This window comes from Aliiroseovarius sediminis (assembly GCF_022678485.1).
GTDB lineage: Bacteria > Pseudomonadota > Alphaproteobacteria > Rhodobacterales > Rhodobacteraceae > Aliiroseovarius > Aliiroseovarius sediminis.
In genome coordinates, this window is sequence record NZ_JALBYP010000026.1 from 285790 (window position 1) to 340086 (window position 54297).

Annotated in this window: 68 protein-coding genes (2 of these 68 cut by a window edge); 21 read left to right on the forward strand and 47 right to left on the reverse strand. The window is 58.0% G+C overall.

Going from position 1 to position 54297, the window contains the following annotated elements:
- Positions 1 to 275: the start of a zinc-binding dehydrogenase gene (locus MN186_RS07880; RefSeq protein ID WP_242113820.1), read on the reverse strand. The gene continues 838 nt to the left of window position 1, outside the view; only the first 275 of its 1113 coding nucleotides appear in the window; it begins with the start codon at positions 273 to 275; its stop codon lies beyond the left edge, outside the window.
- Between the two features lie 543 nt (positions 276 to 818).
- On the opposite strand from MN186_RS07880, the gene MN186_RS07885 reads away from it, so the two are divergent.
- From MN186_RS07885 to MN186_RS07895, 3 genes are all read left to right on the forward strand, one after another.
- On the forward strand, positions 819 to 1367 hold the full coding sequence (locus MN186_RS07885; RefSeq protein ID WP_242113821.1) for a hypothetical protein: 549 nt from the start codon (positions 819 to 821) through the stop codon (positions 1365 to 1367).
- 74 nt (positions 1368 to 1441) lie between these two features.
- Positions 1442 to 2023 (forward strand): hypothetical protein, encoded by a 582-nt coding sequence (locus tag MN186_RS07890; RefSeq protein ID WP_242113822.1) that lies wholly within the window; start codon positions 1442 to 1444, stop codon positions 2021 to 2023.
- A gap of 21 nt (positions 2024 to 2044) precedes the next feature.
- Positions 2045 to 2536 carry a DUF3592 domain-containing protein gene (locus MN186_RS07895; protein ID WP_242113823.1) on the forward strand — a complete coding sequence of 164 codons (492 nt, stop codon included), beginning with the start codon at positions 2045 to 2047 and terminating at the stop codon, positions 2534 to 2536.
- Positions 2537 to 2743: 207 nt separating this feature from the next.
- Here MN186_RS07895 and MN186_RS07900 read toward each other — a convergent pair whose 3' ends face one another.
- From MN186_RS07900 to MN186_RS07915, 4 genes are all read right to left on the reverse strand, one after another.
- Positions 2744 to 4114 carry a glutamate--cysteine ligase gene (locus MN186_RS07900; protein ID WP_242113824.1) on the reverse strand — a complete coding sequence of 457 codons (1371 nt, stop codon included), beginning with the start codon at positions 4112 to 4114 and terminating at the stop codon, positions 2744 to 2746.
- 64 nt (positions 4115 to 4178) lie between these two features.
- Complete coding sequence (locus tag MN186_RS07905) at positions 4179 to 4691, reverse strand: hypothetical protein (RefSeq protein WP_242113825.1); 513 nt, start codon at positions 4689 to 4691, stop codon at positions 4179 to 4181.
- Complete coding sequence (locus MN186_RS16545) at positions 4688 to 5542, reverse strand: GNAT family N-acetyltransferase (RefSeq protein WP_242113826.1); 855 nt, start codon at positions 5540 to 5542, stop codon at positions 4688 to 4690. Before MN186_RS16545 ends, MN186_RS07905 begins: the two co-directional genes overlap by 4 nt.
- Positions 5539 to 6264, reverse strand: a complete 726-nt coding sequence (locus MN186_RS07915; protein ID WP_242113827.1) for a 16S rRNA (uracil(1498)-N(3))-methyltransferase — start codon at positions 6262 to 6264, stop codon at positions 5539 to 5541. Before MN186_RS07915 ends, MN186_RS16545 begins: the two co-directional genes overlap by 4 nt.
- Positions 6265 to 6275: 11 nt before the next feature.
- On the opposite strand from MN186_RS07915, the gene ubiA reads away from it, so the two are divergent.
- The 3 genes from ubiA to MN186_RS07930 all read left to right on the forward strand — a co-directional run bounded on the left by ubiA (position 6276) and on the right by MN186_RS07930 (position 9675).
- Positions 6276 to 7244: a 4-hydroxybenzoate octaprenyltransferase gene (gene ubiA, locus MN186_RS07920; RefSeq protein WP_242113828.1), complete on the forward strand. Its 969-nt coding sequence runs from the start codon at positions 6276 to 6278 to the stop codon at positions 7242 to 7244.
- 64 nt (positions 7245 to 7308) lie between these two features.
- Positions 7309 to 9321: an OmpA family protein gene (locus MN186_RS07925; RefSeq protein ID WP_242113829.1), complete on the forward strand. Its 2013-nt coding sequence runs from the start codon at positions 7309 to 7311 to the stop codon at positions 9319 to 9321.
- Positions 9322 to 9345: 24 nt separating this feature from the next.
- Positions 9346 to 9675 (forward strand): hypothetical protein, encoded by a 330-nt coding sequence (locus MN186_RS07930; protein WP_242113830.1) that lies wholly within the window; start codon positions 9346 to 9348, stop codon positions 9673 to 9675.
- A 15-nt stretch (positions 9676 to 9690) separates the two neighbouring features.
- Here MN186_RS07930 and MN186_RS07935 read toward each other — a convergent pair whose 3' ends face one another.
- Together MN186_RS07935 and MN186_RS07940 are read right to left on the reverse strand one after the other, a co-directional pair.
- Positions 9691 to 11736, reverse strand: coding sequence for an NADH:flavin oxidoreductase (locus MN186_RS07935; RefSeq protein WP_242113831.1), 2046 nt, complete (start codon positions 11734 to 11736; stop codon positions 9691 to 9693).
- A gap of 10 nt (positions 11737 to 11746) precedes the next feature.
- Positions 11747 to 13303 (reverse strand): trimethylamine methyltransferase family protein, encoded by a 1557-nt coding sequence (locus MN186_RS07940; protein ID WP_242113832.1) that lies wholly within the window; start codon positions 13301 to 13303, stop codon positions 11747 to 11749.
- An 84-nt stretch (positions 13304 to 13387) separates the two neighbouring features.
- Here MN186_RS07940 and MN186_RS07945 point away from each other — a divergent pair, with 84 nt between their 5' ends.
- Positions 13388 to 14005: a TetR/AcrR family transcriptional regulator gene (locus tag MN186_RS07945; protein WP_242113833.1), complete on the forward strand. Its 618-nt coding sequence runs from the start codon at positions 13388 to 13390 to the stop codon at positions 14003 to 14005.
- Between the two features lie 20 nt (positions 14006 to 14025).
- On the opposite strand, the gene MN186_RS07950 is transcribed toward MN186_RS07945, so the two are convergent.
- From MN186_RS07950 to MN186_RS07960, 3 genes are read right to left on the reverse strand one after another with little or no spacing between them, the layout of a single operon-like run.
- Positions 14026 to 15414 carry a sensor histidine kinase gene (locus MN186_RS07950; RefSeq protein WP_242113834.1) on the reverse strand — a complete coding sequence of 463 codons (1389 nt, stop codon included), beginning with the start codon at positions 15412 to 15414 and terminating at the stop codon, positions 14026 to 14028.
- A gap of 24 nt (positions 15415 to 15438) precedes the next feature.
- Positions 15439 to 16809, reverse strand: coding sequence for a dihydrolipoyl dehydrogenase family protein (locus tag MN186_RS07955; RefSeq protein ID WP_242113835.1), 1371 nt, complete (start codon positions 16807 to 16809; stop codon positions 15439 to 15441).
- 1 nt (position 16810) lies between these two features.
- On the reverse strand, positions 16811 to 17548 hold the full coding sequence (locus MN186_RS07960) for a TVP38/TMEM64 family protein (RefSeq protein ID WP_242113907.1): 738 nt from the start codon (positions 17546 to 17548) through the stop codon (positions 16811 to 16813).
- A gap of 272 nt (positions 17549 to 17820) precedes the next feature.
- Between MN186_RS07960 and rpmH the strand changes: the two genes are divergently transcribed.
- The 8 genes from rpmH (at position 17821) to yihA (ending at position 24549) form a co-directional block, all read left to right on the forward strand.
- Positions 17821 to 17955: a 50S ribosomal protein L34 gene (gene rpmH / locus MN186_RS07965; protein WP_242113836.1), complete on the forward strand. Its 135-nt coding sequence runs from the start codon at positions 17821 to 17823 to the stop codon at positions 17953 to 17955.
- 17 nt (positions 17956 to 17972) lie between these two features.
- Positions 17973 to 18413, forward strand: coding sequence for a ribonuclease P protein component (gene rnpA / locus MN186_RS07970; protein ID WP_242113837.1), 441 nt, complete (start codon positions 17973 to 17975; stop codon positions 18411 to 18413).
- The gene (gene yidD, locus MN186_RS07975; RefSeq protein WP_242113838.1) at positions 18410 to 18661 is read left to right on the forward strand and encodes a membrane protein insertion efficiency factor YidD; all 252 of its coding nucleotides are present in this window, start codon (positions 18410 to 18412) and stop codon (positions 18659 to 18661) included. The genes rnpA and yidD overlap by 4 nt, the downstream gene beginning before the upstream one ends.
- A gap of 39 nt (positions 18662 to 18700) precedes the next feature.
- On the forward strand, positions 18701 to 19564 hold the full coding sequence (ttcA, locus tag MN186_RS07980) for a tRNA 2-thiocytidine(32) synthetase TtcA (RefSeq protein WP_255743922.1): 864 nt from the start codon (positions 18701 to 18703) through the stop codon (positions 19562 to 19564).
- A gap of 115 nt (positions 19565 to 19679) precedes the next feature.
- Positions 19680 to 21212 (forward strand): putative bifunctional diguanylate cyclase/phosphodiesterase, encoded by a 1533-nt coding sequence (locus tag MN186_RS07985; protein WP_242113839.1) that lies wholly within the window; start codon positions 19680 to 19682, stop codon positions 21210 to 21212.
- Positions 21213 to 21320: 108 nt separating this feature from the next.
- Positions 21321 to 23150 carry a membrane protein insertase YidC gene (yidC, locus tag MN186_RS07990; RefSeq protein WP_242113840.1) on the forward strand — a complete coding sequence of 610 codons (1830 nt, stop codon included), beginning with the start codon at positions 21321 to 21323 and terminating at the stop codon, positions 23148 to 23150.
- Entirely contained in the window at positions 23147 to 23899 is a 753-nt protein-coding gene (locus MN186_RS07995) for an MOSC domain-containing protein (RefSeq protein ID WP_420838912.1), read from the forward strand. The genes yidC and MN186_RS07995 overlap by 4 nt, the downstream gene beginning before the upstream one ends.
- Entirely contained in the window at positions 23896 to 24549 is a 654-nt protein-coding gene (gene yihA, locus MN186_RS08000; protein ID WP_242113842.1) for a ribosome biogenesis GTP-binding protein YihA/YsxC, read from the forward strand. Before MN186_RS07995 ends, yihA begins: the two co-directional genes overlap by 4 nt.
- A 7-nt stretch (positions 24550 to 24556) precedes the next feature.
- Here the strand turns inward: yihA and MN186_RS08005 are convergent, their stop codons facing one another.
- A complete protein-coding gene (locus MN186_RS08005) occupies positions 24557 to 25300 on the reverse strand; it encodes an SDR family NAD(P)-dependent oxidoreductase (RefSeq protein ID WP_420838916.1) in 744 nt (247 codons plus the stop codon).
- A 109-nt stretch (positions 25301 to 25409) separates the two neighbouring features.
- Between MN186_RS08005 and argB the strand changes: the two genes are divergently transcribed.
- From argB to MN186_RS08025, 4 genes are all read left to right on the forward strand, one after another.
- Positions 25410 to 26270 (forward strand): acetylglutamate kinase, encoded by an 861-nt coding sequence (gene argB / locus MN186_RS08010; protein WP_242113844.1) that lies wholly within the window; start codon positions 25410 to 25412, stop codon positions 26268 to 26270.
- Positions 26271 to 26336: 66 nt separating this feature from the next.
- Positions 26337 to 27131 (forward strand): sterol desaturase family protein, encoded by a 795-nt coding sequence (locus tag MN186_RS08015; RefSeq protein WP_242113845.1) that lies wholly within the window; start codon positions 26337 to 26339, stop codon positions 27129 to 27131.
- Positions 27128 to 27754, forward strand: coding sequence for a ferredoxin (locus tag MN186_RS08020; protein ID WP_242113846.1), 627 nt, complete (start codon positions 27128 to 27130; stop codon positions 27752 to 27754). The genes MN186_RS08015 and MN186_RS08020 overlap by 4 nt, the downstream gene beginning before the upstream one ends.
- Complete coding sequence (locus tag MN186_RS08025) at positions 27751 to 28254, forward strand: SixA phosphatase family protein (RefSeq protein WP_242113847.1); 504 nt, start codon at positions 27751 to 27753, stop codon at positions 28252 to 28254. Before MN186_RS08020 ends, MN186_RS08025 begins: the two co-directional genes overlap by 4 nt.
- Before the next feature lie 102 nt (positions 28255 to 28356).
- Here the strand turns inward: MN186_RS08025 and MN186_RS08030 are convergent, their stop codons facing one another.
- The 32 genes from MN186_RS08030 to MN186_RS08185 all read right to left on the reverse strand — a co-directional run bounded on the left by MN186_RS08030 (position 28357) and on the right by MN186_RS08185 (position 51070).
- Positions 28357 to 29142, reverse strand: a complete 786-nt coding sequence (locus MN186_RS08030) for an amino acid ABC transporter ATP-binding protein (RefSeq protein WP_275066123.1) — start codon at positions 29140 to 29142, stop codon at positions 28357 to 28359.
- A gap of 12 nt (positions 29143 to 29154) precedes the next feature.
- Entirely contained in the window at positions 29155 to 30633 is a 1479-nt protein-coding gene (locus MN186_RS08035) for an amino acid ABC transporter permease (RefSeq protein WP_242113848.1), read from the reverse strand.
- A 1-nt stretch (position 30634) separates the two neighbouring features.
- Positions 30635 to 31897, reverse strand: a complete 1263-nt coding sequence (locus MN186_RS08040; RefSeq protein ID WP_242113849.1) for an amino acid ABC transporter permease — start codon at positions 31895 to 31897, stop codon at positions 30635 to 30637.
- 120 nt (positions 31898 to 32017) lie between these two features.
- A complete protein-coding gene (locus MN186_RS08045; RefSeq protein ID WP_242113850.1) occupies positions 32018 to 33037 on the reverse strand; it encodes an amino acid ABC transporter substrate-binding protein in 1020 nt (339 codons plus the stop codon).
- A gap of 208 nt (positions 33038 to 33245) precedes the next feature.
- Positions 33246 to 33962: an ATP12 family chaperone protein gene (locus MN186_RS08050; protein WP_242113851.1), complete on the reverse strand. Its 717-nt coding sequence runs from the start codon at positions 33960 to 33962 to the stop codon at positions 33246 to 33248.
- Positions 33959 to 34648: an HAD-IA family hydrolase gene (locus MN186_RS08055; protein WP_242113852.1), complete on the reverse strand. Its 690-nt coding sequence runs from the start codon at positions 34646 to 34648 to the stop codon at positions 33959 to 33961. The genes MN186_RS08050 and MN186_RS08055 overlap by 4 nt, the downstream gene beginning before the upstream one ends.
- Positions 34645 to 35694 (reverse strand): RluA family pseudouridine synthase, encoded by a 1050-nt coding sequence (locus MN186_RS08060; RefSeq protein ID WP_242113853.1) that lies wholly within the window; start codon positions 35692 to 35694, stop codon positions 34645 to 34647. The genes MN186_RS08055 and MN186_RS08060 overlap by 4 nt, the downstream gene beginning before the upstream one ends.
- Positions 35691 to 36068 (reverse strand): fluoride efflux transporter CrcB, encoded by a 378-nt coding sequence (crcB, locus tag MN186_RS08065; RefSeq protein ID WP_242113854.1) that lies wholly within the window; start codon positions 36066 to 36068, stop codon positions 35691 to 35693. Before crcB ends, MN186_RS08060 begins: the two co-directional genes overlap by 4 nt.
- 54 nt (positions 36069 to 36122) lie before the next feature.
- Positions 36123 to 36716 carry a cytochrome b/b6 domain-containing protein gene (locus MN186_RS08070; RefSeq protein ID WP_242113855.1) on the reverse strand — a complete coding sequence of 198 codons (594 nt, stop codon included), beginning with the start codon at positions 36714 to 36716 and terminating at the stop codon, positions 36123 to 36125.
- Positions 36717 to 36761: 45 nt separating this feature from the next.
- A complete protein-coding gene (locus MN186_RS08075) occupies positions 36762 to 38084 on the reverse strand; it encodes a replication-associated recombination protein A (RefSeq protein ID WP_242113856.1) in 1323 nt (440 codons plus the stop codon).
- A 58-nt stretch (positions 38085 to 38142) separates the two neighbouring features.
- Complete coding sequence (locus MN186_RS08080; RefSeq protein WP_242113857.1) at positions 38143 to 38754, reverse strand: autoinducer binding domain-containing protein; 612 nt, start codon at positions 38752 to 38754, stop codon at positions 38143 to 38145.
- 610 nt (positions 38755 to 39364) lie between these two features.
- Complete coding sequence (gene rplQ / locus MN186_RS08085) at positions 39365 to 39784, reverse strand: 50S ribosomal protein L17 (protein WP_242113858.1); 420 nt, start codon at positions 39782 to 39784, stop codon at positions 39365 to 39367.
- A 149-nt stretch (positions 39785 to 39933) separates the two neighbouring features.
- A complete protein-coding gene (locus MN186_RS08090) occupies positions 39934 to 40950 on the reverse strand; it encodes a DNA-directed RNA polymerase subunit alpha (protein WP_242113859.1) in 1017 nt (338 codons plus the stop codon).
- Between the two features lie 105 nt (positions 40951 to 41055).
- Entirely contained in the window at positions 41056 to 41445 is a 390-nt protein-coding gene (rpsK, locus tag MN186_RS08095) for a 30S ribosomal protein S11 (RefSeq protein ID WP_242113860.1), read from the reverse strand.
- A gap of 15 nt (positions 41446 to 41460) precedes the next feature.
- On the reverse strand, positions 41461 to 41829 hold the full coding sequence (gene rpsM, locus MN186_RS08100; protein WP_242113861.1) for a 30S ribosomal protein S13: 369 nt from the start codon (positions 41827 to 41829) through the stop codon (positions 41461 to 41463).
- Positions 41830 to 42114: 285 nt separating this feature from the next.
- Positions 42115 to 42759, reverse strand: coding sequence for an adenylate kinase (locus tag MN186_RS08105; protein ID WP_242113862.1), 645 nt, complete (start codon positions 42757 to 42759; stop codon positions 42115 to 42117).
- Positions 42756 to 44111 (reverse strand): preprotein translocase subunit SecY, encoded by a 1356-nt coding sequence (secY, locus tag MN186_RS08110; protein WP_242113863.1) that lies wholly within the window; start codon positions 44109 to 44111, stop codon positions 42756 to 42758. The genes MN186_RS08105 and secY overlap by 4 nt, the downstream gene beginning before the upstream one ends.
- A 106-nt stretch (positions 44112 to 44217) precedes the next feature.
- On the reverse strand, positions 44218 to 44688 hold the full coding sequence (rplO, locus tag MN186_RS08115) for a 50S ribosomal protein L15 (RefSeq protein ID WP_242113864.1): 471 nt from the start codon (positions 44686 to 44688) through the stop codon (positions 44218 to 44220).
- A 160-nt stretch (positions 44689 to 44848) separates the two neighbouring features.
- A complete protein-coding gene (locus MN186_RS08120; RefSeq protein ID WP_242113865.1) occupies positions 44849 to 44992 on the reverse strand; it encodes a hypothetical protein in 144 nt (47 codons plus the stop codon).
- 547 nt (positions 44993 to 45539) lie between these two features.
- A complete protein-coding gene (rpmD, locus tag MN186_RS08125; protein WP_242113866.1) occupies positions 45540 to 45728 on the reverse strand; it encodes a 50S ribosomal protein L30 in 189 nt (62 codons plus the stop codon).
- 12 nt (positions 45729 to 45740) lie between these two features.
- Positions 45741 to 46310, reverse strand: a complete 570-nt coding sequence (gene rpsE / locus MN186_RS08130) for a 30S ribosomal protein S5 (protein WP_242113867.1) — start codon at positions 46308 to 46310, stop codon at positions 45741 to 45743.
- Positions 46311 to 46427: 117 nt separating this feature from the next.
- Positions 46428 to 46787 carry a 50S ribosomal protein L18 gene (gene rplR / locus MN186_RS08135; protein ID WP_242113868.1) on the reverse strand — a complete coding sequence of 120 codons (360 nt, stop codon included), beginning with the start codon at positions 46785 to 46787 and terminating at the stop codon, positions 46428 to 46430.
- 11 nt (positions 46788 to 46798) lie between these two features.
- Positions 46799 to 47332, reverse strand: a complete 534-nt coding sequence (rplF, locus tag MN186_RS08140) for a 50S ribosomal protein L6 (RefSeq protein ID WP_242113869.1) — start codon at positions 47330 to 47332, stop codon at positions 46799 to 46801.
- 10 nt (positions 47333 to 47342) lie between these two features.
- Positions 47343 to 47735: a 30S ribosomal protein S8 gene (gene rpsH, locus MN186_RS08145; protein ID WP_242113870.1), complete on the reverse strand. Its 393-nt coding sequence runs from the start codon at positions 47733 to 47735 to the stop codon at positions 47343 to 47345.
- 13 nt (positions 47736 to 47748) lie between these two features.
- Positions 47749 to 48054 (reverse strand): 30S ribosomal protein S14, encoded by a 306-nt coding sequence (gene rpsN, locus MN186_RS08150; RefSeq protein WP_242113871.1) that lies wholly within the window; start codon positions 48052 to 48054, stop codon positions 47749 to 47751.
- Between the two features lie 19 nt (positions 48055 to 48073).
- Positions 48074 to 48637, reverse strand: a complete 564-nt coding sequence (rplE, locus tag MN186_RS08155; protein ID WP_242113872.1) for a 50S ribosomal protein L5 — start codon at positions 48635 to 48637, stop codon at positions 48074 to 48076.
- On the reverse strand, positions 48637 to 48942 hold the full coding sequence (gene rplX, locus MN186_RS08160; protein ID WP_242113873.1) for a 50S ribosomal protein L24: 306 nt from the start codon (positions 48940 to 48942) through the stop codon (positions 48637 to 48639). The genes rplE and rplX overlap by 1 nt, the downstream gene beginning before the upstream one ends.
- A 1-nt stretch (position 48943) precedes the next feature.
- Entirely contained in the window at positions 48944 to 49312 is a 369-nt protein-coding gene (gene rplN / locus MN186_RS08165; RefSeq protein ID WP_159806805.1) for a 50S ribosomal protein L14, read from the reverse strand.
- 84 nt (positions 49313 to 49396) lie between these two features.
- Positions 49397 to 49627, reverse strand: coding sequence for a 30S ribosomal protein S17 (gene rpsQ / locus MN186_RS08170; RefSeq protein ID WP_242113874.1), 231 nt, complete (start codon positions 49625 to 49627; stop codon positions 49397 to 49399).
- A gap of 14 nt (positions 49628 to 49641) precedes the next feature.
- Positions 49642 to 49842 (reverse strand): 50S ribosomal protein L29, encoded by a 201-nt coding sequence (gene rpmC / locus MN186_RS08175; protein WP_242113875.1) that lies wholly within the window; start codon positions 49840 to 49842, stop codon positions 49642 to 49644.
- 189 nt (positions 49843 to 50031) lie between these two features.
- A complete protein-coding gene (locus tag MN186_RS08180; protein ID WP_242113876.1) occupies positions 50032 to 50520 on the reverse strand; it encodes a hypothetical protein in 489 nt (162 codons plus the stop codon).
- Between the two features lie 67 nt (positions 50521 to 50587).
- A complete protein-coding gene (locus MN186_RS08185) occupies positions 50588 to 51070 on the reverse strand; it encodes a bacterioferritin (protein ID WP_242113877.1) in 483 nt (160 codons plus the stop codon).
- A gap of 121 nt (positions 51071 to 51191) precedes the next feature.
- On the opposite strand from MN186_RS08185, the gene MN186_RS08190 reads away from it, so the two are divergent.
- Positions 51192 to 51812 (forward strand): TIGR02466 family protein, encoded by a 621-nt coding sequence (locus MN186_RS08190; RefSeq protein ID WP_242113878.1) that lies wholly within the window; start codon positions 51192 to 51194, stop codon positions 51810 to 51812.
- Between the two features lie 143 nt (positions 51813 to 51955).
- Positions 51956 to 52534, forward strand: a complete 579-nt coding sequence (locus tag MN186_RS08195) for a hypothetical protein (protein ID WP_242113879.1) — start codon at positions 51956 to 51958, stop codon at positions 52532 to 52534.
- 97 nt (positions 52535 to 52631) lie between these two features.
- Here MN186_RS08195 and rplP read toward each other — a convergent pair whose 3' ends face one another.
- The 4 genes in view from rplP to rpsS are tightly spaced (at most 12 nt apart) and all read right to left on the reverse strand, a layout consistent with a single transcriptional unit that may run on beyond the window.
- On the reverse strand, positions 52632 to 53045 hold the full coding sequence (gene rplP, locus MN186_RS08200) for a 50S ribosomal protein L16 (protein WP_242113880.1): 414 nt from the start codon (positions 53043 to 53045) through the stop codon (positions 52632 to 52634).
- Positions 53046 to 53057: 12 nt separating this feature from the next.
- Positions 53058 to 53765, reverse strand: a complete 708-nt coding sequence (rpsC, locus tag MN186_RS08205; protein ID WP_242113881.1) for a 30S ribosomal protein S3 — start codon at positions 53763 to 53765, stop codon at positions 53058 to 53060.
- Positions 53765 to 54145 carry a 50S ribosomal protein L22 gene (gene rplV / locus MN186_RS08210; RefSeq protein ID WP_242113882.1) on the reverse strand — a complete coding sequence of 127 codons (381 nt, stop codon included), beginning with the start codon at positions 54143 to 54145 and terminating at the stop codon, positions 53765 to 53767. Before rplV ends, rpsC begins: the two co-directional genes overlap by 1 nt.
- Positions 54146 to 54148: 3 nt before the next feature.
- Positions 54149 to 54297: the 3' portion of a 30S ribosomal protein S19 gene (rpsS, locus tag MN186_RS08215; protein WP_242113883.1), read on the reverse strand. It continues 130 nt past the right edge of the window; the window shows 149 of its 279 coding nt (coding positions 131-279); the start codon falls outside the window, past its right edge — the gene reads right to left on this strand; it ends in the stop codon at positions 54149 to 54151.

Sequence of the window (54297 nt, forward strand, 5' to 3'; positions counted from 1 at the left end):
TTCCCGGCAGGCAGTTTGAGCCCATGGCGCGATTTTGAGCCCGCGTTGAACGGTTCCGGCACCGTCGCGACGAATTTGCCCTGCGAATAGCTGGCATTTTCCAAATCAGCCGCACCAACCAGAATGGCAAGGTCCGATGGATTGATTGGCGCTGCTTCCATTTTCACGAGCACTTGATTGCCTGTCGGATCTGGAAACGTGACGTCCTCGATCGCTACAGTCAAAGTTCCGTTCGCGTCCAATGTCGTGAACAGTTGCTTGCCGGTGGTTGCCATAGTGGACTCTCCAAATTTCAGTTTCACGGTACATGATTGTTGTTGCAACGATAGGATGGATACCGAACGATGAAAGCGCAACCTTGCACAAAATCCTATCCCAGTCTCAGATAGCGCTGACGCTGCACAAGGCGAACCGAAAGCGTCATGTGCTGCGTCAGCGCAGTGCCTTTTCTGATCAATACGGACGCATTGAAGAACCTGTGTGCTGTTCTTGGCCCATAACTGAAGTTGGCCTAAATTGCCGCAAAGGTCTTGGAAGATCCCAAATTATCAGATGGCACATCCGGCCTGAACGTCTGCTGTACATGAAATTGACCGGGTATCTTCGCAACGCGCGGGCCTGCCCACGGGGCTGCAATCTGGTCGGAACTACCTCTGACGGCGTCCTTGACGGACCAAATTATTAGGGCATAGTTGAATTTAGGGCTTCGATTATCGTGCCCGGCAGTTTGATAACAGATGATTTTGCCTGCATCAGCCATGAGTTGTTTGGCTTTTTTTCGACGCGATAACCGCGTTCGTTCCATGATCGGAGTTCACATGACCCGTTCCCTCTATCGCAATACCGCCCTAGCTCTGGCATTGTTGCTCATACCAACAATTTCTGTAGCACAAGACGCGTTTGGCACGCTGACGGCCCGGCTCGACGGCGCTGAGCGGACGTGGTTTTTGACGTCTCAGGGGGCGGAAAGCAAGAGTTTTGGTTTAACCATCGCGGTCGCGAATATGAAGAGTTTCACCCTTTGGGGGCAGCCGACCACAGAAACCACTGCTGAGATGAAAGACAGTTTTCTGCTCGGCTTCGATGTTATGACTGTTGGCGACACAGTGATCCCTTTGAATGTCTCTCTGACCTATCTTGCCGATGGTTGGAAATCTGGCTGGCTGGCGAATGAAGAGGACCAGATTGTCTTTTCTCTGACAACGCTTGAGGAGGTGGACGATGGTCTGTTTGTTGAGGGCACTTTTTCGGCCGCCGCATATTACAGCGAAGCATTGACGCGCGGCGAAGTCGATCCGTCACGAACGATGCAGGTCGACGGAAGCTTCACTGCGACCCTGCCAAATGCCCTACTGACAGAACAATGAAGCACAACCGGACCGGGCAAAGCGTGTGCATTTGCCCCTCAATCCGCTGAAAGAGGCTGAAAGAGAGTGTGACCATGTTCAAGATGATTTCATTCACCTGCTATCTCGCCTTCTCTGTGCTGGCCACCTCCGCAGCACATGCGCAACAAAATGTCGCCTGCACCTACGGGACGCCCAAAGCTTGGGACAAGATCAGTCTCATGTATGTCGGTCCATGGAAAATCGCGCACCACGCTGGGTATGTGATAGCGGGCCCCATGACGATGCCGTTCCCCGCAAGCGGAGACATTGAAACAATACAGATTGAAATGTCGCCAAGTGGTGGGCTGGTCGGGACACACCCGGAGGCACAGCAGCCAATTGTCTTTGACTGGGCAGACGAGCCGCCGTGGAAATTTGAAGCCGATGCAAGTCGAGACGGCGTTCCCGCGCCCATGTTGTCGTCATCCGACGTAGAGATATTGATGGGGTGCAGCGTGGACAAACTCGCCCGTCTGATCGGGCGAACGCAAGCGACAATAGACGGCACCACCATGGATATGACGGTGCGACTGATGGTGGTCGGCCCAGATCAGATGTACGGAATTTTTCATACGTCATCCGTCGCGCGCGGGATACCTGTCAAAAGTTGGCGCACAGTCACCCTGACACGCTGAGATGGTGCAAGGGACACGGCGATGGACGAACCGAAACAAACAGTAAACGGCGTGTTGTGGCGCCAGAGATTCTGGGTATTTCCACTGCTTGTCGCTGCGGGCATCGGGCTCGGGATGTTCAAGATCTCCGCCTATCAACAGGCAGCGGCGTTTTCGGATAAGGGCGTCAAGGTTGTCGGTGAAATTACAAACTTGCACGAGTATCAAAACAAACAACGAACGACTTACCGCGTGTCCTACACCTTCGTGACCGCCGCCGATCCTTACACGCAAGGAAAGCAACGTGTCAGAGAACCGCTTTTCGACACTCTGACGGAAGGCGGGCCGGTTGACGTCTGGTATCTGCCGAATGACCCCAAGCGAAACGTGATCGATTTAGATGCACTTACACATCTTTTCTGGCTGACATTATTCTGCGCATCGGGCTTGATCTTTGCGGGTCTTTGGGGTGGGTGGCTGGCGGTCAAAAGTGCGCGCGCAACTGTCGAAGAAAATCAGAACAGCGAAACCTAACCCATACGTGGAGCCCCAACACGCACCTGTGCCATATGCAAAGCGACGTTTCCGGCCCATAGCAAACCTGCGTAGCCACCAAATCGCACCGCTCCGCCCAGCACGCGTCAGCCATCGCAAGCGCCCGCCTCTATCCCGCGAGCGGTTTCGTCATTGTCGGGCCAGCAGACCGCCAACAAAAATGCGCCGCCCAGAACGCAACAGTCCTTAGTAACTGTATTCGGCGTAAATCCGTTTCAGATCGCCATCCCATTCGCCGTGATACTTCGCCAGCAGTTCACAGGCGGGCGAGCGGCCCTCTTCGACGCTTTCCTGAACGGCGTTCAGGAAGTGGGTCTCGTCGGGGACCATGCCGCCGCTTCCGACCCGACCACGGGCTTTCAGGCCAGCTTCGGCGATCTTCACCGCCTCGCGGGCAAGGTCGTGCAGTTTCACGCCGCCCGCCTCGCCTTGCAGACCTTTGACCGATGCCGCCACACGCAGCCCTTCGCGGGTTTCAGCGTCAAGGTTTTTGACCAAATCCCAAGCCGCATCAAGGCTGCTGGCGTCATACATCAACCCGACCCAGAACGCCGGCAGCGCGCATAGACGTCGCCATGGGCCGCCATCGGCGCCGCGCATCTCCATATATTGTTTGATACGGGCCTCGGGGAAAATCGTGGTCAGATGGTCGGCCCAATCGGAAAGCGTTGGCGTTTCACCCGGCAGCGCGGGCAGTTTGCCTTGCATGAAGTCCCGGAACGACTGGCCCAGCGCGTCGATATATTCGCCGTCGCGATAGACGAAATACATCGGCACATCCAGCGCGTATTGGACATAGCGTTCAAACCCCATGCCGTCTTCGAACACAAAGGGCAGCATTCCGGTGCGGTCAGGATCCAGATCACGCCAGATGCGCGACCGCCACGACTTGTGACCGTTGGGCTTGCCTTCAAAGAACGGCGAGTTGGCGAAAAGCGCGGTGGCAACGGGCTGCAACGCCAGTGCCACCCGGAATTTCTGCACCATGTCGGCCTCGCTTGCGAAGTCGAGGTTCACCTGAACCGTGCAGGTCCGATACATCATCTGTTTGCCATGGGTGCCGACCGTGTCCATGTAATCGGTCATCAGCTTGTAACGCCCCTTGGGCATCACCGGCATCTGTTCATGCGTCCATTCGGGCGCCGCGCCCAGACCGATGAATCGCGCGCCGATTTTGTCGGCGACCTCTTGCACCTCGCGCAGGTGTTCGTTCACCTCGTCGCAGGTCTGGTGGATACTGTCCAAGGGCGCGCCGGACAGTTCGAACTGTCCGCCCGGTTCAAGGCTGATATTTGCCCCGTCGCGTTCAAGGCCGATCAGGTTGCCCGCCTCGCGCACTTCGGACCAGTTGAAGCGGTCGCGCAGCCCTTCCAGCATCGCCAGAATGGACCTCGGCCCCTCATAGGGCAGCGGATTCAGCGTGTCCTGACAATAGCCGAATTTCTCGTGCTCGGTCCCGATCTTCCACGTATCACGCGGCTTGCAGCCGTCTGAGAGATATTGGGCCAATTGATCTTGGTCGGTGATCGGTCCGCCGCCGGACTGAGGGATGGACATGGGCGTCTCCTGACTGTTCGCGCCTTGCAAGGTCTTTCAGTGGTGGTCCAATGGGCCGGGACTGTCAATGCAGCGATACGACCGGTCGCTTCCAGATCACGACAGTTTCATTGGGTGGGGCGTTGGCCGCACGGATGGCTGCATCGATGTCTGCGCCCGAAAGGGCGGTGAGCGCGTCAAACAACGCCTCGGCCCCTTCAGCGCGCGCGGGGATAAACAGAATGTCGCTGCCCGAGCGTAAGGACCAAACCGCCATACCCGCACGATCTTTGGTGATTTCGATCCGCTGAACATCGTCCAAAGATGCAAAGCCGCCTCCGATTGGGGCCAGATAGGTGATTTGCCGTTCGTCCACCTGCACGACACCGATACCACCGTGCCCGGCACGGATGCGCGCGTGACGCAGGCCCGACCACAGGATTAACGCGCCAAACGCGGCCAGTACCAATCCCATCCATTTTATGAGCCCCAAAGAGCCCCACGCCCACCACAGACCCAGCAATAGCACGCTGCCGCCAACCAGCGCCTCGCGGTAGCGCGCCAGTGCAACTGATGCATCTGGTCGAACAAAGCTCATGCGACACCCAATATGACTGGCTCTTTCAGTATAGCCAGCGCGTAAGAGCCGATGTGGCGAAATCCGATGGCTTCATAGGCGCGACAGGCGGCGGGTCCACTGGCAAACAGGATGGCGTTTGTCACGCCCTGCTCTCGCTCCTCGGCGAGGTGGAGAGCAACGACGCGGCGGGCATACCCCTTGCCACGCAGCGTCGGAGGTGTGTAGACGCCCCCGATCTGGATCATGTCGGGCAGGCGTGCGTTGATCGCTGTCATGGCAACCGGCTGACCGTTGACCTCCATAATACGCACGTCACCAGTTTCCAATGCTCGGTCCGTTCGGCCCTGCGCCTCTTCATCCAGTCGTTCGGGCGAAGACATATGAAGTTCAGCAGAATATGCGCGGGCCCATGAGAAGATCAGATCCTTGTCCGCTTCAACCGGCTGTCGAATAGCGCCGGGCTGCTCTGGCACATTAAGATCGGCCAACGACAATCGGTAAAGTGGTTCGGGCGCATCCAGCGCCCAATCCGCACCCTCGACCTTCAGCGCCCGTTTTGCGGCATCGACCTGCCTGGTTTCCCCCGTGATACCCGCCAGTTGCCGCCCGGCAATTTCGGCTGCAAACGCGTCCCAATGGGCGGCAGTCGCACCGGGCGCCTGGCTCATTGCAAACCCGGCGTTCGAGATACCGAACACAGCTTCAATCTGCTCTGAGCCAGACAGCCAGAATTCTGTCGCGTGCGTATGTTCGCGATCAAACAACCCAAACCGTGAAAGGTTCGAGCGGAGAAACATGCTCGTCTCGGCGTGATGTGCCAGAAACGCATCAATCGCAGCTTCATCCCACGCGTGGGCCGGGCGGATCACGTCCAATCCCCCAAGGCCTGCTGCCACAAGGTCATGGCTGCCACCGCGGCTGTATCCGCCCGCAAGATACGCGGGCCAAGGCTAACGGGGTGGGCGATGTCCGTTGCGTGCAGACGCGCGCGTTCACGGTCGGAAAAGCCACCTTCCGGCCCGATGAAGATCGCCCAGCGATGGCCGCTGGCTGCACTCAGGGTTTCTGCCGCGCCCACAAGTGTCTCGTCGCAGAACATGATCTGGCGATCGTCGGGCCACGCATCCAGCAGCTTGTCCATGCGCATCAGGTCCACGACCTCGGGCACATATGTGCCGCCGCATTGCTCGGCGGCCTCAATGGCATGGGCTTGCAGCCGGTCAAGGCGAATGCGTTCGGAATTGGTGTATTCTGTCGACATGGGCTGGATCAGGGCCGCCCCCATCTCGGCGGCTTTTTCTACGATGAAGTCGGTGCGCGCTTTCTTGATCGGTGCAAAGCACAGCCACAGGTCGGGCGGCATATGCAAAGGGCGCGACTGCGCCTGGCATTCCAGAACGCCCTTGCGTTTCCCAGCCTCGATCACGCGGGCCGGGAACTCTCCGTCCCGGCCATTGAACAGGGCGACAAGGTCGCCCTCGCCCAGCCGCATCACCCCGAAAAGGTAATGCGCTTGATCGCGTTCCAGCGAAACGGTTTGCCCCTTGCCCAAGGGGTGATCTACATAGAGCCTGACTTTCGCCTGTTTCATGAGGGGAACCTATGACCCAAAACGCCAATATGCCAGAGCCAAAAGGGCAGGTCGCCGATGCCTATACCGGCAATTGGGTCGATCGTCGTGCACCGGGCTGGAGCCGCCCTTACCTGCGCCTGAGCCGGGCTGACCGTCCCATCGGCACTTGGCTTTTGCTGTTGCCCTGTTGGTGGGGCGTGCTTCTGGCGGCGGGCCATACGGGGCGGTTTGGCTGGTTCGATCTGTGGATCATGCTGGGCTGCGCCATCGGGGCGTGGCTGATGCGTGGCGCAGGTTGCACCTGGAACGACATCACCGACCGGGACATCGACTCAAAGGTCGAACGGACGCGCAGCCGCCCCATTCCGTCCGGGCAAGTCACGGCAAAGCAGGCGGCGATCTGGATGGCGCTGCAATCCTTGATCGCGCTTGGGATCTTGCTGACTTTCAACGGCGCAACCATTCTGCTTGGCGTCGTTTCACTGGCTCCGGTCGCCATCTATCCGTTCGCCAAACGGTTCACGTGGTGGCCTCAGGTCTTTCTGGGCATCGCCTTCAACTGGGGCGCGCTGTTGGCGTGGACCGCGCATACGGGCAGCCTTGGCTGGCCCGCGGTGGTGCTATATGCCGCAGGCATCGCCTGGACGCTGTTTTATGACACGATCTATGCCCATCAGGACACCGAAGATGACGCCCTTATCGGGGTTAAATCCACCGCGCGGCTGTTTGGCGACAACAGCCGCACATGGCTGTTTTTCTTCCAGGCTCTGACCGTCGCGCTCATGGCATTTTCCTTTGGGCTTGTGTTTGTTCCAAGTGAAAACGTGCTGTCTTTGGTCATAGCGCTTGGTGGCGTTTGGTTCATGGGATGGCACATGATGTGGCAGCTCAGGCAGCTAAAGCCCGACGACCCAGACACCTGCTTACGCTTGTTTCGATCCAACCGAAGCACCGGCCTTATTCCCGTGCTGTTTCTTGCCGTCGCCGTTTTGGTATGATTGCATAGGCCCGCGACACGCCTTAAGTAGCATAGGATTCTCACGTTAACGGACGCTGCTCAGTATGCGCCTTTCGCAAGTACTTTTGGTTCCTGCCTCGTTCTTCGTCGCAGCTTTGGTGTCATTGTTGGTGGCAAACCTAACCGTTTCGTCGATCGAGCGGTCATCGCTGGATTCGGTCAAGCGCGAGCTTTTCTTGCAAGGACACGAATGGACCCAAGTTCAGGCGGATGGTCTGCAAGTCATCCTGTCGGGTGTCGCACCCAACGAAGCCGCGCGGTTTCGCGCCCTGTCCACCGCGGGGACGGTCGTCGATTCAACCCGCGTCATCGACAACGTGATTATCCCAGACGCCGACGCCATTGATCCGCCGCGCTTTTCGATCGAGATTCTGCGCAACGATGCCGGCATCTCGATGATCGGGCTAATCCCCGCGAAATCCGACCGGGACGGGCTGAACGAAGATGTCCGCGCCATTGCCGGCGACGCCCATGTCACCGATTTGCTTGAGGTGGCCGATTATCCGGTTCCCGCCACGTGGGACGAGGTGCTGGCTTTCGCTGTCTATGCGCTTGAGACATTGCCACGTTCGAAGATCTCGATGGATGCGGACAAGGTGGCGATCACCGCGCTGGCTGACAGCGAGGCCCAAAAGACGACCTGGACGCGCAATCTGAAACGTGAATCCCCGCGCGCGGCACGTTTGTCGATTGATATTGCGGCCCCGCGCCCGGTGATTACCCCCTTTACCCTGCGCTTCATGATCGACGACAAAGGCGCGCGTTTTGATGCCTGTTCGGCCCACACGACCGAGGGCCGCAAGAAGATCATCGCTGCCGCGACCGATGCGGGCTTGACCGGTGGCGCCACATGTACATTGGGCCTGGGCGTGCCTTCGCCCGATTGGCCGGACGCCGTCGAAACCGGCATTCAGGCCGTGAAGGCACTGGGCGGCGGCTCGATCACCTTCTCGGATGCCGATGTGACGCTTGTGGCACCCGACACCACACAACAATCGGCCTTTGACCGTATCGTGGGCGAGTTGGAAAACGACCTGCCCGACCTTTATTCCCTGCATTCCGTGTTGCCCGCCCCGGTCAAGATTGATGGTAGTGGCGAAGGCGAAGGGCCGCCCGAGTTCGTCGCCACCCGCAGCCCCGAAGGGCTTGTGCAGCTTCGTGGACGTCTGACCGACGATACCCTGCGCAGCGCGACCGAAAGCTTTGCCCGCGCCAAGTTCGGAACGGCCAATGTCTATCCCGCAACACGGCTGGACCAGGACCTGCCGACCGACTGGCCCACCCGGGTTCTGGCCGCGTTGGACGCGCTGTCATATCTGACCAGCGGCGCAGCTGTGGTTCAGCCTGAGGTCGTGGATATCAGCGGCCTGACCGGCGACCAAGACGCTAGTGCCGCAGTCTCGCGCATCCTCAGCGAAAAACTGGGTGCGTCGGAGAATTTTCAGGTCAGTGTGGAGTATAAAGAGGAACTGGACCCGCGCCACGCCCTACCCAGCCCGGAACAATGTGCTGCCGACATCAACGCGGTGCTTGCCAAGGCCAAGATCACTTTCGCCCCCGGTTCCGCGAATATCGAGGCGTCAGCGGCGGAGTCGGTCGATAAGATCGCAGAGATCATGAAGGATTGCGCCGATGTCCGCATGGAAATCGCCGGTTACACCGACAGCCAAGGGCGCGAAGAAATGAACCTTGCCCTGTCCAAAAGCCGGGCCCAAGCGGTTCTTAATGCGCTTTTAACCCGCCGCATTTTGACCACAAACCTGACAGCGGAAGGATATGGCGAAGCCGATCCCATCGCCGATAACACCACCGCTGCAGGTCGCGAAGCCAATCGGCGCATCGAATTCCGCCTGTTAGAAGCAACGACGACTGACGACGAAGACGGCGAAGCCTCGGACGATGACGCAACAGAACCGGACGACGGCGCCAGCAATTCGGACGCCCCTGATCCGGCAGAAGAAGGCGACGATACCACCGACCCCGACGCAGAATCCCCGCCCGAGGTCGCAACCCCCGACGACGACGACGCCCGCCCCCAACCACGCCCTGAACGCTAGGCTAACAAGCAAGGACTTTCGCCGATGAACAGAACCGAGTTTATCATCGTCACTGCCATCATCCTGTTCGTGGCCTTTGCGCTGGGGTGGTTTGCCCATTGGCTGATCAATCGTTTCGTGCAGGTTCCCGGCGATGAGATGGGCGAGCTGGACAGGATGGCCCAAGCCCTGCACGAGGCAGAAGAAACCCGCGATCAGGCCGTAGCATACCTGCAACAGCGCGAGGCCGAGATGTCCAATCAGCTGCACCAGACCGAGGCCGAACTAAGCGCTGCGATGGACGGCCTGCGCGATGCGCGGCATGAAGCCGGCGAATTACGCGCTTATATCGAACGTGTGCAGCAGGGCGCCTGACGCAAGGCGCGCCCCTCAGATGTCCTTGACCAGCCGCAACGCGTCATAGATTGCCGCGTGCGTGTTGCGCGCCGCCACCGCATCGCCAATACGGAACAACTGGAATGCGCCGTCTGGATTGGTGTGGATGGTCTGCGCGCGCCCTTGGGTCAGAGCGTTCTGATCCACCTCGCCCCGGTTCAAGGACGCTTCTTTCAGGTCGAAATACAGATCCGCCATCGGCACGGTGCCGTAATTTACCACCACCTGATCATAGCTGGCCTGACGGGTTAGGTCGGAATAATCCGTGCCGATGGTCACGCGCAGACGGTTGCCGTCGCGGGCAATGTCCAAAAGCCGCTCGGTCACGGTGAAGCGCACACCCTTGGGCTGCAACGAGCGCATGTAGGGCACAAGGTTCATCGCCATGATATCGGGTGCAAAGGTGCGGTCGGGCGTCATGACCTCGACCCGCGCGCCTGTTTCTGCCGCGACTTCGGCGGCTTGCAGGGCCGGGTGGTCGCCACTTTCGTCATAGATCAGCACGTCGCCTGCGCATTTCACATCCCCCGCGATCACGTCCCAAGCGCTGATCGCCAGATCCTGTTCGCCTTGCGTTTCAAACAACTCAAGATTGGGCAGGCCACCGGTGGCGATGATTACCACGTCAGGGTTAAGCGCGATGATATCGGCGGCCTCGACCCATGTATTGAAATGAAACGTCACATCGCGGGTTGCGCATTGCGCCATGCGCCATTCGATAATGCCGATCATCTCGCGCCGCCGTGGAGTTTGTGCGGTCAGGCGCACCTGTCCCCCGGGGTCTGGCTGGGCCTCGAACACTGTCACATCGTGGCCCCGTTCGGCGGCGACGCGCGCGGCCTCTAACCCTGCGGGACCGGCGCCCACCACGACGACCTTGCGCGCTTGGGTGGCGCGGGTAATCACATGCGGCATGGTCAGTTCGCGCCCGGTGGCAGCGTTATGGATGCACAGCGCATCGCCCGCCTGATATATCCGGTCCAAACAATAGGTTGCGCCAACGCAAGGACGGATATCATCCTCGCGCCCTTCGACAATTTTTTGCACGATATGCGGGTCGGCCATGTGCGCGCGTGTCATGCCCACCATATCCAGAAGCCCCGCCGAGACCGCGTGACGCGCCGTCGCCACATCAGGGATACGCGCGGCGTGGAAGGTGGGCATCCCAGTCGCCTCGCGCACCGCACCCGCGAAATCCAGATGTGGGGCAGATTTCATCCCCTGCACCGGGATCACATCGGTCAGCGCGGGATCGGTATGAATGCGTCCACGGATTACGTTCAGGAAGTCGATCTGCCCCGTATCTTTGAAGGTACGCGCCATTTCCAAACCGTCGTGCGGGCTGATGCCGCCCTTTTCCGCCTCGTCCGCCGTATAGCGTATGCCAAGCAGGAACTCGGGCCCGACGCGATCGCGGATGGCCTGGATCACGTCCAGCGCAAACTGCATCCGCGTCTTAAGGGTGCGACCACCGTAAGGCCCGTCCAACCGGTTAGTTAGGGGCGAGAAGAACTGGTCGATAAGATGGCCGTAAGCCTCAAGCTCAATCCCGTCCATGCCGCCTGCCTTCATGCGCTCGGCGGCGTCGGCGTAATCGGATATAATGCGGTCGATGTCCCAATCCTCGATCACTTTGGGAAAGGCGCGATGGGCCGGTTCGCGGTGCGGTGTGGGGGCGACCGACGGCAGCCAATCACCCTTGTTCCACCCAGTGCGCCGCCCCAGATGGGTCAGCTGGATCATCACCGCCGCGCCATGCTCATGGCACGCATCGGTCAGGTTCTTGATCCACGGCACCACCTCGTCCTTATAGGCAAGGATGTTGTTAAACACGGGCGGGCTATCCTTTGACACCGCTGCTGATCCTGCCGTCATGGTTAAAGCCACCCCAGCTTTCGCGCGTTCGGCGTGATAGGCGGCATAACGCTCTTTCGGCATCCCATCTTCAGGGTAAGCCGGTTCGTGGCTGGTGGTCATGATTCGGTTGCGAAGGGTCAGGTGGCCCAATTGATAGGGCTGCAAAAGGGGATCGTTGGACATATCGTTTTCCTTAATACCAAGCGTCGTCCATTGACGCTTTCTTGCGGGCGATGAAATCTTGCAGCGCCTCATCTGTCGAAGGGTCAATCGGCGGCGGTTGGTAGGCGGCCAGTTGCGCTTTCCAGCGCAGGTTGGCGCGGGTTGCCATGTTAACCTCGCCCTGTTCACCCCATGTCTCCCATGGCTGGTTGTCATCCAGCGCGCTGTCGTAATAGGCGGTTTTGTAGTGGCGCATCGTGTGTTGGGTCGAAAACAGATGCTCGCCCGGCCCCTGTTCAGCCAGCGCGTCAAAGCCCAGCGTATCATCGTTCACCGCAACCCCGTCCAGATAGGAATGAAGCGCGCCGCACAGGTCAAGGTCGAGCATGAATTTCTCGTAAGACATCGACAGAAGCCCATCCAGAAATCCGGCAGAATGAAGAACGAAATTCGCTCCGCATTGGACGGCTGACATCATCGACATCATCGCCTGTTGCATCGCCTGCGCGTCCGGCAATTTCGAGGTCGAGAAGTTGCCAGCACAGCGCAAGGGCAAATTCAGCCGCCGCGCCAGTTGTCCGTAGACCAGACTGCCCAGCGCCGGTTCTGCCGTGCCGAATGTCGGGGAGCCCGAGCGTAGCGACATGGAACTGAGGAAGCTGGCCAGCACCACAGGGGCGCCGGGGCGTTCCAATTGCGCAATCGCGCAAGACACCATGCTTTCGGCCAAGCATTGTGCGACCGATCCGGCCATGGTCAAGGGCGACACCGCGCCGCCCAGCAGAAACGGCAGGTGGATCGATCCCTGCCCCGCCTTGGCATATTCGCGGATACCTTGCGAGGTTACACCGTCAATCACCAACGGGCTGGTCGTGTTGAAATTACCCATGATGACGCAGTTCTGATCAACAAAATCGGCGCCGAACAGAACGCGGCACATCTCGACGCTGTCGGCGGCACGCTCGGGCGCGGTGATCGACCCCAAGAAGGGCCGATCCGAGAACCGTATATGGGCATAGACCATATCCAGATGGCGCTTGTTCACCGGAATGTCGGTGGGTTCACAGACCGTGCCGCCTGAATGATGCAGCCAAGGGCTTGCCTGTCCCAGCTTCACAAAGTTCTGGAAATCTTCGATCGTTCCATAACGCCGCCCCTTGTCCAGATCCATCACGAAAGGGCTGCCATAAGACGGGGCGAACACCACATTGTCGCCGCCAATCTGAACATTGTTCGCGGGGTTTCGGGCGTGTTGGGTGAACTCGGACGGGGCGGTTTTCAGGATCTTGCGGATCATGCCGGGCGGGAACTTGATGTTACAGCGGTCTGCATCCAGTTCCGTAACTTGCCCGCCCGCTTGGCGAAACAGAGCGACGGTTTCGGGGTCATCGCGAAACTCGATCCCGATTTCGGCCATGATGCGTTCGGCCGTCGCCTCGATCTGTTCAAGCGCCTCGGTGCCCAGAATGTCATAGGTCGGAATGCCGCGTTTGATGAAGGGGCGCTCCAGATGCGGATTCTGCCCGGGCTGGCCGTCACGCCCCGCGCGCGCAGTGCCACGGCGGCGCCGCTTAACGACTTCGTTCATCGCAACCTCCCTTTTGCGAGTCCTCCATCTTACATATCTGTCATCATGTTTGACACCTGTGTCAAGTTTTCTTATACCCCATCCATGAACCAATTGTCACCAAACCGCCCACGCGCCTCGGACCAGATGTGGCTGGATGCGGCTCTGGACCTGTTAGTGGAAGCCGGGGTTGACGCCGTTAAGGTCATGCCGCTGGCCAAGCAATTGGGGCTGACTCGCACCGGGTTCTATCACCATTTCCGCGATCGCGAGGCATTGCTGGACGCAATGATTGCCCGCTGGGAAGACAAGAACACCGGCAATTTGATCGACCGGTGCGACGCCTATGCGGAAACCATCTGCGAAGCTATGTTCAACCTGCAGGATTGCTGGGTCGACTGGGATCTGTTCGACGCCCCGCTGGACAACGCCATCCGGCACTGGGCCCGAACCGATGCCGACCTAAAACAGCGACTAGATCAGGCAGACAACCGCCGGAAAACCGCGATTGTCGCGATGTTCCAACGCTTTGGATATGAAGCCGATGACGCCGAAATTCGCGCAATGACGATCCTTTATACTCAGGCCGGGTATATCGCGATGGAGATCGCCGAAGCCCCGGCCGATCGGATCGCCCGCGTTCCCGCCTATGTGCGGCTGTTCACCGGCCAAGACCCATCAAGAAACGAGGTTGAGCGTTTCCGTGCGCGCCACGGCTTTTGAAAGCGGTACGTGCAGTGGTCTTATGCCTCGTGGTCGATTTCCTTGGGCAAAGTCATAAGGAACGCCGTGCCGTCCGGCCCCGACTTTTCCAACTTCAACGTACCACCGTGGCCGCGCACCAGTTCCGCAGCGATGGCCAACCCAAGGCCAGACCCCCCTTTGCGGTTGGTGCCAGCGAAGGGCTGAAACAGATGGTCTTTTGTCCGTTGGGGCAAGCCCGGCCCGGTATCGACCACCCGTATCTGCCAATCGGTGTCGGTCTCGGTCGCTTGCACCGCGACCTCGCCCGGTTTGCCCGATGTTTCGATCGCCTGACGTGCATTGCGTACAAGGTTCGACAGAACGCGGTAAAGCTGTTCGGGATCCGCGCGCAGGGTCAGGCCTGCCGGAATATCCTCGGCAAAGGAAATGTCGTGGTCACCCGCTGACAGCCGTTCGCTGTCAAAAATATCCCCCGTCAGATCGGCCAACGTAATCCAGTTCAGCGACGGGGCGGGTTCTTCCGCCTTGCCGAAAGTCAACGTGTTTTCACACAGGCTGACCGCGCGGTGGATTGAATTTACAAGCTTCGGCCCCACGCGTTTGACGGTAGGGTCCTGGCTTGTCTCCATCCGGTCGGCAAACAGTTGCGCAGTGGTCAGGATGTTGCGCAGATCGTGGCTGATCCGGGCGACAGCGCCGCCCAGCTGGGCCAGCCGCTCTTTCTGTTTCAATGCGCCGGTCAGCTCGGTTTGCAGACTTCTCAGGGCCTGCTCCGCCTCGCGCAGTTCGGTGACATTGGTGCTGGGCTGCATGATCCTGCGGGCGTCTTCAGGATCGGCAGCATAGTCCTTCATGTTGTCAATCACCCGCTTGATGGGCCGCACCATCAGCGACCGCACCGCCAAGAACAAAAGCCCTGCCGTGACGACCGAGATGACCGCCGACAGATAGAAGATGTTCAACCCGTATTCCAGCATCGCCGCGCGCAGCTTGCCGGTCATCATTGTGATTTCGATTACCAGCCCGCCTTCGCGCACAGGGTCACCGATGACGCGGATTACCTCGGGTTCGGGGGTGAACAGGCGCAACATCGCGTCGCGGATTGATGTGTAGGGCGTCGATTGGCGCAGGTCATAGGTGCGATCGACCGTTTCAGGCAGCGGCGAGGACAGCATCAGTTCGCGCACTTCGTCACGGCGAAGGACGACATTATAGACCTCGGCATTTTCCAGAAGCTCGGCTTCCAGATCGGGTGCAATGATGTCATCGGCAAGAAGAACCAGCGACGCGATCTGTGCGCGTTCCAGCCGGGTTTTCAGGTAATCCTCGCGAAACCGCGCGACCGAGGGCACGAAGATCAACACTTCGGCCAGCATGACGAACACCGTCGTCAAGATCAGGAAACGGCCTGAAAGAGTGTTGAACACAGTACGCGCTCCGCCCTAGGTTTGCTACGGAAGGACCTTTTGCACCAGACCGACAATCCGCTTGATCCAAGGGTTATCAAACAGTCGCGGCGAGAAATAGACCCCAGCGACACGTTTGCTGACTTCTGCCATCGTGGGATAGGGGGCGACCATGCCGGCGATCTGGCTCATTTTCAAATTGTTGGCGAAAGCCAACGCCCACAGGTTGATCATTTCACCCGCGCCCGGCCCCACGATTGACACACCAACGGGCCGCCCCTTGACCACCATCACCTTGATCAGCCCATCGGTTTGTTCGGTGGCAATCGCACGGTCGTTACCAGCGAAATCAAACCGCGCAACGTCCAGCCCGTCGCCGTGTTTATCACGCGCCTGCGCCTCGGTCAGGCCAATTTGGGCCAGCTCGGGCGAGGTATAGGTGGCCCAGGGAATGTGATCGGTGCGGTTCTTCGATGACAGACCAAACAGCATCGAGCGGATAATCACCCCCGCCTGATACCCCGCCACATGGGTAAATTGCAGCCCGCCCGCCACATCGCCAATCGCATAGACCCTGCGGTTCGTGGTGCGCAGGCTTGCGTCCACCTTTATGCCGGCGCGCGTTTGCTCAATGCCTGCGGCGTCTAGGTTCAGCTTGTCCGTGTTGGCTTTTCGCCCCACCGCGACCAGCAGGTGCGAGCCTTTGAAGACGCGCCCATCTTTGACCTCCACCTCGATCGCGCCGCCCTTACCGCGCACCTCGGCGGCCATCGCGTCTTCTTCAATGGCGATCCCCTCGCCCCGCAAGACTTCCAGCACTTGCGCGGCCAGTTCCGCGTCGTCCTTGCCCAGCGCCTTCGCACCTTCAATCACGGTCACATCGCAGCCCAGCCGTCGATGCGCCTGTGCCATTTCCAGCCCAATCGGCCCGCCGCCAATGATGAGCAGGTGCTTGGGTTGTTCTTTCAGATCAAAAAGCGTTTCGTTCGTCAAATAAGGCACCTTGTCCAGCCCCGGAATGGGCGGCACGAAAGGCGATGATCCAGTGGCGATCACGAAACGGCGCGCCTCAATGATGTGGTCGCCCACCTCAACCTCGGTCGGCGAGATGAAGCGACCATCGTCCTGAATGACACGCACGCCCAACCCTTCGAAGCGCTCGACCGAATCATGAGGCTCAATGGTGGCAATCGTTTTGCGGATGTGCGCGTGGGCGCTATCCCAACCCATCCCTGTCTTCGCCGCATGAAGCAGAGCCTTGGACGGCACGCAGCCATAATTCAGACAATCGCCGCCCATTTTGTGGCCCTCAAGCAGCACGACCGACGCGCCCATCTGAACCGCGCCAGACGCAACTGACAGCCCACCCGAGCCGCCGCCAATCACACAAACGTCCGTCTTGATGCGCTGTGTCATCTCATGGTCCTTTGTTGAAACGCTTCAGCGCCATGGGCAGGGCCGCGAGCGCCGCCAGCCCCAGCATCGGCAGAAGGATGTGGGGTTGGAAGATCACCCCAAGGTCGGGCGCTTCGCCACGGGCGAACACCTCGCCCAGCCCCGCGCCGACCGAGGTATAGACTAATCCGCCCGGTATGATCCCCAAGAAGGTCGAGATCAGGAAGCGGTGCAGCGGTACGCCGACAAGCGCGGGGATCAGGTTTGCCACAAAGAAGGGAACGACTGGGACAAGTCGCATCAAGAACAGGACCGACCATTGATTTTCGTCTATCCCATCCTTGATGGCTTTGATCTTGCCGTCACTTGCCTCCATCCGGGCGGACAGCTTTTCGCCCAGCCCCCAGCGGGCAGCCAGAAAGATGATTGTCGCGCCGATGGTGGCTGCGGTGACGTTGAACATCACGCCTGGAAAGATAGAAAACAGGAAGCCGCCGGTCAGTGTCGCAATGGTGGCTCCGGGCAGTGAAAAGCCGACGATCACCACATAGGCCACGATGAACACCAGTATGGTCGCAGCATAATTGGCATCACGAAAAGCCAACAAAGCCTCGCGATTATCGGCGAGGGTCTTAAAGCTGAGATAGTCGCGCAGCGTGAACGCTCCAATCACGGCAACCGCGACGATCACAAGCAGCGGTATGTGACGCAGGGCCGGGTGGCGCGCCTTGTTGCTTGCATCCGAATTAGGATCGGTCATCATCATGAATCTTTCCTGCCCGGCACCGCGGTTTTGACCGGGCGCCTGCTTCACGTTGGGTTGCTGGCAGGGTGGGCGCATAATCCGGCCTTGCCCACCCCCTTCACGCGTGATTGAACCAAGGTGACCGAAACGGGGCCACCTGTAACAATGTCTGCGAAAACTTGTCATCATGTATTTGACTTGGCCCCGAATGCCCCCTATAGACCGGGCTTCGAATAACCCTCGCTCCGAATCCACCGGGATTGGGACGAAAATGACGGAGACGGGCGATGAAACGCACCTACCAACCTTCGAACCTGGTTCGCAAACGCCGCCACGGCTTCCGTGCGCGCATGTCCACCGTGGCTGGCCGCAAGATCCTGAACGCGCGCCGTGCACGCGGTCGGAAATCGCTGAGCGCATAAGCCGTCGGGCCGCAGGTATGTCTGCGCCCAAAGCTGGCACATTGAAAACCGCCGGGGCCGAAGGGTCTGCGGCGGTTTCCGTTTGCGCGGATGATCCAAACATTCCGACTTTGACCAAGCGTCGGGATTTTCTGGCCGCCGCCCGCGCGCGCCGTGCGCCCGCGCCTGCTTTCCTGTTGCAGGCACGCAAGAGGCGCGACACTGAAACGGCCCCACCCGAACAGATACGCATCGGATATACCTGTTCGAAAAAGGTCGGCAACGCTGTGGCACGCAACCGCGCCAAACGTCGCCTGCGCGCCATCGCACGCGAGGTGTTGCCGACTCATGGCAAGCCCGGCTGGGATTATGTGCTGATCGGTCGCGCTGAAAAAACCGCCAACCGTGATTATCTGAAGATGAAAGCCGACCTCGTCCACGCCATCGAACAGATCCACGCGCCGCGCAAAAAACCATGAACCCCGCCGTTTACATCCTGTCCTTGCCCATCCGGGCCTATCGGCTGGTTTTCAGCCCTTGGGTCGGTTTTAATTGCCGCTATCAACCAACCTGCAGCGCCTATGCGCTTGAGGCATTGCAAAAACACGGCGCAATCAAGGGTGGCTGGCTCGCAGCGAAACGGATCGTGCGCTGCAACCCGTGGGGATCGTGCGGCTATGATCCGGTGCCTGATACGGACAACAACGACCACCCTGACGCCCCCTGAGCACTTGCCAGACCGGGTGAAAGTGCTTAGACGCCGCCCATGGAAAATTTGATCACCAACGATCTGGATGACATCCACCCGCTGTTCCACGGTGCGCCCTCGACCACCGAGTTCAAGAAGCTGCGCAAGCGCATCATGCGCAATGTGCGCGAGGCGCTGGACCAATATGGAATGGTCGAACGCGGTGCGAAATGGCTGGTTTGCCTGTCGGGCGGCAAGGACAGTTATACGATGCTCGCCGCGCTTTACGAGCTGAAATGGCGCGGCCTTCTGCCGGTTGAACTGCTGGCCTGTAATCTGGACCAAGGGCAGCCAGGCTTTCCCGCCACCGTGTTGCCCGAGTTCTTGGAGCGGATGCAGGTGCCCAACCGGATCGAATACGAAGACACCTATTCGATCGTGATGGACAAGATCCCGCAGGGGCGCACCTTCTGTTCGCTCTGTTCACGCCTGCGCCGCGGCAACCTTTACCGAATCGCGCGGGAAGAAGGATGTTCGGCAGTCGTGCTCGGCCATCATCGCGACGACATCCTCGAGACGTTCTTCATGAACCTGTTCCACGGCGGGCGGCTGGCGACAATGCCCCCGAAACTGGTTAATGAGGAAGGTGATCTGTTTGTGTATCGCCCGCTCGCCCATGTTGCCGAGGCAGACTGCGAAAGATTCGCCACTCAGATGAATTATCCGATCATCCCCTGCGACCTATGCGGGTCACAGGACGGCTTGCAACGCCAACAAGTCAAGAAGATCCTCGATGGGTGGGAGGCAAACTTCCCCGGTCGCCGGCAAATCATGTTCAAAGCTCTGATGAACACACGACCAAGCCACCTTCTGGATCCACAGCTCTTTGATTTCAAAGGGTTGGAGCGCCATTTTCCGACCAATCAAGACAATTCGCTGTAATTTCCTGTTTTGCGTTAACGTCTGATTGACTACATGTTCCTAGTTTGTCCTTTAAAGGGCGCTCAACCAAACACGCCGTCTTTTCGTGTTTGATGCGCCGGCAAAGGATTGGGTCATGGCAAGAATTCAAGGATCTGAGCGATTGAAAAAACGCGTGCGGGCAGCGCTGACGGCGCCTCATCTTGCCGCGTTCCTGCCAGCGGTCATGATCTTCGCCTATTGGTATGGTGGTGAGCACCTGATGGTCTTTGTCGCCATCCTGTTTCCCGGACTTCTTGCCGTGGGTGGGGCATTAACACGACCGTCACCGCGAACAGGGGCGGTCAAAGATCCGACTACCGGCCTGCCCTTTCGGCCCAAGCTGATAGCGCAGCTGGACCATGGGTTTGAAAGCAACGCCGAATACGAAAAGTCCTGTCTGATCTTGGAAATCGATGATTTTCAGAAGCTTAGCGCGCATTTGGGTGCGGCCGGCATGCACCAAGTTCTCGCGACGCTTTCAGACCGTGTGCGGGCCGCTTTGCGCGAAACAGATTTGGTCTGCTTCTTGGATACGGGCAGATTCGGTATCTCGATCGACAAACGGCAGCGCGCCGATCTAGAAGCCACGCTGCAACTGGCCGCGCGGCTGCAGGCTGCAGTCAGCGAACCGATTTCGATCGACCAGACGCGAGTTCTGTTGTCGTCCTGTATCGGTTTCGCACTGCCAAGCCGCGCACCCGAAGCGACGGGCGAGGCGTTATTTGCCGCCGCCGAAAGCGCACTGGATGTGGCATTGCTGGGCGGGCCAGGCTCAGTGCGGGCGTTCTCGAATGGGATGGCCACACGCGTTGGGCGCTGTGAACACAACCGCGTTGACTTGAGCCGCGCCCTTGATACGGGTGAGATGTTGCCGTGGTTCCAGCCGCAAGTCTGCGTCAAGACTGGTCGCATTACGGGGTGCGAGGCCTTGGTGCGTTGGCAGCATCCGACCATGGGGCTGATCGCCCCCGGCGCCTTTTTGCCCGCGATTGCCAAAGCCGGCCTGATGGAGCGGTTGGGGCAGGTCGTCCTTTTTGGTGCATTGTCAGCGTTGCGGGACTGGGATCTTCAAGGGGCCAAAATCCCCACCGTGGCAATCAACATTTCGGCTGATGAACTGAACGATCCCAGCCTGTCCGAGAAGATCAAGTGGGAACTTGATCGGTTCGACGTTCAGCCCGAGCGTCTGATCATCGAGATCCTTGAAAATGTGATTGCACAAACCGAGGATGACGTCGCCCGACACAATATCCATGCGCTCGCAAAAATGGGTTGCAAGATCGACCTTGATGATTTCGGCACAGGAAATGCCTCGATCGCAAGTATTGCACGCTTCGATGTTCATCGGATCAAGATCGATCGATCCTTCGTCACCCATATTGATACCGACAGCGATCAACAGAACATGATCTCTGCGATATTAACGATGACCCGCCAGTTGGCCGTTGGCACGGTGGCCGAAGGTGTTGAAACCCACGGCGAATTCACAAAGCTTGTCGAACTCGGCTGCCAGTATGCACAGGGCTATTCGATTGCAAAACCGATGCCTGCGCACGCATTCGCAGATTGGGCAAGAGCACACGAACCGAAAAACATCCAACCCAACACGTTTCCCAAACTTGCATGACGTCGCGAACCACCAACGTTTCAAAGACGGACAGCCTAAAACTGCTTGACCTTTTGCGCCCTGCCCTGTTGAACCACTCTGACCGAAATTGATGAGTGGTAGGGCCCAATGGACGACCAGAACAAGAACTTGATCTTCGCAACAGTGCTGAGTTTTCTTGTCATCACTGGGTGGATGATCATGTTTCCACCGGCCGACCCCGCCCCGGTTACCACCCCTGCCGAGCAGGTCGAAGCTGACGGCCAAGTCATTCCTCCCGCGCCCACATCAAACAACGCCACGACGGTGGCCACGGCTGAAGATGTCTCGCAGCAGCAAGCCGACGTGGGCCGCGTCGACATCGACACACCCGAGTTATCGGGTTCCATCTCGCTTCTGGGCGGCCGGTTGGACGATCTGAAGCTGAAAGCCTATCACGTCGAACTTTCCAAAGAGAGCGACATCGTCACCTTGCTGCGCCCCACCGGTGAACCCGAGGCATACTACGCCCTGTATGGCTGGACCCCCGGCGGGCAAACCGCGTTGGAAGACGTGCCGGGCCCAACCACAATTTGGTCAGTCGAAGGCAATGCCAAATTGACCGCGGAAACCCCGGTTACTCTGCGTTGGGACAACGGCAACGGCTTATCATTCCGACGCACTATATCGGTCGATGAAAATTTCATGTTCACGATCGAACAATCTGTCCAAAATACAAGCGATCAAACCCACCGCATGGCACCCTATGGCGTGCTGGCGCGCCACGGTGAACCTTCTGATCTGAAGGGCTTTTTCATCCTTCACGAAGGCGCGCTTCGTCAGAACGACGATAAACGCGAGTATTTCAAATACAAACATCTACGCGATATGGATGACAGCGACGAGATCTCCAAACGTTGGTCAACGCCCGGCTTGATCGCGGATGCCAAGAAAGTGACCGAGGGCGGTTGGACGGGCTTCACGGACCATTACTGGATGACCGTTCTGATCCCCGACGAACAGCAGGCGTTTTCATCAGTTTTTCAGTATGCAGAAAACAGTGACACGTTTCGCACCTACGCTCAGATGGAAACTCTGACCGTAGCGCCGGGTGAAAAACAAAGCGTCGAAACGCGGCTTTTCGCGGGTGCGAAAGAATGGCAAACCATTCGCGATTATGAGAAATCTGGAAATGTCAAAAACTTCCTTGATACGATTGACTGGGGTCTATTCTTCTTCCTGACCAAGCCAATTTTCGCCGTGCTTCATTGGCTAAACGCCGTAATCGGTAACATGGGCTGGGCGATCATCGGCCTGACGCTGGTGATCAAGGCTGTCCTGTTCCCGCTGGCCTATAAATCCTACGTCTCGATGGCGAAGATGAAAGAGCTGCAGCCGCAGATGGAGGCCTTGAAGGAACGCGCAGGCGACGACCGCACGAAACTGCAACAAGAAATGATGGAGCTCTACAAACGTGAGAAGGTGAACCCGGCGTCGGGCTGCCTGCCCATTCTTTTGCAAATTCCGATTTTTTTCTCGCTTTACAAGGTGATCTTCGTCACGCTGGAACTGCGGCACGCACCGTGGATCGGCTGGATCAACGACCTTTCCGCACCTGATCCCAGCTCGATCCTGAACCTGTTCGGCCTTCTGTCTTATGCCCCCCCCGGACCGGAAAGCTTGCTGGCCATCATTTCACTGGGTGTTCTGCCGATCATTCTTGGGATTTCGATGTGGTTGCAGCAGAAGCTGAACCCGGCCCCCACCGATCCGACACAGGCGATGATCTTCGCGTGGATGCCTTGGGTGTTCATGTTCATGCTGGGTCAGTTCGCATCGGGCTTGGTGATCTATTGGATCGCGAACAACACGATTACGTTCATTCAGCAATACACGATCATGCGCAGCCACGGGCACAAACCCGATGTTCTGGGCAATGTGTTGAAAACTTTTAAACGCAAGTCGAAGGACGCAAGTTGATGGCACATGTCGCCGAAATTTGGCGGCACCCCATCAAGTCGCACGGGCGCGAGGCATTGCGGGATGTGCTGTTGCAAGCAGGTGAATGCCTGCCGCACGACCGCCACTGGGCCGTTGCGCACGAGGCCGCGAAGCTGGTCGAGGGGCAGTGGGCACCATGCGCAAATTTCTCTCGCGGATCGAAAGCCCCCCTTCTAATGGCTTTGAGTGCCAGCTTCGACGCCGACGCCAACATGGTCACATTGACCCACCCGCAGCGGCCGGATCTGACGATAAACCCGGACCGGGCCGAAGACAACGCGCGGTTCATCGAATGGATCACGCCGCTTTGCCGACCTGAGCGGGCGGCACCAGACCGGATCGTCAAAGCAGATCGGGGAATGACGGATACTGATTTTCCGTCTGTCTCGCTGATCAATCTGGCATCGCACAAGGCGGTTGAAAATCATTTGAAGCAAGAGCTTTCGCCACTGCGTTGGCGTGCAAACCTGCAACTGGCCGGGCTTGAAGCTTGGCAGGAGCGAACATGGATCGGCAAAACCGTTCGCGTCGGTGCGGCCGAACTGGAAATCCGCGAAGAAACTACGCGTTGTCTTGCCACGACGGCGAACCCCCGCACAGGCGACCGCGACGCGGACACGCTGGGCGCGCTGAGACAGGGCTGGGGGCATCAGGAATTCGGCGTCTACGGCTATGTCGCCAAACCCGGTATCGTGCGTGTCGACAGCCCGGTCGAGGTGATCGCATGACCCAGCTTCCGTTCCCTCTGGCGGACGAACCCGACCCGCAAGCGCACGAGGCGGGACGTCTTTTGTTCGCCGCCAACACCGATTTCCTGAAAGGCGTGGTCTCGATGGACGGCCTGCCCGCCCCCGACCGGATCGAGGTGTGCTTTGCAGGTCGATCAAATGTCGGAAAGTCCAGCCTGATCAACGCCCTGACGGGCCGCAAGGGGCTGGCCCGCGCGTCAAACACGCCCGGCCGCACGCAGGAAATCAACTTTTTTACGACGACCGATGGCCCCTATCTGGTGGACCTGCCGGGTTATGGCTATGCCAACGCGCCGGTGGCAGTGGTCGAAAAATGGCAGCGGTTGCTGAAATCCTATCTGTCTGGCCGGCAAAATCTGCGGCGAGCCTTCGTCCTGATTGATGCGCGCCACGGCGTAAAACCTGTGGATAACGAGATTATGTCGCTTTTGGATAAATCCGCCGTCACGTTTCAGGCGGTGCTGACCAAAGCTGATAAGGTTAAGGAAAAGGACCGCGAAAAAATGTTCGCGCAAGTGCGCGGTGCCTTGTCAAAACACCCAGCGGCCTTTCCCGAAATTGTGCTGACATCCTCGGACAAAGGGTTGGGGATCGAAACCTTGCGCGCAATCATCGCCACGCTGGACTGACACCCGATCAGACGTGTTGCGCGCCATTCACCTCGATCTCGGCGCCCGAAATGTAAGAACTATCGTCAGAGCACAGGAAATAGATCGCGGCGGCGACTTCCTCGGGCTGGCCAAGCCGCTGCAAGGGTAGCTTGCGAACGATCTTATCCGTACCGGGTGATAGGATCGCGGTTTCAACCTCGCCTGGTGCGATGGCATTCACGCGCACGCCCAACGGGCCAAAATCATGCGCCATTTCGCGGGTCAACGCAGCCAGCGCCGCTTTCGACGTTGCATAGGCTGCTCCGGCAAACGGATGCACCCGCGACCCTGCAATAGAGGTCACGTTAACCACCGCGCCTTTGGCGGCTGCTAATTCCTCTTTCAACCCACGCGCCAGCACAACCGAGGCGAAAAAGTTGACGTGAAACACCTTACCCCAATCCATCAGGTCTGTGTTCAGCGTGCTTAGACGTTCGCCATCCGGCCCTTTTGGCGATACACCGGCGTTGTTCACAAGCGCATCCAGCCGACCGTCCAGCTTGTCTTGGATGACGCCAACGGCGTTGATCGTGTCGGCGGGATCGGACAGGTCAAGCTGAACGTGATCCTCGCCACCGCCGCCCCATGGGCATTCTTCGGGAATGGCGTTGCGCGAACAGGTAATGACGCGCCAGCCTTCCAAGTTGAACCGCCGGACGGTTGCATGGCCGATGCCACGACTGGCGCCGGTCAGAAGAAGTGTCTTTTGTCGCTCGGCCATGATCGCCATTCCCATTGATTGGTTTCGACGCAACCCTAGCAGCACGCAGGGTGGGCGCAATGCCCCTTGGCAGCGGGCAAGCAACGCTCTAACACAGGGTTGCACGAGGAATAAGAGAATGAAGACCCAACAGATGAACCGCGATTGGATCGCCACCGCCCGCACCCTTTCCGAAGCCCTGCCCTATCTGCAGCGCTACACCGGCGCGACCGTTGTCATCAAGTTCGGTGGCAATGCCATGGGCAGTGACGAGGATATGGCAAGCTTCGCCCGCGACGTTGTTTTAATGCGGCATGTGGGCGTAAAGCCAGTGATCGTGCATGGCGGCGGGCCGATGATCAACGCCATGCTGGACCGATTGAAGATCAAAAGCGAGTTCGTGAACGGCAAGCGCGTCACAGACGCCGCCACCGTCGAAGTGGTCGAGATGGTTCTGTCCGGCGCGGTCAACAAGCGGATCGTGCAAGCCATCAATGACGAAGGTGGCAAAGCGGTGGGGTTGTCAGGCAAGGATGCTGGACTGGTGATCTGCGATCAGACCGACCCCGATCTGGGCTTTGTCGGCACCCCCGCCCAGGTCGACGTGTCCATCCTGAATGACCTTGCCGCGGCCGAGGCTATCCCGGTCATCGCCCCGTTGGGCGCCGGGCGGAATGGCGAAACATTCAACATCAACGGCGACACCATGGCCGGCGCGATTGCTGCCGGTCTGAAGGCGGATCGTCTGCTGTTGCTCACCGACGTCGAAGGCGTCAAGAACGCGGACGGCGACGTGTTGACCGAACTGACTTCGGCGCAAATTCGCGACATGACAGTATCGGGCGTGATTGCAGGTGGGATGATCCCCAAGACCGAAACCGCACTGGCGGCAATCGACGGCGGCGTGCGGGCGGTCGTCATTCTGGATGGGCGCGCGCCAAATGCCTGTTTGCTAGAACTTTACACCGATCACGGCGCCGGGTCTTTGATCCGCGCCTGAACATCGCGGCCCTTATGTCGCGGGAATGTGTCTTGCGCTTGGGCGGGCAGGGCATAAATTCACCCCATGGAATACGAAATATTCATCCGTCTTGGCACATTCGTCAGCCTGTTCGTCCTGTTCGCGGTGATCGAGGCCAAGGCCCCCCGCCGCCCGCGCACCCAACCGCGCCAGACCCGATGGTTTACCAACCTATCAATCATCGTGATCGACACATTGACGCTACGTTTGGTCAACATTCTTCTGCCCCTGCTGGCGGTGGGGGCCGCCCTTGATGCAGCAGCGCAAGGTTGGGGGTTGTTCAACATGATCAACCTACCCATCTGGGTCGAGGTCGTGGCCGCAATGATTATCCTTGATCTGGCGATCTGGGCGCAGCATGTGATCTTTCACAAGGTGCCGGTGCTTTGGCGGCTGCACCGGGTGCATCATGCAGATCGGGATTTTGACGTGACCACCGCGCTTAGATTTCATCCGGTCGAAATTGCGGTTTCGATGATTATCAAGATCGGCGTGGTATACCTGATTGGCGCGCCTGCACTGGGGGTTATCCTGTTCGAGGTGGTGTTGAACGGTTCGGCCATGTTCAACCACGCCAATATGCGCCTGCCGCTTTGGCTGGACCGTTGGCTTCGGGTGGTCGTGGTGACGCCCGACATGCACCGCGTGCATCATTCCGTGCATCGCAATGAGACTGACAGCAACTATGGCTTTTGTCTGTCCATTTGGGACCGTATGTTCCGCACATACACGGATCAGCCCCGCGACGGGCATGACGACATGGTGATCGGGCTACAATGGCAAAACGACAATCCCTCGAAACTGGGCTGGAGCCTGTTGCTGCCGTTCCGGCGCAAATGACGCTTGAGGCGCTGACGAAGGACGCGCGAGCTGTGGATTTGGATGTCTTCGGCGCACTGCATGACGGGCCGGACACAGTGATCCTGCTGGGCCCGGTTGAACCTGCGTTCTGGCATGCCTTCACCGCGAGCCCTGAGAACCATGATGGAGCGCCCGATCCGATGGATCGCTGGTCGAAACGCGTGATCTGCCGGTTGGCCGCATCTTGGCAAGGCGCGGCGGTGTTCCCATCCGATGGCCCACCCTATCCGCCATTTTTCGACTGGGCGCTTCGGTCTGGTCGCGCGTGGCAGTCACCGGTGGCATTACTGGTTCACGACACAGCCGGGCTTTGGGTCAGCTATCGGGGCGCTGTGCGGGTGACCGGGCATCTGACGTTGCCGCCAACCCCAGCCTGCCCTTGTGACACCTGCGCAGCACCGTGCAAGACCGCCTGCCCGGTGGATGCGTTGGGAGCTGCAAGCTATGACGTGGACGGCTGCATCACCCACATGAACACCGGCGACAGCGCGGATTGCATGGACAAGGGCTGCGCGGTTCGGCGCACTTGCCCCGTCAGTCGGTCTTGTGGCAGATTGGCTGCTCAATCCGCGTTTCATATGAAAGCGTTCAATTCGACATGACATTGACCCTGATTCTGACCCGGCATGCGAAATCCAGTTGGAGCCACGCCGGGCTGGACGACCACGACCGGCCGTTGAACAAGCGGGGCCGCGCGTCGGCCAAGGCCATCGGTCGCTGGTTGGCGGCACATGGCTATGCCCCTGACACGGTTCTGTGTTCCGACGCCGCGCGCACACGCGAAACATGGGCGTTGATCGCAGACAAGTTCATCGGTGCGCCGGGCGCGGAATATCTGGAAGAACTTTATCTGGCCGACCCGGCGACGATGCTGGCCGCGCTAAGGCGGGCCGAGGGCAAGGTCGTCATGATGCTGGGCCACAACCCCGGCTGTGCTTTCACAGCACGTCGCCTGTCGGCAGAGCCGCATCCGCATGAGAAATTCCATCATTATCCCACCGGAGCGACATCCGTGATTGCGTTTGATGTGGACAAGTGGGCCGATGTTGATTGGGGCACAGGACGGGTTGTTGATTTCGTGGTCCCGCGCGGGTTGATCTGACCGGACGAGATTCAAGGGGCTCTGCCCCTCGCGGCTGCGCCGCTCACCCCGGGATATTTTTAGCCAGAAGAAACGAGCGGGCTGCGAGGGTTTGTGTTCGGTTCAAAGAATTTGGCTAAGAAACAGTTTGGTGCGTTCGTTTTGCGGGTTGTTGAAGAATTCGTTGGGTTCGTTTTGCTCCACGATCTGGCCGGCATCCATGAAGATGACACGGTTTGCGACCTCTTTCGCGAAGCCCATTTCATGGGTGACGCAGAGCATGGTCATACCTTCTTCGGCAAGTTCGACCATGGTTTCCAGAACTTCCTTGATCATTTCGGGGTCAAGCGCCGAGGTGGGTTCATCAAATAGCATGATACGCGGCTTCATGCACAAAGACCGGGCGATGGCCACGCGCTGTTGCTGCCCCCCTGACAACATCCCGGGAAATTTGTGGGCTTGTTCAGGGATTTTCACCTTTTCAAGGAAGTGCATCGCAATCTCTTCCGCCTCTTTCCTGGGCGTCTTGCGCACCCAGATGGGGGCAAGCGTGCAATTCTCCAAAATTGTCAGATGCGGAAACAGGTTGAAATGTTGAAACACCATCCCAACTTCGGACCGGACCTTGTCCACGTTCTTCAGGTCCGAGGTCAGTTCGGTGCCGTCTACGATGATCTGGCCTTCCTGATGCTCTTCCAGTCGGTTGATGCAACGGATCAGGGTCGATTTTCCGGACCCGGACGGGCCGGCGATAACGATGCGCTCCCCTTCATAGACCGTCAGGTCGATGTCGCGCAGCACATGGAAGGCGCCATACCATTTGTTCATGTTGCGGATTTCGATGGCAATGTGATCCGACACCGCCATTTTGGACCGGTCAACATGGGTTTCAAGGGTGATGGATGACATTGGGTCTCTCCTTTAACGGTGGTCCGTGCGCAGGCGGCGTTCAAGATACATTGAATAACGCGACATCAGGAAGCAGAAGATAAAAAACATCAGCGCAATGAAGCCGTAAAGCTCCCACACGATGCCATTCCAGTTTTGGTCGGCCCGGATCGCATTGGTCAGGCCCAGTGGGTCCAAAAGGCCGATGATCGAGACCAGCGTCGTGTCCTTGAACACACCAATGAAGGTCGAGACGATGCCGGGGATAGAGATTTTCAGCGCCTGCGGCATAATAATCAGGCGTTGCGCCTTCCAGTAATCAAGGCCCAGCGCGTCGGCGGCCTCGTACTGGCCTTTGGGGAGGGCGGCGAGCCCGCCGCGCACCACCTCGGCCATATAGGCGGCGGCGAACAGAGTGACCATGATCAGCACCCGCAGGATGATGTCGAAATTGGTACCCGGCGGCATGAAGATGTTCAGAAGTGTCGAGGCCACGAACAGAAGTGTGATCAGGGGTACACCTCGAATGAACTCGATGAAGCCCACGCAAAGCGCCTTAACGATCAACAGGTCGGATTGACGACCCAAGGCCAGAACGATGCCAATAGGCAACGAGCAGGCAATGGCAACGACGCCGATGGTGATCGATAACATGAAACCGCCGAAATCACGGCTTTCAACCGGCTCAAGCCCAATGGGGATAATGGTGTGCAACCCGCCTGCGAATGGCGCGGTCAACAGAAGCCACCAGACCAAGGCAGCAACAACCGCGATAATCAGGCCCGCAAGGTTACCCACAAACGGCAAAAGCGAACGATAGGCCAGGACGCTGATCACAAAGCCTAGCGCCGCGCCGACAGGCATCCAGATCGTGCCGCCCCACAAAAGCCACGGCGCGATAAACGGGTAGAGTGCCGAGAAGAACAGGGGGTTCGGCAAACGCTTGACGCCTGATGCAATTTCGGCAGCACGATCTTCCTTGGACGTCGTGAACGCCTTGAAGCCAACGAAGGCAGCAGCGCCCAGCAGTGCAAGGCCGACGATAATCCCCAACACGCCGCCCAGATACACGCCCGCCAACCCCAGCACCACTAGCAGCAACACCCAGTTCATGCGGCGCGAGATCATGTTAAACAGCACAGGGATCAGCGCGACAAACAACAACCCGAACGCAAGGACGGGGCGCCAACGTTCGGCTTCGGGGTAGAAGCCGAACATAAGCTGCACCCAGCGTTCGCGGATGACCCCCCAACAGGCGGCGCCGTGGCCACCATCTGCGGCGAAGACCTCGCGGCATTCGTTCAGCGAGCCTTTGCTCCAGGTCGGGGCGAACACCCATGGAAGGATTGCGGCCAGAACATACCATAGGAAGACAAGCGACAGCACCGTGAGGATCGAGTTTCCGATCCCATTGAACAGGTTGGCACGCGCCCAACCAACGATCCCGACCTGCGACGCAGGCGGAGCGCGTTCGGGCAACATTTCCGAGCGAACATAGGACAGGTCTGGCATATCAGCGCTCCCTCAACGTGACGGATTGGTTGTACCAGTTCATCACCGCCGAAATCGTCAGCGAGATGGCGAGGTAGACCAGCATCAACAGCAGAACCGCCTCAAGTTCGCGGCCGGTCTGGTTCATGGTGATGCCGCCCAGCGTGCCGGTGATATCCATATAACCCACGGCAATCGCCAAAGAGCTGTTCTTGGTCAGGTTCAGGTATTGCGAGATCAGCGGTGGGATGATGACGCGCAGGGCTTGGGGCAGAACGACCAAGCTCATCGTGCGTTTCGGGCGCAGGCCCAGCGCGCTGGCGGCTTCGGTTTGGCCAGTTGATACGGCCAGAATGCCGGCCCGCACGATTTCCGCAACAAACGCGCCTGTGTAAAGCGACAGGGCCACCCACAGCGCGATCAGTGAGTTCCGCAGATGGATGCCGCCCCTGAAGTTAAACCCCTTCAGTTCAGGATAGCCAAGATGAAACCCAAGGATCGTCAGAACCAGCAGGAAGGGCAGCATGACGACCCCAAGGCGCAAATGCCAGGTCCGGGGGCGAAGTCCGGTGGCTTCTTGAATGATATCGGCGCGGCGTTTGATCAGAATAGATGTCAGGAAACCCGCAATCACGACCGCCAGAAGCGCCAGAAGATCAAGGCTGACATCGAAGCGAAGGGCAGACGCACCCAGCAGATGCATATCGCCCAAACTGCGCGAGAACAACGGTTCAGGAATATAGATTCCACGGTTGGTCATCGCCACGGTGTCCCACAAAGACATGCTGGCCTCGCCTTTGCGGAAGGCACTGGGTCGCGGCAATGTCTCGATCAGGATGGCCATTGTGAACACGATCCACAACAACAGGGGGACGTTGCGGAAACCTTCGACATAGACGGCGGTCAGGCGCGAGACGATCCAGTTCGGTGACAGGCGCAGCACGCCGATTATCACCCCGATGATCGTGGCCGCCACACAGCCCATTGCAGCGACCAGCAGCGTGTTCAACAGTCCGATCAGCGATGCGCGCAGGTGTGTATCCTGCGAATCATAGTCCAGAAGCCGTTGGTTGATGTCATAGCCCGACGGCTCGAACATGAAGCTGAAGCTTGGTTCCTTGCTCAGCACGGCAAGGTTTTGCGCGGTGTTGGACAGAAGCCAGCCGATCAGCGTCAAGAAGCCAATCAAGGCGATGATCTGAATGGTAATCGCGCGATACCGGCTGTCATACAGCAGCATGGATAGCCGAAACTGGCCCTGTTTAGGGTCGGTTATCGTTGTCATAAAGACATCCCTGTTGCCCTTGGCGTTGTTTATTGAATGTGCGGATCGAGCCGCAGTGCCAAGGTGCGTTCAAACGGTAGGAAAAAGGGCGTGGAAAATCCACGCCCTCATCAAACAATATTACCGGAACGGCGGTGAGTAGATCAGACCACCGTCTTTCCACTGCGCGTTAAGGCCACGCGCCAGCGCGATCGGTGTGCTTTCACCGATGTTCTTGGCAAACAGCTCGCCGTAGTTTCCGCCCGCCATGATGGCGCGCTTGGCCCAATCAGCATCAAGACCAAGCATTTCGCCCAGATTGCCTTCCGTGCCAAGGATGCGGTTAACTTCGGGATTGCTACCCGGAGCTGCCGACAACTCGCCGATATTGGCGGATGTGATGCCCAACTCTTCAGCCGAAATCAAGGCGTTCAGGGTCCAGCGGACAATGTCTTCCCATTCGTTGTCCCCGTGACGGACCAAGGGGCCCAATGGCTCTTTCGAAATAATTTCGGGCAGAACCACATGTGCTGACGGATCTTCGAACGAGGCACGTGTTGCTGCAAGGCCAGATGCGTCTGTCGTATAGGCATCGCAAGCCCCCGCAAGGTATTGCTGCTGCCCTTCGGCGTTGGTTTCGATCGGCACGGGCTCATAGCTGATGTTGTTTGCGCGGAAGAAATCCGCCAAGTTCAGCTCGGTTGTTGTGCCGGTCTGAATGCAGATGGTCGCGCCATCCAGATCCTTGGCCGAACTCACGCCCATATCTTTGGTCACAAGAAAGCCTTGGCCATCATAATAGTTGACACCAACGAATTCGAACTTCAGGTCAACATCGCGCGTCAGCGTCCAAGTGGTGTTGCGCGCGAGCATGTCGATTTCGCCTGATGCAAGGGCAGTGAAGCGTGTCTTGCCGGTGGTCGGCACAAATTCGACCGCTTTAGGGTCACCCAGAACCGCAGCCGCAACCGCGCGGCAGAAGCCAACGTCAAAACCTTGCCATTCGCCGTTTGCGTCCGGTGCACCAAAGCCGACAAGCCCGGTGACAACACCGCAATTCAGCTTGCCGCGTGCCTTGACATCTTCAAGGGTCGCGGCGGCCGATACCCCGGCAGCAAGGCCGGCGACGGTCAGTGCGCCAAGAAAAACGGTTTTTTTCATGATTACCTCTTCCTGATATTCGCCCGTAGTTTCGGGCTGTTTCGCGGCCATTGTGGCCGCAACCGTGTTTGCGAAAGGAATACCCCCGCTTCAACATGCGTAGGAGTTTGAAAGAATTGATCAGTTATCGTCAAGGGTAACATCGCCAAATGGGCTACTTAACCTATGGAAAAGCGAAAAAGTGATTCAAACCAAGCCATTGGTTACATTATGTTTCACTGCGGCTGGCGTGAAAGAACCAAGCGGCGTTTTTAATTTCGGTATGTTTCTTTTCGGCCAGTTTGGCGGCCTCTTCATCCACGCCCCACTGTTCCTGTTGCCAGGTTTCGTCCAGTCGCGACAGTGTCCATGCCTCGTCGACCGTCAACTTTTCATCGGCAACGGCCATCGCCAAAACCAACGAACCGCTGATGGCGACAATGTCGTGAAAGCCCGCAAGCTCGAAAACAGTCATCGAATGCACCCGGTCTGCCAGCCGCGTTAGCGCTTCGTGATCCTGCGGGTGGTGCATGACACCAGCAACGGGTCGCAACCGCGCACCCAGATGATCCGCTGCCCAGTCCAGCAATGGGTTCCATTGTTCATCTTGTCGCGCCACCAGTTCCATCGGCTGGTTCGCGCGATAACATAAAAGGTCACTGTCACCATAGGCCGCAAGCAAATCCGCGACCTCAACGAATTGAAGCGTAACCTTGTCCAGCGCCGAGTTTGCCGTACGCGTAACAGGCATCGTCGACGGGTCAATCTTATCCTGCTGGGCATCCCATTCGCCTACGATCGCCTCGGCCAAGGCCAGAGTCGGCACCTGAAGCAACGTCTTTGCAGGTGTTTTGATCGAACGCCCATCCAGTTCAACCGTATATCCGTGATTAGTTCGGGCGGTCGTCGCCTTTTTCCAGAACCGTTTTGCAGCCCAATCGCTCATGCCGTCCCCCACAGTGTCTCTAGCGCGGCGGACAGATCGGCATAGGTGTCCACCAACACATCAGCGCCCGCTGCCAACAGGCCTTCGCGCGGATGATAGCCCCAAGTGACACCGATGACGCGATATCCAGCGGCGCGGCCCATTTCCATATCGAAACTCGTGTCGCCGATCATCACAGCGTTGGTTGCATCCGTCCCAGTCTCGGCCAGTGCCGCGCGCAACATTGACGGATGAGGCTTTGACGGGTGGTTATCCGCTGTCTGGCTGGTCACAAAGAAATGGCGAAGATCATGGGCATCATAAGCGTGATCAAGCCCGCGCCGCGCCTTGCCGGTGGCGACGCCCAACAATACCTCGTCACGCAGATGCAGCGCATCCAACGCCTGCCGCGCACCGGGATAGAGGGGGGCCGCGCCCTCGCCACCTTTTTCAGCGCGCAGATTGACGAATACATCCTTATAAAGGTGCGACGCTTCGGCAACCTCGGCAGGTGACATGCTGGGCACCAGGCGTTCGATGGCTTCATGCAGCGACAGGCCAACGATCGACAGCACTTCGTCACGGGTCGGCAAAGCGACGCCCATCGCGCCGAAGGCACGGTGCATGGCTTCGACAATAAAATCCTGACTGTCGATCAAGGTGCCGTCGACATCAAACACGACAAGGCGCAAGGGGGTGTCGGTCATTCCTGATCCTCGAACGGATCGGCGGGAACGTCGCCTTCCTGCCAGCCCAGATAATCCCATGTCCGCTGCATATGTTCGGGCAGCGGTGCGGTGATGGTCAGGGGCTTGCCCGTAGCCGGATGCGTGAAGGTGATCGAGCGGGCATGAAGATGCAGTTTGCGCGACAAATCGCCCCCCAATTGCGCGCCCCAGCCATCGCCAAGGTTTTCCTGACTTGATCCGCCATATTTTCCATCGCCCGCAATCGGGTGTCCCAACTCGGCCATGTGCGCGCGCAACTGATGCGTGCGCCCTGTCACGGGCACCAAAGCCACCCACGCGGCGCGACTGGCAAGCGTCGTCAGAACAGCATAGTCCGTGGTGGCACGCTTGGCGCCAGGGGTTTCGTCAACATGACGGGGGTGGACGCAAACCATCTTCTCGCCCTCGCCCTTGCCGCCGTGACCGGGCGCTTTCATCAAGCCCCAGCGAAGCGTCCCCCAGCGGGGCTGCGGCACACCGGCGACGATGGCCCAGTAAATCTTGCGCGTATCACGGGCGCGGAAGGCTTGCGTCAACTCGCCCGCCATCTTCTGAGTGCGCGCCAACAGCAAAACGCCCGAGGTATCCTTGTCAAGCCGATGCACAAGGCGCGGTTTGTCGTCCCGACCAAATTTCAACGCTTCGGCCAGCCCGTCGACATGACGCGTCTGCTTGCTGCCCCCTTGGCTGGGCAGGCCGGGGGGCTTGTTCAGCGCGATGATATCGTCGTCACGATACAGCACGCAGGACTGGATCAGTTTCGCGTCGGCATCCGAGACGCGCGGCTGGGCTTTGGGGCGGGCTTGATCTTGTGACGCGTCTGGCAGCGGAGGCAAGCGCACCTCGGCCCCTGGCCCCACGCGGGTCGAGGGTTTGACCTTCGCCCCATCCACGCGAATCTCGCCCTTGCGACACGCCTTTTCGATCCGGCCCTGCCCCACATGGGGAAAGACCCGCCGCACCCAACGATCCAGCCGCTGTTCGGCCTCGTCCGGGCCGACAGTGATGACCTGAACGCCGCTCATGCCAGCACCATGCGCGCAACGCTGAGCCCGGCCAGAAGCCCGACCAGCGACAGCAGGACCGAGCCCAGAACATAAAGGCTGGCCCCGGTGATCTGTCCGCGTTCGTAAAGTGTGATCGCATCCAGCGAGAATGCCGAGAACGTGGTGAACCCCCCCAGCACCCCTGTCATCAGAAACGGTGCCACGACCTGCCCGCCCTTGCGGGCCAATGCCACAACCAACACGCCCATCAGGAACGAGCCGACGACATTCACAACCATGGTGCCCGCTGGGAAACCATGCCCCAGCACGCGCGTCACCGCGTTGCCGGTCAGATACCGGGCCGAGGTGCCGATTGCGCCACCAAGGGCGACTTGAACAAGGGGTGTCATCATGGCGCCTAACTCGGATGCGGCGGCCGGGTTGTCAAGCATTGCATGGCATCTCGTTCATAGCTCGGGATGATCTTTGCGAACCTCTTTCCAACCAGTGATCATCGGCCGAACCAGATCCTCGCGCTTCCAGAAACGGTAATAGAGGATCGCGCCGACATGCAGAACGACCAGCGCAAGCAGGATCTTGGACAACAGCCGGTGCGTGCCAGCCGCCCAACGGGCCGTGTCAAACTCCACCCAACTGGCCAGCGGTCCGACATTCACGAAATCATCCGGGTCTGCAATCAGACCCGTGCCAATCTGCGCGGCCAAGACCGCAAGGATCGCAAAAACCGACAAAGCCCCGACCGGGTTATGTCCGGGCCAATGGCTTGGTGTACGTTTTGTTATGTTTTTGATATAATTCCAAGTGGTGCGTGGCCCATAGATGAACGACCAAAAGCGCACGGGCTTTGGCCCCCATATCCCCCAAAACAACCGCACGACCAGTAAACCAGCCACCGCATAGCCCATGTAGTAATGAAGCGACATGACAGTCGGCCCAAACCGGCCCAGATACCAGCCCGTGACGACGACCACCACCAGCGACCAGTGAAACACGCGAGTCAGCGGGTCCCATATCCGTTTTTTTTGCGAGGAATATTGCATATTTGATCCTTCTCTCTAGGGGGGAGGTGCCGGAAAGTGCGTGGTCTATTCGGTTCGCTTGGACCGCAAGCGTGCGAAATAATCGGTGCGCTTCTTCAACTCGCGCTCGAACCCGCGTTCGACCGGCATATAAAAGACGCCGCGCTTAACACCATCGGGGAAATAGTTTTGCCCCGAAAAGCCGTCCGGCGCGTCGTGGTCATAAGCATAGCCCGCGCCATATCCCTGTTCATCCATCAATTTGGTCGGGGCGTTCAGGATGTGTTTGGGCGGTGGCTCAGACCCGGTTTTCTTCGCCGCCGCCATCGCGGCCTTATAGGCCACATAGGCCGCATTGGATTTTGGAGCAAGTGCCAGATAAGTCACCGATTGCGCCAGCGCCAATTCGCCTTCAGGACTGCCAAGGCGTTCATACGTTTCCCAGGCATCCAGGCAAACCCGGTGGGCCTGCGGATCGGCCAAGCCAATGTCCTCCACCGCCATTCGGGTAATACGACGCGCCAGATAGCGGGGGTCTTCACCGCCCGCCAGCATCCGCGCCAGCCAGTAAAGCGCCGCATCAGGGTCCGAGCCGCGCACCGACTTGTGAAGTGCCGATATCAGATTGAAATGTTCGTCGCCTGACTTGTCATAGACCGCAGCCCGGCGCATCAAGCGCGATGAAAGGCTGGGCACGTCCAGCTTTCCATCGACTTTCCACGCAAAAACCTGTTCTACAAGGTTCAAAAGCGCCCGTCCGTCGCCATCGGCCATCTCAAGCAACGCTTCGCGCGCCTCACCAGTCAAGGGAAGGGGGCGGTCCATCTCTTGTTCCGCACGCTGGGCAAGCCGTTCAAGATCGGCAAGCGACAGGCGGGTCAGCACCAGAACTTGCGCGCGCGACAATACAGCGGCGTTCAATTCGAATGACGGATTTTCGGTGGTCGCGCCGACCAAAAGGATGGTGCCATCCTCCATATGTGGCAAGAACCCATCCTGTTGGGCTTTGTTGAAACGGTGAACCTCGTCCACGAACAAGAGCGTGCCCTGCCCGTTCGATCGCCTGTGCCGCGCAGCTTCAAACACTTTTCGAAGTTCGGGAACACCGGTGAAGATGGCGCTAATCTGCACGAAATGCAGATCGGTTTCCTGCGCCAGAAGGCGTGCGATTGTGGTTTTGCCGACACCGGGCGGCCCCCAAAAGATCAGCGACCCAAGACTGCCCGACGCAAGCATTGTGCCCAAGGGCGCGTCAGGGCCAAGCACCTGTTCCTGCCCGATGACCTCGGCCAAGGTGCGGGGCCTAAGGCGGTCGGCCAAAGGACGTGGCGCATCCTTGCCACCCTCAGGGGTCTTGCCCGCGGGGTCATTGTCAAACAAATCTGCCATGATCCAAATCTAGGCCCCCCGCGCGCGCGTTGAAAGGTGAAAAGACGCAACGCTGCGGTTACAGCAGGTTATATTCCTGCGCACGTTGGATTGCTTCGGCGGTGGTGCGCACAAAAAGCCGCTCGCGGGCGGCCCGCAACCGCGCCTTGAATGCACTTTCCGAGATCCCCAACATGGACGCCGCCTGTGCGTGGCGACTGCCTTTCGCAATCAAACGCAAAGCCATCCGCTGCGCGGCGGTCAATTGCTCGGGCGGGGTCGACTTATCGTGCAATTCGATCACCAGCTTCTGGATCGCTGCAATTTCGTCATCCGTGAATTCGCGGTCGTCGCGCGCGAATCCGCCGATTGTGCGTGACGAGGTCGGCCCGTGCGCGACCGCCGCCCCAAACCGCAATCCAAAACTGGCGGCTTGGTCCAGGATGCCATGGCGGTCCGGCAGATCAAGTTCGCTCCATCGAATGGTGCCTTCGCAACCGAACCCCCAGAACACCATCGGATCAGCCAGCATATACCCCTTTTCGGTATAAACCTGACTCCAACGCGGATCGTAGGTTTGAATCATGATATGCGCCGACGCGTAGCGAATATGCAAACCCAATGCAAAACCGTTTGGCGACAAGTCGGACAACTGGGCCAGTCCCAGATCAAGACCAAAGTTTTCGGTCATTCTTTATTTCCCAATACCCACTCGCCTATTCTTCTAGACGGTCACAACCAAACCAAACAACCTAAAATTGTCCATCCTTTTGTGATGCGCAATATCATGCGTAGTAGGGCACATCCGGAACCCGACCTGCGTGAACGGCGTAGAGCAGAGTCTGTGCTGCACTGTGAACGTCGCATCTCCCGCCGCTCACAAGGTCCTCTTTGCCGTTCTATACCGCAACAACGACCGCGGTCTGACCCATGTTATGGACAGGCTGATGACTGTCATTCAGCCCCGCCGGCCCTAGCCAGCGCGTCATTCGATCAGCCTAAATCCTCGCTTTTTAGTTCCGAGAGGGGCGCAAGCTCATGCACCGGATTGGTATCAGGCGTGGCTCTGACATCCTCAGACGCCATAGCAAAAGAGTTCGGTTGAGTAACTGAACAAACGTGCCCGCAGATGTTTGGGATGGGATATTCCAACGGAGGCATTCAGAGAAGAACTTATGAAACGGGATTATCTGAAACTGTCACAATGCCCCCTGCGATTTCCACTTGATACGCAAGGGCCAGCAACGAAAAAACCCCGCGCAAATTGCACGGGGTTTCGGTAGAGCCTTGATTGGCCGAATTTAATCGTCTGCCGCTTCTTCTGCTTCCAGACGGATGCGGTCAGCAGCACCCTTGGCGTCGACATCGCGATCAACGAACTCGATAATCGCCATCGGGGCCATATCACCATAGCGGAAACCAGCTTTCAGAACGCGGACATAGCCACCCTTGCGGTCGGCAAAACGCGGCCCCAGAACGTCGAACAATTTAGCGACGTGTTGGTCTTGCTTCAAACGAGCAGACGCCTGGCGGCGAGCATGAACATCGCCGCGTTTGGCCAGCGTGATCATTTTTTCGATGATCGGGCGCAGTTCTTTGGCTTTCGGCAGGGTCGTTTTGATCTGTTCATGTTCGATCAGCGAACCAGCCATGTTGGCAAACATCGCTTTGCGGTGTTCATGTGTGCGATTCAGGCGGCGATAACCACGAGCGTGACGCATTTTCTTAATCCTTCTTTGGTGCCCTTGAACGGGCGGTGCTTTGTCCGAGAACCGATGCGTGTCGGTCCCTCTCCTTGGGGCAGGATTGCCCAGATGCTCCCCGCATCAGGCGGGCATTTTGGGGGCCGGGCGCCCAGCCCCCGAAAGTCTTAGAACTGGTCTTCGAATTTCTTCGCCAGTTCTTCGATGTTTTCAGGCGGCCATTCTTCGACATCCATGCCAAGGTGCAGACCCATGCCCGAAAGCACTTCCTTGATCTCGTTCAGCGACTTGCGGCCGAAGTTCGGTGTGCGCAACATCTCTGCTTCGGTTTTCTGGATCAGATCGCCGATATATACGATGTTGTCGTTCTTCAGGCAGTTTGCCGAACGGACCGACAGTTCCAGCTCGTCCACTTTTTTCAGCAGAAGCGGGTTGAACTCAAGTCCATCATCTTCGTCCTGGCGACCAGCCGCTTCCGGCTCGTCGAAGTTCACGAAGATCGACAGCTGATCCTGCACGATGCGGGCCGCGAATGCCACGGCATCTTCCGGGGTCACGGACCCATCGGTTTCCAGTTTCAGCGTCAGCTTGTCATAGTCCAGAACCTGACCTTCGCGGGTCGGCTGAACGTCATAGCTGACTTTCTTGACCGGCGAATAGATCGCATCAACCGGGATCAGGCCAATCGGCGCATCTTCCGGCTTGTTCTTGTCGGATGCGACATAACCCTTGCCGGTATTGACGGTCAGTTCCATGAACAAGTCGGCGCCGTCATCCAGGTGACAGATCACGTGATCCTTGTTCAGGATGTCGATCCCGGCAGTTTCGGTGATGTCACCGGCGGTCACGACCATTGGCCCCTTGGCCGAAATCGACAGGCGCTTGGGGCCTTCGACTTCCATATTGATCGCGACACCCTTCAGGTTCAGAACAATGTCGGTGACGTCTTCACGCACACCCGCGACCGAGCTGAATTCGTGCAGCACGTTGTCGATCTGCACCGAAGTAATGGCCGCACCTTGCAAGCTGCTCATCAGCACGCGGCGCAGGGCGTTGCCAAGGGTCAGGCCAAAGCCACGCTCAAGCGGCTCGGCCACAACGGTTGCCTGACGTGCGGGGTCGTTGCCCGGTTTCACTTCCAGCTGTGTCGGCTTAATCAGTTCAGCCCAATTTTTGTGGATCATGCGTCCCTCCATACCAGTCCTGTCCCCATGTCCAAAGGGCAGGACGCCCGAGGTTAAAATGACGGAAAACCGGGCCGCGTTGATCGCAGCCCGGAGAAAATCTGATTAAACGCGGCGACGTTTCGGCGGACGGCACCCGTTATGTGCAATCGGCGTCACGTCGCGGATTGATGTGATGTTGAAGCCAACAGCAGCCAGAGCACGCAGAGCCGATTCACGACCCGAACCGGGGCCTTGAACTTCGACTTCCAGCGTCTTGACGCCGTGTTCCTGCGCCTTCTTGCCTGCATCTTCTGCCGCCATCTGGGCTGCATACGGGGTCGACTTGCGCGAACCTTTGAAGCCCATTGTGCCAGCCGACGACCACGAGATCGCGTTGCCCTGCACGTCCGAAATCAGGATCTTGGTATTGTTGAACGAAGAGTTCACGTGAGCAACACCAGATGCGATGTTCTTACGCTCTTTACGCTTTGCACGGATCTTATCACGAGCCATTTATCGAACCCTCCCTTATTTCTTCTTGCCGGCAATGGCCTTTGCGGGGCCTTTGCGGGTGCGAGCGTTGGTATGGGTGCGCTGACCGCGCACGGGAAGGTTGCGGCGGTGGCGAAGACCGCGATAAGCGCCCAGATCCATCAGGCGCTTGATGTTCATCTGCGTTTCACGGCGCAGGTCACCTTCGACGGTGAATGTTGCGTCGATATGCTCGCGGATGGCCAGAACTTCGGCGTCCGATAGTTCATTAACACGACGGGATTCGTCGATGTTTACGGCTTCGCAAATGGCTTTGGCCGATGAGGGACCAATTCCGGTGATATATGTCAGGGCGATCGGGACCCGCTTGTGGGTCGGGATGTTTACGCCGGCAATACGTGCCACGTGTCACTTTCCTTTTCGTTGCGGTTCCGTAGCTCCGGAACCTTTTTTCACAACGGAAGCCCGCTGGATTATTCCCGCGGGCCGCGCTGAATTTCTGGTCTGGCGCGGGCAGAGGAGCGACCCCGAACGCACGCCGATTCCCGTGAGGGATGGGATGACTTAGATGGGATTGTCGCGGGCGTCAAGCCATGTTGGGCAGAAGGTCACGATATCACCCGCATCACCCTAAAAGAACAGGCGCCGCTTACGAAAACAGCACCTGCGCAACATTCGGGGAAGTAAGGATCAGGCGTCCAACACTTTGGCGATCGCGTCCTTTACCTCGTCAATCTCGCCCAGCCCGTTGACGGTCCGAAGGTGGCCCGTAGCGTAATAATAACCAATCAGCGGCGAGGTCTTCTTATAATACTCAAGCAGCCGCATCCGCAGGCTTTCCGAAGTGTCGTCGGCGCGGCGTGTGAACTCGGTCCCGCCGCAGACGGAGCATGCCCCATCCGCCGGGATCGGCTTGGAGATGTCGTTATACCCCTCGCCACATTGGACGCAGGTGGAACGCGCGGTGATGCGGGCGATCAGGTCGGCGTCCTCGACACGCATTTCGATCACCACGTCCAGCTTCGTGCCGTGCTTTTCCAGCAGGCTGCCCAATGCATCGGCCTGAGCCAGCGTGCGGGGGAAGCCGTCGAAGATGAACCCACCCTCGTGGTCGCTTTCCAGCTTTTCTTCAATCAGGCCGATTACGATCTCGTCCGTGACCAACTGACCTGCGTCCATGATCGCGGCAACCTTCTGCCCCATTTCAGTGCCCGAAGCCTTTGCCTCGCGCAGCATGTCGCCGGTGGAGAGTTGCATCATGCCACGGTCTTCAACCAACAGGCGGGCTTGCGTGCCTTTACCGGCACCGGGTGGTCCAAGCAGAATAACATTCATCGACGTGACGGAGCCTTCTTCGAACGTTTCTTGCCGCGAAGCTGCGACTTCTCAATCAGACCTTCATACTGGTGCGCCAGCAGATGCGACTGAACTTGTTGAATCGTATCCATCGTCACCGATACGACAATCAGCACCGACGTGCCGCCAAAATAGAACGGGATGGCGAATTGGCTGCGCAGGATCTCGGGCAGCAGACAGACGGCTGCCAGATAGCCCGACCCAAGCACCAGTAGACGGGTGACGACGTAGTCCAAATATTCCTCGGTCTTCTTGCCGGGGCGGATGCCGGGGATGAAGCCGTTCTGGTTCTTCAGATTTTCGGCCACCTCATCCGTCTTGAACGCAACTTCCTTAGTATAGAAGAAGGTGAAAAAGACGATCATGGACGTGAAGAACAGCAGGTATAGCGGCTGTCCAGGTCCGAAATAGGCCAGCACCAGCGACATGACTGGCCCCGCCTGTCCAGATGAAAAGGTCGAAATCGTCGTCGGCAGCAGCAGAAGCGCCGAAGCGAAGATTGCCGGAATAACGCCCGCCGGGTTCACCTTGATCGGCAGATGCGACGATCCGCCATCATAGACCTTCATGCCGACCTGACGGCGGGGATACTGGATATGCACCTTGCGCAGCGCACGTTCCATGAACACGACGAAGCCAATCACGGCGACGATCATGACCAGCACGCCGATAATCACCGCAGGGCTGATCGCCCCCGACTGGCCTGAGGCAAGGAACTGGCCAAGGGCCGCCGGGATTTCGGCGACAATGCCCACAAAGATGATCAGGGAAATACCGTTGCCGATCCCGCGCGCCGTGATCTGTTCGCCCAGCCACATCAGGAACATCGTACCGCCCACAAGGGTGATCACACAGGCCGCGATGAAGAAGCCACCGGGATTGGTGACCAGATCACCGGCTTGCAGACTGTTCGCCAGTGCAAACGCCTGACCCGTGGCAAGCAGAACGGTGCCATAGCGGGTGTATTGGTTGATTTTCTTGCGGCCTTGCTCGCCTTCTTTCTTAAGCTGCTTCAGGGGTTCCCACATCGACGACAGAAGCTGCACGATGATCGACGCCGAAATGTAAGGCATGATCCCAAGGGCAAACACGCCCATCCGGCTTAGCGCGCCACCGGTGAACATGCCAAGCACGCCAGCAATGCCGGATTGCGCTTGCTCCATGAAATCGCGCAGCGCGGCGCCATCAATCCCCGGAATGGGGATATAGGTGCCAAGGCGATAAATGATCAGAAGCCCGATCGTGAAAAGAATCCGCTGCCTGAGCTCGGATGCCTTGCCAAAGGCGCTCCAGCTCATGTTTGCGGCCATTTGTTCTGCTGCAGATGCCATAAGGCCCCCTCGATCCATGTAAAACGCCGCCGGGCCGTTCCCGGCTCTGGCGGCGCTTGAAAACGTAGCAAGATATGTAAGGGGCTGCGGCGCCCCTCACAAGGTCTTATTCAGCCGCAGCCGGCGCCGCGACGGTCAGTTTGCCGCCAGCTTTTTCAACGGCCTCGACCGCCGATTTCGACGCGCCGGTCACGGTGATGGTCGCCTTGGCGGTCAAGTCGCCCTTGGCCAGCACGCGAATGCCGTCCAGCTTGCGGCGCACAAGACCCGATTCCACCAGCGTATCTTCGGTGATGTCTTTGGCGTCGAGCTTTTTCTCGTCGATGAATTTCTGGATCAAACCCAAGTTGATCACAGCGAATTTCTTGCGATTCGGCTTGTTGAATCCACGCTTGGGCAGACGTTGATAGATGGGCATTTGCCCGCCTTCGAAACCCTTGATGGCAACGCCCGAACGCGATTTCTGACCTTTGATACCACGACCACCGGTCTTGCCCATGCCCGAACCAGGGCCACGGCCCACGCGTTTACGGGATTTGCTTGCGCCGGGATTGTCGCGCAGTTCATTCAATTTCATGTCGCTTCTCCTTTTGCCGGAACTGACCCATGAAGCGGAAGGGGCCAAACACGGCTTTTCTTGGTTTTGATTCTGTGGCGTAGGACGCCACCGGGGGCGTATAGCCCCAAGATGTCCGCCACGCAAGCCTTGCATCGGTCACGATGCGCTGACCCCGGGATTACTTGTTGCAGTCGCGCAGATACTCGGTCCAGGTCGGAACAAAGTCGGATGTCAGAAAACGATGGGCGGCAGTCTGGGCGGCGGTGACCACCCCCGGAAGGGCGTTTGCCAGCAGGGCGACGGGGGTTACGAGGGCGTTCATCTTGGTGGTCCTAAACAGGGGGTGAGTTGTTAGCGCCCTGATAGGAGCGGTTCGTCTTGGCGACCACCGACGATTGAGAAAGGCCGGGATGCAGGGGTTCCATGGCGCGACCAACCACTAACCGCTACTGGGTATGAACAACCTTCTTCACACTATTTACACACTCTTCGTTGCGACGTTCCAGTTCCGCATAGATGGCTCTTTGCTAAATTGGAGTTGAGATGTATTCACCACTATCCAGAATGCGGCAAAGATACCCAATGGGCATATCTTGTGTGGTTTCGGGGCTGACCCGCCCCGCGCAAGCGGCGGTGATTATGCTGGAGATCGAAATAATGACGACTGCGCCAAACTTCATTCCGGGAATCCTTCGGGTTTAATCGTCGGACTTTTCGGACTTAGCGTTAAGAACTGAAGCACCCTGCCATCAACCTTTGGGTGACATACTCACCACTCACCTGCCTCGGAACTGATCTCCAAACAGAAAACACCCCGGCCATTCCTGACCGGGGTGCTTCAACTCTTCAAGACTTGGACCAAGCTGAAGTCAGCCCTTCTCTTCCACAATCTCAACCATGTGCGAGATTTTCGAGATCATGCCGCGTACGGCGGGCGTGTCTTCGAGTTCGCGGGTTTTGTGCATCTTGTTCAGGCCCAGACCGATCAGCGTTTGGCGCTGTTTGGCGGGGCGACGGATCGGAGAGCCGATCTGTTTGACGACGATGGTTTTAGCCATGGATCGGGCTCCTTACGCGTCTGCGGCTTCGGCGGCTGCCGGAGCGTCAGGTTTGGCGCCCAGAATATCGGCGACTTTCTTGCCGCGACGTTGGGCAATCATACGTGGGCTGGACTCTTTGGTCAGACCGTCGATGGTGGCGCGGATCATGTTGTAAGGGTTCTGCGAGCCCAGCGACTTCGACACGACGTCTTTGACGCCCAACATTTCGAATACAGCACGCATCGGACCACCGGCAATGATACCAGTCCCTTCCGGGGCGGTGCGCATGGTCACTTTGCCAGCGCCATGACGACCTTCGATGTCGTGGTGCAGAGTGCGGCCTTCGCGCAGCGGCACGCGGATCATTTGGCGCTTGGCTTGCTCGGTTGCTTTACGAATGGCCTCGGGGACCTCTTTCGCTTTACCTTTGCCAAAGCCAACCCGGCCTTTCTGGTCGCCAACAACGACAAGAGCTGCAAAGCCAAAGCGCTTACCACCCTTCACGGTTTTCGACACGCGGTTGATCGCAACCAGGCGATCTGCAAATTCCGGAGCTTCGTCACGATCGCGGCGACCCCGGCGGTTATCACGTTCTGCCATCAGAACATCCTTTCATGGTGGCGCGCTTGATGGGCGCCGTTCAACTCGATCCCAGTGGGCAGACTGCCCCCGGATCATCGGAAGGGCGCCGAAACATCCGACGCCCTTCTCAGGGTCTTAAAACTTCAGCCCGCCTTCACGCGCAGCGTCGGCCAGAGCCTTCACCTTGCCGTGAAACAGGAAGCCGCCGCGGTCGAAATAGCATTCTTCGACGCCGGCTTTCTTGGCACGTTCCGCGATCGCGACACCCACTTTGGTGGCTGCGTCGATGTTGTTTTTGCCAACCACGCCCAGATCCTTCTCGAGGGAAGAAGCCGAAGCCAGGGTGACGCCATTCACATCGTCGATCAGCTGTGCGCTGATGTTCTTGTTCGAGCGATGCACCGAAAGGCGCATCTTGCCTACGTTGTGCTTGCGCAGGCTGTTCCGGACGCGCAGGCGGCGCTTGAGGAACAGGGTCCGTTTGCTGTTTGCCATCTGTCTGGTCCTTACTTCTTCTTACCTTCCTTGCGGAAGATATACTCGTCTTTGTATTTGATGCCTTTGCCTTTATAAGGCTCGGGTTTGCGCCATGCGCGGATGTTGGCCGCGACCTGACCGACGAGTTGTGGATCAACGCCCTCAACAACGATTTGGGTCTGCTTGGGCGCAGTCACGGTCACACCCTCGGGTGGGACAAAGTCCACATCGTGCGACAGGCCAAGGTTCAGCTTCAGAACGTTGCCCTGCATTTGGGCACGGTAACCAACACCGTTGATTTCCAGTTCTTTCTTGAAGCCATCAGAGACGCCGGTCACCAGATTCGCGATAACAGTGCGGCTCATGCCCCATTGCTGCCGCGCACGCTTGGACTTGCCACGCGGCTGAACGGTTAGCTGATTATCCGTGACATCAATGGTGACATCATCAGTTGCTTTGAAGCTCAGGGTGCCTTTCGGCCCCTTCACTTCGACGGTCTGACCGGACTGCGTAACGGTTACGCCAGCAGGCAGCTCGACCGGTTTTTTACCAATACGAGACATACAGACCTCCTTAGAAGACGGTGCAAAGCACTTCGCCACCAACATTCTGGCTGCGAGCGTTTGCATCGGACATGACGCCTTTAGAGGTCGAGACAATCGAAACGCCAAGGCCCTGACGGACCTGTTCGATGTTCTTGACGCCCATATAGACGCGACGGCCAGGGGTCGAAACCCGTTGAAGTTCGCGGATAACCGGAACACCGTCAAAGTATTTCAGGCTGATTTCAAGAGTGGGGTGCCCACGCTCGTCAGTGCCGCTTTCGTAGCCGCGGATGTAGCCTTCGTCAGCCAACACATCCAGAACCCAAGCACGCAGCTTCGACGCGGGGGTCGAAACAACCGACTTACCGCGCATTTGCGCGTTGCGGATACGGGTGAGCATATCGCCGATAGGATCGTTCATATTTATCTCTCCCTTACCAGCTTGATTTCACCAGGCCGGGGATTTGGCCATTCGAGCCAAGATCCCGCAGCGCGATCCGCGATACTTTCAGCTTACGATAGTAAGCGTGCGGACGACCGGTCAGCTGGCACCGATTGTGCAGCCGGGTCGCCGAGCTGTTGCGCGGCAGTTCTGCAAGTTTCAGGCGCGCCTTGAAACGCTCTTCCATCGACTTGCTCTCGTCGTTTGCGATTTCTTTCAGCGCGGCACGTTTGGCGGCGTATTTTTCCACCAGACGCTGACGCTTCTTCTCGCGTTCGATCATTGCTTTTTTAGCCATGTCTATTCCTTCCCGCGGATCAGCTGTTAAAGGGCATGTTGAAGTGCTTCAGCATGCTCTTTGCTTCCGCGTCGGTTTTCGCGGTGGTGGCAATTACGATATCCATACCCCAGCTTTCATCGACTTTATCAAAGTCGATTTCCGGGAATACGATGTGCTCTTTCAAGCCCATGGCATAGTTGCCACGGCCATCGAAAGACGTGCCCGGAACGCCACGGAAGTCGCGGATACGGGGCATCGCAATGGTGATCAGGCGGTCCAGGAATTCATACATCCGGTCACCGCGCAGGGTCACTTTCGCACCCAGCGGCATGTCCTCGCGGACACGGAAACCAGCAATGGATTTCTTGGCTTTCGTCGTCAAAGCCTGTTGGCCAGCGATGATCGTCAAGTCAGCAACCGCCGACTTGGCTTTTTTCGAATCCTTAACGGCTTCGGCACCACAACCGATATTCAGAACGATCTTTTCCAGACGCGGGATCTGCATGTCGTTCTTGTAACCGAACTCCTCTTTCAGGGCGGCACGGATGCTGTCCTTGTAAGCGGCCTTCAGGCGGGGGGTGTAGTTAGCGGTATCCAGCATCAGACAGTCTCCCCTGTGGTTTTGGCGAAACGCACTTTCTTGCCGTCTTCCTCGCGGAAGCCGACGCGCGTTGCTTTGCCGTTTTTGTCCAGCAGCGCCAGATTCGACAGTTGGATCGGCATCGCTTGCGGGATGCGGCCACCTTGTGCGGTTTGGCTTTGACGCGTGTGGCGGATTGCGATGTTCACGCCATCAACGACAGCTTTGCCAGCTTTCGGGTCAACAGAGGAGATTTCACCCTGCTTGCCCTTGTCCTTGCCAGCCAGAACGACAACCTTGTCGCCTTTTCTCAACTTGGCAGCCATCTTACAGCACCTCCGGAGCCAGCGAGATGATCTTCATGAAGTTCTTCGCGCGAAGTTCGCGAACAACCGGGCCGAAGATACGGGTTCCCATAGGCTCGTTGTTGTTGTTCAGAATAACGGCCGCATTGCGGTCGAAGCGGATGGCGGTGCCGTCTTCACGACGGACCTCTTTTGCGGTGCGAACGACGACAGCCTTGCGGACGTCCCCTTTCTTTACGCGACCGCGTGGGATGGCTTCCTTGACCGAGACGACAATGATGTCGCCAACGGATGCGTACTTACGCTTGGAACCACCCAGAACCTTGATGCACTGAACACGGCGCGCGCCGCTGTTGTCAGCAACATCCAGATTTGTTTGCATCTGGATCATGTGGTTTCTCCCGACCTTCTGGGCGCCGATGCTTGGCGAAATCCCCAGGGTTTCGACTTGTTAAGTCGTCCGGGAAGGCTAGTCTTAGCCTTCCAGAACTTCCCAACGCTTGGTTTTCGACTTCGGCGCGCATTCGATGATGCGAACCTTGTCGCCAGCCTTAAAGGCATTCGTTTCATCGTGAGCCCGGTACTTCTTGGACTTACGAATGGTTTTTTTCAGAACCGGGTGGGTGAAACGGCGTTCAACCGACACGGTGACTGTTTGGGCGTTTGCGGCGCTTGTCACAGTGCCTGACAGGATACGTTTGGGCATTCTCTAGGCTCCTCTTACTCAGCCGCAGCTTTGGCTTGTTCGTTCAGAACGGTTTTGACGCGGGCCGCGTCGCGACGCACCTGACGCATACGGGAAGTATTCTCGAGGGCACCTGTGGCCTGCTGGAAACGCAGGTTGAAGGCCTCTTTTTTCAGCTCTGCCAGCTTTTCACGCAGCTGGTCAGGAGACTGATCACGCAGTTCCTTGGCGTTCATTCGCCTTTTCCTTTCCTTGCACCAGAAGGCTCTGCCCTGTTTGCTGGCAGGTCACCCTATATCTGGTGGGTGAATGTCAAAACACACGAATCCCGTAACCGGGAATCCATGCGATGTGGCTCTATAGGGGGGATAGGGGGTGGGGGCAAGGGAAAGTTTGGAGAAACAGCCACTTGAAATCAGGCGAAGTTATTCAGGCCCATCCCCATAATAGGCTTGCATGGATGAAAGTAAGCTGTCCACGCCATCTAGTAATTTTTGCCGGTCTGGTCGAACCACCTCAGGAAGTTCATCTAATACCTCATTAGCCACCTCACCGGAAAGCTGTGCGACCTCAGTCCCATACTGGTTCACATCGCCTTCGGGGTTCTGCTCCAACCACTCTTTATAGTCGCCATATTCAAATGCTGCCGCTCCCGCTAAGCCAGCAAAGGGGATGATGGTCACTGCCCGCCGCAACCGGGCCTTCGCCTTCTCTTTCGCCCTTGCCCTGGCGACGGCGCGACGCTCGTTTGCTTCTGATTGAAGTTTGGTCGTAGCAACGGCAGCAGTAACCGCTGTAGCGCGCCAAATCGGTTGGAATACAAAATTGACAACCCCAAGAACGGCATTTCCGAGCAAGCTAACCACAAACAGCGCTGCAATGTTTAAGCGTATGAATAAAACCAGCCCCTTCATGTCGAAATAGTTAATCCGATCATAGATTGAAGACCAGTGGCAAATATGCCCAACTTTGTGTGGGTTCTCACTCTTCCTCGGCACCGCCGCTGACAAATTTCGAGGCATAGCGTTGCTCACCAATGCGTTCGATCAAGCTTAGCTGAAGCTCCAACCATCCCCGGTGCCCGACTTCATCAATTGCGATCTCTTCGAACAGTGCTTTCGTCGCAAGATCATCCGCGTCATAGGCCGCCTTGGAAGCTTGTGTGTAAAATACGATCGCTTCTTTCTCGTCTTTCAGATCCGACTCGAACATCTCTTTCAGCGTCTTGGCCGTTTTCGGGGCCGCAGCAAAGGCAACCTCCGGCTCGCCGCCCAGTTCCAGAATACGCGTCATGAAGCGGCTGGAATGGCCCAGCTCTTCTTCAAACTCTCCACGCATCGTTTCGGCCAGCTTATTCAGCCCCCAATCATCCAGCACATGAGCGTGCAACTGGTACTGATGCGCCGCCGTCATTTCCATCTGAAGGGCCGTGTTCAGGTGCTTACAAATTGTATCGTTAGACATGTGCTGATTCCTTCTTTGTCATTCAGTTTTAAGGTAACTATCGATCAAACGTCTTCAACCCGCGTGTTGATTTGTCGCATAAATGCTCGTCCTTCTTTCCCAAATATAATAAAACGCCCTCATGCCCAACATATCTTCCCTCTTCGTGACCCGCCTTTACCACGCTCATCTGTCGGAGTTTGACCCAAAGCTCAGCCAAGACGAGCTTTATGACAGCTGCTATTCCATCGCCGAGGATGATGAGGCGGGGCAGGAGTGGTGCGAGAAGGAAGGCTATCCCGGCTACACCTCTTATGCGTCGCTCACCGACCTGCCGTGGCGGTTCCCGATCTTCAAGGATCTGGTGGACGCGCTGGACAAGCATGTCGCGGCCTTTGCCGAGGATCTGGAATTCAATCTGGATGATCGCAAGCTGGAGCTTGAGGATATATGGATCAACATCCTGCCGCCCGGCGGCTACCACTCGGCCCATATTCATCCGCATTCCGTGATCTCCGGCACTACCTATCTGGCCCTGCCCGAAGGCGCGGGTGCCCTGCGGTACGAAGACCCCCGCCACGCCATGATGATGGCCGCCCCACCCCGCCGCAAGAACGCGCGCGAAGAGCTGCAGAGCTTCATCACCAAACGCCCCGCCGAGGGCGACGTGCTGCTGTGGGAAAGCTGGCTGCGCCACGAGGTGATGCAAAACACAGGTGAAGAAGAACGGTTGTCGGTGAGTTTTAATTATAAGTGGGGGTGATCATCTGACCGCGGCGTGTGTAGTTGCGTTTGAGAGCAATTGTGGTGATTGCGGGCTGTACCATGCGGCATCACGCTAACTTTTTACCTGAACAACCGATCCCGAAAAGTCTATGAAATTGGTTGGAGACTAGGATTACCAAAGTGACACTTAGCAAATTTGACGTGCGCGCCCCCGAATTGAGCTCCCGCGACCCTGACTGCTTCGAACCGTTCAGTTTTCCTGACGTATGGCAACTGGAAGAACACGAATCTTTTTCCAGATTGAGGATCGGCCCATCTGGCCGACAAATAGGCCTTATGCTTGATATCTGTAAACGGTGGGAAACGCCGTTGTGGATGCTGGTTGTTGTCGTCGTCTCAAGGGACGAGTGGGCTGAAGGCCGCTACCAATCACCCCATCCTGTTTCTTTTAGCGAACTGGAACTGCTGCTCTGGGAGTACCAAGAGCTGTTCGAGCAAGATGGGCGAGCGCACATGTGGATTGGTTCGTCTGAAACCAAAAATTTGCTTGTCATGGATCGCCATAACCTTATTTACGCTTACGGTGATCTGGCGAGCATTGAAAACACCGTGGTCGCCAACGCGCTTTCGGAAGGTGACGTTTCTATCCCCTACCCACATTCGCACCATTATCATGTAGAGTTTGACTCGACGTTCCGTGCGCTAATGGAGCACTGGGACTGGCGCTACTCAGAACTTCAGCCAGGCGATGACGACTAGACATCAACAATCCCTAGAAGAGAAAAACCCCCGCCGATTGCTCGACGGGGGGTTCTTTTCTTAACCTAGGTCAGAAAACGCTAAGCGTTTTCGACCTTTACCAGTCCTCGCGAACCACGACGCGTGATTTGATCGGCAGCTTCATCGCGGCAAGGCGCAGGGCCTCGCGTGCGACGTCGTCATTGACGCCGTCGATTTCGAACATCACGCGGCCCGGTTTGACCTTGCAGGCCCAACGGTCCACCGAACCTTTACCCTTACCCATACGCGTTTCGATGGGCTTGGCGGTCACGGGGGTGTCCGGGAAGATGCGGATCCAAACACGGCCTTGACGTTTCATGTGACGCGTCATGGCACGGCGGGCAGCTTCGATCTGGCGTGCAGTCACACGCTCAGGTTCGGTCGCCTTCAGACCATAAGAACCGAAGTTCAGGTCAGACCCACCTTTGGCCTCACCCTTGATCCGGCCTTTGTGCATCTTGCGGAATTTTGTACGCTTTGGTTGCAGCATATCTGGGACTCCTTAGCGACGGCCGCCAGCGCCACGAGGCGCGGGACCTTCCTGAAGCTCGGCCTGGCGACGATCACGGGCAGCAGGGTCGTGCTCCATGATTTCACCTTTGAAGATCCAGGTTTTGATGCCGATGATGCCGTAAGGCGTCATTGCTTCAGCATGTGCATAATCGATGTCAGCGCGCAGGGTGTGCAGGGGCACACGGCCTTCGCGATACCATTCGGTCCGTGCGATCTCGGCACCGCCAAGACGGCCCGCGACATTTACACGAATACCCAAGGCACCCATACGCATTGCGTTCTGCACCGAGCGCTTCATGGCACGGCGGAAGGACACACGACGTTCAAGCTGCTGCGCAATCGATTCAGCGACCAATGCGGCGTCCAGCTCGGGCTTGCGCACTTCAACGATGTTGAGGTGCAGTTCCGAGTCGGTGATCTTGGCGATTTTCTTGCGCAGGGTTTCGATGTCTGCGCCTTTCTTGCCAATGATCACGCCGGGGCGGGCAGTGTGGATCGTCACGCGGCACTTTTTGTGCGGACGTTCGATGATCACACGGCTGATGCCGGCCTGCTTGCATTCGGTCTTGATGAAGTCACGAATTTTCAGGTCTTCCAGAAGAAGATCGCCGTAATCTTTCGTGTCTGCATACCAGCGGCTGTCCCAAGTGCGGTTAACCTGAAGGCGCATGCCGACGGGATTGACTTTGTTACCCATTAAGCTTGCTCCTCAACTTGACGCACCTTGATGGTGAGTTCCGAAAACGGTTTGATGATCTTGCCGAAACGACCACGGGCGCGCGGACGACCGCGTTTCATGGTCAGGTTCTTGCCCACATAAGCCTCGGCGACGACCAGTTCGTCGATGTCAAGGTTGTGGTTGTTTTCGGCGTTGGCGATGGCCGACTGCAGACATTTCTTCACGTCCTGCGCAATGCGCTTGTTCGAGAAGGTCAGATCGTTCAGAGCCTTGTCCACCTTCTTGCCGCGGATCATGCCAGCAACCAGGTTCAGTTTTTGCGGGGACGTACGCAGCATACGGGTCTTGGCCATAGCTTCGTTATCGGCCACGCGGCGGGGATTTTTATCCTTACCCATGGCTTACTTCCTCTTCGCTTTTTTATCAGCCGCGTGACCGTAATAGGTCCGCGTCGGCGAATATTCACCGAACTTCTGGCCGATCATGTCTTCGGACACACTCACAGGAATGTGCTTGTGACCGTTATAGACGCCAAAGGTCAGGCCCACGA

Bases quoted from the DNA above. Each gene is read 5' to 3' on its own strand.
- MN186_RS07925 (WP_242113829.1), top strand. From the start codon at position 7,309: ATGCGCCTTTCGCAAGTACTTTTGGTTCCTGCCTCGTTCTTCGTCGCA.
- MN186_RS08190 (WP_242113878.1), top strand. From the start codon at position 51,192: ATGCCCAACATATCTTCCCTCTTCGTGACCCGCCTTTACCACGCTCAT.
- MN186_RS08050 (WP_242113851.1), bottom strand. From the start codon at position 33,962: ATGAGCGATTGGGCTGCAAAACGGTTCTGGAAAAAGGCGACGACCGCC.
- yidC (WP_242113840.1), top strand. From the start codon at position 21,321: ATGGACGACCAGAACAAGAACTTGATCTTCGCAACAGTGCTGAGTTTT.
- rpsK (WP_242113860.1), bottom strand. From the start codon at position 41,445: ATGGCTCGTGATAAGATCCGTGCAAAGCGTAAAGAGCGTAAGAACATC.
- MN186_RS08020 (WP_242113846.1), top strand. From the start codon at position 27,128: ATGACGCTTGAGGCGCTGACGAAGGACGCGCGAGCTGTGGATTTGGAT.
- rpmH (WP_242113836.1), top strand. From the start codon at position 17,821: ATGAAACGCACCTACCAACCTTCGAACCTGGTTCGCAAACGCCGCCAC.
- MN186_RS08015 (WP_242113845.1), top strand. From the start codon at position 26,337: ATGGAATACGAAATATTCATCCGTCTTGGCACATTCGTCAGCCTGTTC.
- rplE (WP_242113872.1), bottom strand. From the start codon at position 48,637: ATGCTGGATACCGCTAACTACACCCCCCGCCTGAAGGCCGCTTACAAG.
- MN186_RS08030 (WP_275066123.1), bottom strand. From the start codon at position 29,142: ATGTCATCCATCACCCTTGAAACCCATGTTGACCGGTCCAAAATGGCG.
- crcB (WP_242113854.1), bottom strand. From the start codon at position 36,068: ATGATGACACCCCTTGTTCAAGTCGCCCTTGGTGGCGCAATCGGCACC.
- rpsN (WP_242113871.1), bottom strand. From the start codon at position 48,054: ATGGCTAAAAAAGCAATGATCGAACGCGAGAAGAAGCGTCAGCGTCTG.
- MN186_RS07940 (WP_242113832.1), bottom strand. From the start codon at position 13,303: ATGAACGAAGTCGTTAAGCGGCGCCGCCGTGGCACTGCGCGCGCGGGG.
- MN186_RS08105 (WP_242113862.1), bottom strand. From the start codon at position 42,759: ATGAATGTTATTCTGCTTGGACCACCCGGTGCCGGTAAAGGCACGCAA.
- MN186_RS07945 (WP_242113833.1), top strand. From the start codon at position 13,388: ATGAACCAATTGTCACCAAACCGCCCACGCGCCTCGGACCAGATGTGG.
- ubiA (WP_242113828.1), top strand. From the start codon at position 6,276: ATGACCCAAAACGCCAATATGCCAGAGCCAAAAGGGCAGGTCGCCGAT.
- MN186_RS08090 (WP_242113859.1), bottom strand. From the start codon at position 40,950: ATGATCCACAAAAATTGGGCTGAACTGATTAAGCCGACACAGCTGGAA.
- rplX (WP_242113873.1), bottom strand. From the start codon at position 48,942: ATGGCTGCCAAGTTGAGAAAAGGCGACAAGGTTGTCGTTCTGGCTGGC.
- MN186_RS07905 (WP_242113825.1), bottom strand. From the start codon at position 4,691: ATGAGCTTTGTTCGACCAGATGCATCAGTTGCACTGGCGCGCTACCGC.
- MN186_RS08035 (WP_242113848.1), bottom strand. From the start codon at position 30,633: ATGCCAGACCTGTCCTATGTTCGCTCGGAAATGTTGCCCGAACGCGCT.
- rpmC (WP_242113875.1), bottom strand. From the start codon at position 49,842: ATGAACGCCAAGGAACTGCGTGATCAGTCTCCTGACCAGCTGCGTGAA.
- MN186_RS08120 (WP_242113865.1), bottom strand. From the start codon at position 44,992: ATGAACGCCCTCGTAACCCCCGTCGCCCTGCTGGCAAACGCCCTTCCG.
- MN186_RS08070 (WP_242113855.1), bottom strand. From the start codon at position 36,716: ATGCAATATTCCTCGCAAAAAAAACGGATATGGGACCCGCTGACTCGC.
- yidD (WP_242113838.1), top strand. From the start codon at position 18,410: ATGAACCCCGCCGTTTACATCCTGTCCTTGCCCATCCGGGCCTATCGG.
- rplQ (WP_242113858.1), bottom strand. From the start codon at position 39,784: ATGCGTCACGCTCGTGGTTATCGCCGCCTGAATCGCACACATGAACAC.
- MN186_RS08180 (WP_242113876.1), bottom strand. From the start codon at position 50,520: ATGAAGGGGCTGGTTTTATTCATACGCTTAAACATTGCAGCGCTGTTT.
- MN186_RS07885 (WP_242113821.1), top strand. From the start codon at position 819: ATGACCCGTTCCCTCTATCGCAATACCGCCCTAGCTCTGGCATTGTTG.
- MN186_RS07900 (WP_242113824.1), bottom strand. From the start codon at position 4,114: ATGTCCATCCCTCAGTCCGGCGGCGGACCGATCACCGACCAAGATCAA.
- MN186_RS07960 (WP_242113907.1), bottom strand. From the start codon at position 17,548: ATGACCGATCCTAATTCGGATGCAAGCAACAAGGCGCGCCACCCGGCC.
- MN186_RS08080 (WP_242113857.1), bottom strand. From the start codon at position 38,754: ATGACCGAAAACTTTGGTCTTGATCTGGGACTGGCCCAGTTGTCCGAC.
- rplO (WP_242113864.1), bottom strand. From the start codon at position 44,688: ATGAAATTGAATGAACTGCGCGACAATCCCGGCGCAAGCAAATCCCGT.
- MN186_RS08045 (WP_242113850.1), bottom strand. From the start codon at position 33,037: ATGAAAAAAACCGTTTTTCTTGGCGCACTGACCGTCGCCGGCCTTGCT.
- MN186_RS07895 (WP_242113823.1), top strand. From the start codon at position 2,045: ATGGACGAACCGAAACAAACAGTAAACGGCGTGTTGTGGCGCCAGAGA.
- rnpA (WP_242113837.1), top strand. From the start codon at position 17,973: ATGTCTGCGCCCAAAGCTGGCACATTGAAAACCGCCGGGGCCGAAGGG.
- ttcA (WP_255743922.1), top strand. From the start codon at position 18,701: ATGGAAAATTTGATCACCAACGATCTGGATGACATCCACCCGCTGTTC.
- MN186_RS07915 (WP_242113827.1), bottom strand. From the start codon at position 6,264: ATGAAACAGGCGAAAGTCAGGCTCTATGTAGATCACCCCTTGGGCAAG.
- rplV (WP_242113882.1), bottom strand. From the start codon at position 54,145: ATGGGTAAGGATAAAAATCCCCGCCGCGTGGCCGATAACGAAGCTATG.
- rplP (WP_242113880.1), bottom strand. From the start codon at position 53,045: ATGCTGCAACCAAAGCGTACAAAATTCCGCAAGATGCACAAAGGCCGG.
- rplF (WP_242113869.1), bottom strand. From the start codon at position 47,332: ATGTCTCGTATTGGTAAAAAACCGGTCGAGCTGCCTGCTGGCGTAACC.
- rplR (WP_242113868.1), bottom strand. From the start codon at position 46,787: ATGGCAAACAGCAAACGGACCCTGTTCCTCAAGCGCCGCCTGCGCGTC.
- MN186_RS08025 (WP_242113847.1), top strand. From the start codon at position 27,751: ATGACATTGACCCTGATTCTGACCCGGCATGCGAAATCCAGTTGGAGC.
- MN186_RS08005 (WP_420838916.1), bottom strand. From the start codon at position 25,300: ATGGCGATCATGGCCGAGCGACAAAAGACACTTCTTCTGACCGGCGCC.
- yihA (WP_242113842.1), top strand. From the start codon at position 23,896: ATGACCCAGCTTCCGTTCCCTCTGGCGGACGAACCCGACCCGCAAGCG.
- MN186_RS08055 (WP_242113852.1), bottom strand. From the start codon at position 34,648: ATGACCGACACCCCCTTGCGCCTTGTCGTGTTTGATGTCGACGGCACC.
- argB (WP_242113844.1), top strand. From the start codon at position 25,410: ATGAAGACCCAACAGATGAACCGCGATTGGATCGCCACCGCCCGCACC.
- MN186_RS08060 (WP_242113853.1), bottom strand. From the start codon at position 35,694: ATGAGCGGCGTTCAGGTCATCACTGTCGGCCCGGACGAGGCCGAACAG.
- MN186_RS07935 (WP_242113831.1), bottom strand. From the start codon at position 11,736: ATGTCCAACGATCCCCTTTTGCAGCCCTATCAATTGGGCCACCTGACC.
- MN186_RS07955 (WP_242113835.1), bottom strand. From the start codon at position 16,809: ATGACACAGCGCATCAAGACGGACGTTTGTGTGATTGGCGGCGGCTCG.
- MN186_RS08185 (WP_242113877.1), bottom strand. From the start codon at position 51,070: ATGTCTAACGATACAATTTGTAAGCACCTGAACACGGCCCTTCAGATG.
- rpsQ (WP_242113874.1), bottom strand. From the start codon at position 49,627: ATGCCCAAACGTATCCTGTCAGGCACTGTGACAAGCGCCGCAAACGCC.
- rpmD (WP_242113866.1), bottom strand. From the start codon at position 45,728: ATGGCTAAAACCATCGTCGTCAAACAGATCGGCTCTCCGATCCGTCGC.
- MN186_RS07930 (WP_242113830.1), top strand. From the start codon at position 9,346: ATGAACAGAACCGAGTTTATCATCGTCACTGCCATCATCCTGTTCGTG.
- secY (WP_242113863.1), bottom strand. From the start codon at position 44,111: ATGGCATCTGCAGCAGAACAAATGGCCGCAAACATGAGCTGGAGCGCC.
- MN186_RS07985 (WP_242113839.1), top strand. From the start codon at position 19,680: ATGGCAAGAATTCAAGGATCTGAGCGATTGAAAAAACGCGTGCGGGCA.
- MN186_RS08040 (WP_242113849.1), bottom strand. From the start codon at position 31,897: ATGACAACGATAACCGACCCTAAACAGGGCCAGTTTCGGCTATCCATG.
- MN186_RS07890 (WP_242113822.1), top strand. From the start codon at position 1,442: ATGTTCAAGATGATTTCATTCACCTGCTATCTCGCCTTCTCTGTGCTG.
- rpsE (WP_242113867.1), bottom strand. From the start codon at position 46,310: ATGGCAGAACGTGATAACCGCCGGGGTCGCCGCGATCGTGACGAAGCT.
- rpsC (WP_242113881.1), bottom strand. From the start codon at position 53,765: ATGGGTAACAAAGTCAATCCCGTCGGCATGCGCCTTCAGGTTAACCGC.
- rplN (WP_159806805.1), bottom strand. From the start codon at position 49,312: ATGATCCAGATGCAAACAAATCTGGATGTTGCTGACAACAGCGGCGCG.
- MN186_RS08075 (WP_242113856.1), bottom strand. From the start codon at position 38,084: ATGGCAGATTTGTTTGACAATGACCCCGCGGGCAAGACCCCTGAGGGT.
- rpsH (WP_242113870.1), bottom strand. From the start codon at position 47,735: ATGAACGATCCTATCGGCGATATGCTCACCCGTATCCGCAACGCGCAA.